Raw genomic sequence first — 56323 nt, forward strand, 5'->3', positions numbered from 1 at the left:
CACCAGCCCTGCCAGCAGGACCAGGGAGGTCGTGAGCGCTGCGGTGGAACGGATCGGGGGTCGGTACATTGCGAACTCCTCAGCGGGGATAGGGCGCGAGCGGCCGTTTCCGCAGAGTAGCGCAAGCGCTTTCGCAAATACCAGACCCAACCTCAGGTTGGCCCTGCTGCGTCGCCGTCAGACCCGGTTGGTGTGGCGGTACCGAGAGGGAGATTGGCCCGTGTGGTTGCTGAACACGCGGCTGAGGTAGAAGGCGCTGCGGTACCCGCAATGCTCGGCGATCGCCTGCAGCGTGTCGTCGGTCTCGGCCAGGAGCTCGCGTGCCTTCCGTATCCGGAGGCGGCGGAGGTAGAGGGCCGGTGTGACGCCGTGAACCGCTTTGAACCGTCGTGAGAGCTGTGCGGGGCTGATACCGAGAACGGTCGCCAGACCGCCGAGCGAGAGGTCCGGTACGTCGAAGTGGTCGTGGATGTACGCCGTCGCACGTTCCACCAACTCGTCCGCGGGCGCATCGTGGTGCGCGCGCAAAGTCATCAGGACGAGGTCCGTGACGACGTGCGCCGCAACCAGGTCCGCCTGACCGTCGGTTGCCTCGAGCATCGACAGATCGGCGCGGAGACGGTCGAGATCCCGCACCCGCCGACAGCCGACGGGTGGCTCGAGCTCGGTACTGAAGCGAGCATGGAAGAAGGACACAGGTGTCTGCATCTTCCGCCGGAGCGTCCCGCCGGGCGGGCAGATCACGATGTCACCGAACCTCGCCACCCCCGGCGGGGCGCCCGAAACCTCGAACGCGAACGCCCCGCTCCGCGGCAACAGCAGACTCCAGGTCTCATAGGTGTCGTACGTGAGACTGAAGCGGGCCCGGCGCGGCGCGAGCAGGTAGCCGTCGAGCGTCAGCACGGCAAAAAAGTACATGCTCATGCCCGGATCCGCTATGTCCACGAGGGTTCACAGAGCGCCAGAGTGCAGGTCATGGTCGATGTCTGTGTCTACGGAGGTACCCCCGCGGGTTGCGTCGCCGCGATGACTGCCCATCAGGAAGGCGCATCGGTCGTCCTGATCGAGCCGAGTCGATGGCTCGGCGGCATGCTCAGCGCCGGTATCAAGCCGGCCCAGGACTGCCCGATCCCGGCGGCGGTCGGCGGCCTCACCAGTACGGCGGTCTTCGGGTTCGGCAACAACCCTCACGACGTCCAGCGGGCGTTCCAGGACTGGATCGCGGGTGCCGGCATCGAGGTGATCTTCGAGCACCGGGTCCGTTCGGTCACCCGCGACGGCAATCGCATCACCGCCATCCAGTTGGAGACCTCGACACCGGACAAGTGGGGCGTTCCACTTCCGGCCTCGGAGTCCGTACGCGCCAGCGACGTACGCGCGGAGGTCTTCATCGACACGTCGTACGAGGGCGATCTGATGGCGCTCGCCGGCGTCCCCTACCGCACCGGGCGCGAGGCGCCCGAGGCCTACGGTGAAGACCTGGCCGGCGTCCGGCCGGTCACGAATTGGACGCCGATCGACCCGTACGTGGTGCCCGGAGACAGCACCAGCGGACTGCTCCCCCTGCTCGAGCCGGACCACGGCCTGCCCGTAGGCGCGGCGGACGACTACACGCAGGCCTACAACTACCGCTTCTACGTCACGACCGACCCTGCTCGCCGCGCCGACCTCACTCCGCCCGACGGCTACTCCCCCGCCGACTACGAGCTGGTACGACGCTATGTCGAGCACCTCGGCTCGAACCTCGAAGCCCTCCGCGGGATCTTCCCCGGATGGATCAACTCGGGTGAGTACAACTATCAGCGCGCATCCCTGATCACCAACGCTCCGCTCGGAGTGAGCCGCGCGTACCAGAACGGCAACTGGGACGACCGGTCCCGGATCTGGCGTCACCACATCGACTACCTCCGCGGACTTCACCACTTCCTGTCGACCGATCCCGCCGTACCGGCAGAGTTCCGCGCGGAAACAGCGGCGTACGGCCTCGATGCGAGCGTCTTTCCCGAGACCGAAGGCTGGCCGCCGCAACTGTATGTGCGGGCGGCGCGACGCCTCGACGGCGTCTACACCGTCACGCACTCCGACGTGAGCAACGAGACCCGCCCCGGCGACGGCATCGGCCTCGCGCTCTTCGGCGTGGACGTCTATCCGGTACGACGGATTCCGCACCGCGACCCCGAGACCGGGCAGCTCGGCGTGGCGACCGAAGGGGACATGTTCATCGGCGGTCATCTCGGCACCGGCCATCCGTACCCCATTCCCTACCGGGCCATCACGCCGAGACGAGCCGATTGCGGCAACCTTCTCGTTCCGGTCTGCCTGTCGGCCTCCCACATCGGGTATGCCGCGACACGCATGGAGCCGGTCTTCTGCGTGCTGGCCGAATCCGCGGCCGTCGCGGCGGTGCAGTCGCTCCGCGCGCAGAACGACGTACAAGACCTCGACATCGCCGAACTCCAGGACCGGCTCGTCGACCGGGGGCAGGTCATCACGTGGAACACCTTTGACGGGGCCCGATGATGGTCCCCGCCTTCGGGGTGAACTATGTGCCGCGCGAGCAATGGTGGAACGCATGGCTGGACTTCGACGAGAACTCGATCGCCGATGATCTGACCGCGATCGCGGCGCTCGGCTGCGATCACATTCGCATCCAGTGCCTCTGGCCCGTCTTCCAGCCCTTCCCGACCTCGGTTTCGGTCAGTGCGATGTCTCGGCTGTCCATCGTGCTCGACCGCGCGCTCGATGTCGGACTGGATGTCTGGGTCACCGTCCTGAACGGGTTCCTCTCCGGCTGGGTCTTCCGTCCTCCATGGCTGACGAAGCACAACCTCTTCACCGACCCACTGGCGGTCTCCGCCGCCCGGCTCCTGCTCCGCGAGGTCGCCGAGCTCGTGTCCGGACACCCAGCCGGGGCCGGCATCGACCTCGGCAACGAACCGAACATGCTGGTCGGCTACGAACCACAGTCCGTCGGCCAGGAGGACCTGGACAGTTGGGCGCGCACCCTGATCGGGACCGTACGATCCGCGGCGCCGGACCTGCCCGTCGTCCTCGGCGCGGACCACCAGCCGTGGACGACCGACAAGGTCGGCTTCAGCCCAGCCCTACTCGCCAACGAACCCGACATCACCACCGTCCACGCCTGGCCCTATTTCAGCGGCTTCCTCGCCCACTTCGGCGAGAACAACGACCTTGCCTGGTCGATCGGCGCCTACCTCGCCCAGGTGGCGGCCGCACATCAGACCACCCCACGGCCGATCTGGGTGCAGGAAATCGGCATCGCCCCGGAATGGGTCTCCGACGTCACCGTCGAGGACGCCGCCGAACAACTGATCCGTCAGGCCCTGTCGGTTCCCGGAGTCTCCGGATTGTCCTGGTGGGCATCGCACGACATCCGGTCCGACCACGGCGGCTTCGCGCCACTCGAGTACGGGCTCGGTCTGCTCGACGTACACAACCGGGTCAAACCCATCGGGCACCGCTTCGCCGACATCACCACCGAACTCCGAAAGACACCAGACCGCCCGCGCAACCTCGCCCCGACACCGATCCTCCTACCGCGCAACACCCCAGCAAACCTCGAATTCGCAACCCATTGGGCCCAGCACTGGTCAAACGGCCACCCCCCACAAATCCTCCTCGAACCCGCCTGAGACGGCCCGCAACTCGTTCCCGGGCAGGGCATACCTTCTATCGCCAACGGGTACTGGCGAAACAGTCGACCGAGGTCGCGGAGGAATCAGCTCGGTTTGACCGCCAGTGTTGCGAAATAGTGCGACATGTATTGAGCGGATGCGTCGGACTGGTGCGGCGCTTCCGCGAAGCCGGTGAGGACGAACCCCGCGGCGAGTTGCCCGCCGATCTGGGCGGTGAGGGTGTGGCTGTATTCAAGAGCGGCATCCGCGCCGAACTTCGCGGCGCGTTCTTCGGCCGAGTACTGGGTGACGTCGCTGTAGGGCAGCTTGTGCACGACGATCAGCTCGCCGCGCTCGTCGAGCGCCTCGTGGTCGAACAGGTAAGCATCAGGGTTGAGGAAGCCCGCGAGCAGGCTTCCGCCCGGTCGCAGGACGCGGAAGCACTCACGCCACACCGGCGCCAGGTCGGGTACGAACAAGTTGGAGACCGGGTGGAACACGACGTCGAAGGTTGCGTCGTCGAAGGCGCTGAGGTCGCGCATGTCGCCTTGGACGGTGCGTAGCTCGAGGCCGTCGCGCGCCGCTACCAGCTGGTCCTGGCCGAGCTGGCCGGGTGAGTTGTCGAACACGGTGACCCGCGCCCCTGCGGCGGCAAGGATCGGACCTTGCTGGCCACCGCCGGAGGCCAGGCACAACACGTCCTTGCCGGTCAGGTCCGTCGGCAGCCAGGTGCGGTCGACCGGCTGATGCCCGATGAGAACAATCGACCAGTCGCCCCTGCGGGCGCGCTCGACGTCCTCAGCGGTCACCGGCCTCGACCACTCGTTGCCCTCTTGGACGTACTTGTCCCAGGCGGCGCGATTGTGGGCAACGGGGTCGACAACATCGTCCTGCACGTTCAACTCCCTGCTAGCCGAGCGGACACCTGCGGTACTGACAGTTCGGTGCTGGCCAACACGATCGCAGGTGCTCCATGGCCGCATAAAGCCGGGTACTGGGTGAGCACCACAACGGGTGAAAGGACGGATGAGATGGCCAGTGACGTTGTCGATCTGATCATGCAGGACCACCGCGAGGTCGAGCGACTGTTCGACGAGCTCAAGGACAGCCCCGAGAAGCGTCCGAACCTGCTGCCGGTGCTGACCACGTTGCTCACCGCTCACAGCCGCGCCGAAGAGGCAGAGGTCTACCCGGTCGCAGCCGCCGAGGCAGGCGAGAAGGAAGAGGTCTCGCACAGTCAGCAGGAGCACATCGAGGCCGACCAGTTGCTGGCGAAACTCGCCGCGACCGATCCGGAATCGGACCAGTTCGACAAGGTTCTGCAGAACCTCATCGACGCGGTGTCGCACCACGTCGAGGAGGAAGAGACCAAGGTCCTGCCCGGTATGCGTACCGGCCTGTCCGACGAACGTCGTGCCGAGCTCGGTGAAGCGTTCGTTGCCAGCCGCAAACAACACCTCGGCGAGCAGCCCGGCGACATGACCCGTGAACAACTCGCCCAGCAAGCCGGAAACGCGGGCATCTCCGGCACCTCAGGTCTGAGCAAGGACCAACTGCAGAAGAAGGTCCAGAAGGAAGCCGAGAGCTGAGGCGTCAGCCAAGTCCCGACCGGGCCAGCCGGAGGAAGTCTTCGAGGCCGCTACTTCCTCCGGCCCCCGCTCGGCCCGTACGTCGGTCGCCGTCGGGTGGAAGAAAGTTGTGGGCTGCGAGGTTGGGGCCCGTGTGACTACTCTTGTCGATCGCGCCATCGCGGCGCTGCGTGCCAACCACGATGCCCTCGCTGCGTTGGTGCCGACCTTGTCCGACCAACAGTTGAGGGCCCGCAGCGGGGCGGCGGAGTGGACCGTCGCTCAGGCGCTCTCGCACCTCGGAAGCGGTGCCGAGATCTCCCGCAAGCCGATCGCGATCGCGGCAGGCGAGCAGGTCGACGCCGAGGACAATCAGGCGATCTGGGCCCGCTGGGACGCCTCGTCGCCGGCCGACCAGGCGGCCGCATTCGTCAAACACAACGCGGCGTACGTCGACACGGTCGACGGACTCAGCGCCGAGCAGCGTGATCGCCAGATCGACCTGGGCTTCCTGCCGCAGCCGGTGCCGCTGGTGGTCGCGCTCGGCATGCGGCTCAACGAGGTTGCGAACCACAGCTGGGACGTGCGCGTCGGAATCGACCCATCGGCGACCTTGGATCCGGACTCGGCCGAGCTGCTCATCGAGCTCTTCGGCGGGCCACTGAGTTTCCTCCTCGGCTTCTCGGGCAAGGCCGACCAGCTGGAGCAGGAGGTCCGCCTGGCGATCCCGGGCGGCGGCATCGAGATCACCGACACGGTCACCGTAACCAACGCGATCGACGGCCCGACGGCCACGTTCGAAGGTCCCGCAGAGGCCGTAGTGCGGCTGCTGACCGGCCGCCTCGGCACCGAGCACGCCGCGGGTGTGACCGTGACCGGCAACGTCACACTCGACGAGCTCCGAAAGGTCTTCCCCGGCTACTAGTCGGTGTGCGCGCGGTCGAGCTAGACGTCGTCGAGGTGGGACTGCTCCCGGCCGTCTTGGGTCAGGTTGCTCCTGTCGTCGGCGGCGGAGGTGCGGTCGCCTTTCGAATCCTGCCGGTCCAGGCCGGCCGACATCCTGGACTTGTAGCCGGGGCTGTAATCGGCGTCGCCGAGGAACGAGTCCAGGCTGGCGGCTCGGTCGCGCGCATCCGCAGCCACGTCGCGCTCGTCAGCCCGCTCGTCGCGCTCCTCGGCGGCCTCGAGAATGGCTCGATTCTTCCGGTCACGAAGCAGCGCCGCAGACTCCCTGTCCTCGACGGCTCTCTCGCGCGTGTCCAGCTCCGCCTCTCGCAGATCGGCGAGATCTGCACGCTCGGCGGCGCTCACCGGAACATCATCAGACCGCGGTGAAGGTGTGGGTAGCACATCGATCGCTTCCCTCTCGTTGACACTGCGCGCTGCCTGCAGGTCATGAGCTAGATGCTCACGGTCACTGCCAATCGCACACTGCTCTTCCACACTACGCGCGCGGCGCTGGGATCCGAAGAACTCCCAACAGCCACGGCCTGCAACAGCTCAACCTTCAGCGCGTCAGACGGCGGGTGGGACGGCCACAACCTTGCCGTGGATCTGGCCGGCCTCGGCCTGCTGGTGGATCGCGGGCAGCTCGCTCAGCGGCACCCGCCGGGCGATCTCGACGTGGAGGTCGCCGCTGTCGATGAGGGCGACGAGGTTCGAGAGCACGTCCGCGTCGGGGTGGACGAAGATCGTCGCCGCGCGCACGTTGCGCTCATCGTCGCCGGGCGTCGTCACAGTCGGAGTCGTGGAGACGACCACGCCGCCATCGCGGACCCTTGTAACCAGGGCGGTGAACCCGTCCGGGGTGATCGGGGCCAGGTTGAGCAGTACGTCGACTTGCTCGGTGACCGCATCGAGCACAGAGGTCGCCGTGTGATCGATGATCTCGTCCGCACCGGCCGCCTTGACGATCTCGCTACTGCGAGGGCTCGCTGTGGCGATGACGTACGCACCGGCGCGCTTGGCCAACTGCACGGCGTACCCGCCCACAGGGCCGCCAGCACCGTTGATCAGCACCCGCTGACCTGCCTTGAGTTCGCCGGCCTCGAAGAGTGCCTGTGAGGCGGTGAGCCCGACCGACGGCAACCCGGCGGCATCGGCGAGCGGGATACGCAACGGCGCCTTCACCAGTGCGCTCGCCGGCGCGACGACGTACTGCGCTGCCGAACCGTCAGCGTTCATCGGGATGAACCCGACGACGTTCTCACCCACGGTGAAGCCCTCCACCCCGTCGCCGAGCGCGTCGACCGTGCCGGAGACGTCGTAGCCCGGAACGTGCGGCAGCGTCACCGGGATCGGCAGGAAACCGCCGCGGATACCGCCGTCGGCCGGGTTGTACGCCGACCCCGCGACCTGGATGCGCACCTCACCGGCGCCGGGGACCGGCTGCTCGGCATCCTCGTAGCGCAGAACCTCCGGGCCGCCCGTTGCGTGGAACCGTACTGCCTTCATGACGTCTTCCCTTTCGGCGATGTGCTTCGGATTCGAAGCAACTGAGAACCACCGTACCTCTGCTTCGAAGTCGAAGCAAGTACTTCGAGTTAGAAGCACTGATAAACTCGGCCCATGACCTCACCGCGGCCTTCTCTGGACGCCACGCAGCTGGGCGCGTACTTCGCCCTCATCGAGGCGAGCAGCCTGCTGAAGCACGCCGTCGAGCAGCAGCTGCGAGAGGCCGGAGATCTCAGCTACGTGCAGTTCCAGCTCCTGGCCACCCTCGGCGACTCCCCGACGGGCAGTCAGCGGATGACCGATCTGGCCGACGGCGTCGTCTACAGCCGCAGCGGACTGACCTACCAGGCCCAGACGCTGGAGAAGCGGGACCTGGTGACCCGGACGCCGTCCTCCGACGACGAGCGCAGCATCACCGTCACCATCACCGACGAGGGACGTGCCCTGCTGGCGAAGGTCTTCCCTGGTCACATCGCGATCCTCGACGATCTGCTGTTCGCCCCGCTGTCCCGCTCCGACATCGAGACACTCGCCGACATCCTCGCCCGCACGCGAGACCATATGCGCCGAACGCCGCCGCGCTCAGCAGAACCACGACGACGCAAGAAGACGACCGAAACGCCCCAAACTCCCTAGGTCGTCCCTGGTTCGCCTCACGAAGACGGTCGCCCGTTCTCAGCCGAAGACGTCGCGGATCTTCTCGAGGTAGCCGTAGGCGTTGTGGGTGTCGGGGAGGAGGGCCGAGCCCTCGGTCCACTCGTTCCAGGCGTTGACGGTGATGATCGGATGTGGTTGGCGGTGGCGTTCGAGGAACGACTTGGCCAGCAGTAATCCGTCCCTGAACTCCTCAGGAGTCGGATCGAACGTCGTTGTCCACGGGTAACGGCCGCGCTCGAACGGCCGGCTCTGATCGGTGCGCGGGGACGCGTCCCACCCGACGGTCACATTCGGGTAGAACGGTACGTCGAGTTCCGCGACGTACCGCTCGTACTCGGCGAAGGCGGCCTCACGCAGCGGCCCGATGCCGGCGCGCGGGAACTCGAACCCGCCCAGGTCGGCGTGATGCACCCAGACATACGACGTCGCGGACCGGAAGCCGAGCCTGCGCACCAGGCCGGCCGGTGAGTCGAGGGTGATCGCCGCGGGCAGTACGCCGACGCCCCAGATCACCGCATCGAGGTGGAGCCCGACGAAGCCGGCCTGTCTGGTCTGCTCGTCGAACCACTGCAACGCGTCCGCCGTCTCCTCGACTCCGCCCAGTCCGGCGATGAGGCTGCCGAGCTCGTAGATCGACAGCCACGGCCGGCCGTCGACGGTGAGATAGTTCGAGCGCGCGAAGTACCTGTCGATGACATGCCTGGCCAGCCTCTCGAAAGCGGTGCGATCGATCGCGCCGTTCTTGAGCCGTCGGGGTGAGTCGTTCAGTGGGTCGTCGTGCGGGAAGATGTCGACGAGTTCGTGGTTCGCCCACATCAACGCGAACTTGACGTCGTTGCTGTTCCGGGCGGCGAGCAGCCCGTCGTCGAGGGCCGCCTGGAGATACGGACCGTCGTCGTACCAGTAGTAGTCGACCAGGAAGCCGTCGACGCCGTACTCCTTGGCCAGCCGGATCTGCTGCTCCGCCGCGGCCGGCGTGGCCTCGTCGAAGGGGCCGTCGATCGGGATGCGCGGTTGCCGGTGTCCTTCGAACCGTGGCCGCGCTGCTTCGAGGAGCTGCCACTCGTCCCAGTCCTCGCCGAACCATTGGGCGTTCCGCGGATCGCGGTGCCAATCCGGGAAGTAGTACGCGAGTACCTGTGGTCGATCCATCAATCAAGCATTTCATTCGGCGGCGGGTGTTGGTTTGCGGGTGCCTGGCGCAACTTTCCGGTCCTGCGAGGTATCGAGTAGGCAGAAGCATTACGACGTACTGCGACCCGAGGGGCTGGCAATGTCCGGTCGACTGAGCAAAGCGGCGGTTGCCGCGTGTCTGGTAATAGGAGTCACCCCTGGGGCCGCGCAAGCGGTGGGTGCGGAAAGGTCTGCGACAGCGCAGGCGTCAGCTGGTTGCTATGTCCATGTCGGATCCGTGACCGCCGGTGGCGATCACGCGGGCAAGCTGGTCACCGTCGGCGCTGTGTCGACCGACGAGCCGGACACCGGCGTCTACCCGGCCGGCGCGGTCCGGGTCAGCGGGTCGATGGAAGCCGATCCGGATGTCACCGGGTACGGCGGATGGATCGGTGGGTACACCGTGCTGGGCTCGTCCATGTACGCGACCTCGTACTACCTCACCCTGGACGGGGACGTCGACCGGACCAGGCCGACCACCTACCTGGTCGGTGGCGGCTGGGGTGACACGACGTACTTCGAGACCACACGCTTCTGGGACTACCCGAAACTGCCGAACCTGATCAGGCAGTACCAACTGCGGGCAGACGGGACCCTGAGCCGTTGGGACATGCAGTACAACAACGCCAACGGCACGGTGAAGTGGGCGAACAAGCAGTCCGCGACCGGGTTCTCCGCGGTGAAGACGATGGCCATGATCAGCCAAACGCTCACCTACGACACCTTCCTGGCCAACACCCGCGGCGGAGCGCTCTACACGATCCGGATCCCCCGGACGTCACCGATGAAGCCGATCGTCAAGAAGGTCCGCACCTCGACCTGGCAGGCCTTCGACTCGCTCGTGGCCGAGAAGTGCGGTCGGTACGGAACGATGCTGGTCGGCATCGACAAGGACACCCAGTCCGCCTACGCGTACGCCGTCGGGCACGCGAACGGCACGGCCACCGTGATCCAGGGGCTCGGCAAGGTGCCGGCCACCTTCGCAGATCCGGTGTACTTCCGGCGCCAAATCCGTCAGGGCGACGCCCAGATGCTGTTCGGAGAGTGATGACCATGTCGAGACGACTGGGTACGGCGGGGCGGGTGGCAGCTGCTGCCGCGCTGGTGACAGGGGTGCTCGCCTGGGCTCCGGGCGAGGCACTGGCTGCTGGGACCACCGCCACCGCGGCGTGCAAGATCGAGGTCGGGTCGGTGACCGCCGCTCGCGGTCACACGGACCGGGTGATCACCGCCGGCTCGCCGGCAACGGTGCAGGAGAAGCCGAGCTATCCCGACATCTACCCCGAGGGCCTGCCTCGGATGAGCAGTGCGATCACCAACGGACTCGTCCTCCCCAGTCCCGGCCGCATGTACTCCGGCCACGTGGTGATCGGCTCGGGCCTCTACAGCGGCTACTACATCGTCAAGGAGAACGGCGAGATCGACCCGGAGCAGCACCACAACTTCCGGGTCGGTGGCGGCTGGGGTGACGCCACCTTCCTCGAGTCGAGCTACCCGAACGACACGGATCCCTGGGCCTTGGTCAACCACTACGCGCTGCGCAGCAACGGCACGCTCACCCGGTACGACTCCAAGGGCGGGTTCGGCTGGACGAACCCGCAGTCCGCGGGCGGGTTCGGAGCGGTGAAGACGATGGCGCTGCTCAGCCAGACGTCGACGTACGACACCTTCCTGGCGACCACGCGGGGCGGCGCCCTCTACACGATCCGGCTCCCCCTGACCTCCCCGATGAAGCCGATCGTCAAGAAGGTCCGCAGTTCGACCTGGCAAGGCTTCGAGGCGCTGGTGCTCACGAAGTGCGGCGCGTACGGATCGCTGCTGCTCGGCATCGACAAGGACACTGGTGCCGGCTACCTGTACGCCGTCGGCCACGCCAACGGCACCTCGACCGTCATCCAGGGCCTCGGCAAGGTCCCGGCAACCTTCACCGACCCCGTCTACTTCCGCCACATTCTCGAGCCCGGCAAAGAACCGCTGCTGTTCGGGGAGTAACCCCGATCGGGTCGGTCACCCTCAGCACGCATGATGTCGCGTGCTGAGGGCACTGACGAAGAGATGAGTGGGCGCCGATTCGTCACTGATCGTCAGGCGCAGCTGACCCTCGCGGTCGGCGCGCTGCTGGTATCCGTGTCCTCGGTCCTCATCGACCTGGCCGGCGCGAGCCCTGGCACCGCCAGTGTCTATCGCTGTCTGCTGGCACTTCCGCCGCTCATCGTCCTCGCCTGGTTCGAGAGGCGTCGCGGAGGACCGCTCCGCGGCCGCGACGTGTCCTTCGCCGCGCTGGCCGGCGCCTTTTTCGCAGGAGACATGCTCCTGTGGACGCAGGCGATCTTCGAGGTGGGCGCAGGCCTGTCGACGGTGCTGGTGAACGTACAAGTCGTCCTGGTGCCCCTGCTGGCCTGGGTCGCGGATCGCGAGGGCGTGACCGCTCGCTATCTGGCCTGGGTACCGGTCCTGCTGGCCGGAGTCGTTCTCACCTCGGGGGTCGCGGGAGGCGGCGCGTCCGGGACCGAACCGCTGGCAGGCACCATTCATGCCACGTTGGCGGCCGTTTGCTACTCGGTCTTCCTGTTCCTCCTCCGGCGAGGCGGCCGGCAAGGCTCGCCGATCCAGAACTACTCCGTGGTGATCGCCGCGGCGTGTGTGGTCGCCCTGGCCGCCGGATCGCTGTGGCACGGCGTCGATCTCGCTCCGGGGTGGAAGGTCATCGGCTGGCTCACCGCTGTCGCGCTCGCCGGCACCGTACTCGGCTGGCTTCTCGTCGCCACGGCATCACCGCATCTGCCCAGCCACGTCGGCGCCGTACTCCTGATGCTCACTCCGGTCGGCGCCCTCGCTCTTGGTGCGCTGATCCTCGGCGAGCGGCCGGCTCCGCTCCAGTTGGTCGGCTGCGTCCTGATCCTCGCCGGCTCGTACTTCGCTACCCAGCGCGTCCGGCTCAGGTCGTGAGTTACGGCTCGTTGCCGGCGTGGTAGCGGACGAGGTCGGGGAGGAAGTTCTCCAGGTTGCCGATCTCCTCGATGTGGTGGCGGATCCACGGGCCGAGTTTGCGCTCCGGGAACGCCTTTGTCCGGGCAACCTTGTTGAGCAGGAGCCGGCCGGTGACAGTCTCGTCGCCGAGGACCAGGCGGGTGACGTAGCGGGTGTCGCCGCCGATCGCGACGTACTCGTTCTCGAGGCGGACGAGGCTCGATCCGAGGACGCGTTTGGCCATCGTGGCCGAACGGTCGTCGATCTCGTCGACACCGACGTGGAGGTCGATGAGGGTGTCCGGGTTCCGCCCGAGCGCCTCGGTGATGTGCAGCCGGGCGCCAGAGCTGACGCCGCCGTCGACACCCGGCGACTCGATCTCGTACGAGATGTGGTCGAGCGGATGCCAGACGAGGTAGCGCGGCTGCCGGGTCCCGGCGTACATCATGGTGCCGGGCACGTGCCGGTACCACCAGGCCAGCATCTCCGGCGTGACGCCGGCGAGCGGGGCGTGCTCGATGGTCACACACACCTGGCCGTCAGCGGCCGTCCTCGAGACGCGGGCCGACGCCTGCGGCCGGAGCGGCCACAGCACAGGTCGCGGTGCGGGAAGCTCAGGCATACCGGACCTTGTGCCCGATGCCCCGCACTTCATTCGGCGCACTCACCAGGCCTACGAGCCGCACGAAGATGCGCCGAACTTCAGGTGCGGGGCAGCTTGCGGGTTTCGATGAGTTGCTGGGCGACGTCGCGCAGTTTGGTGTTGGTGTCCTGGGAATAGCGCTTGAGGATCGCGAACGCACGGTCGCCGTCGAGGCCGTACCGTTCCATCAGGATCCCCATCGCCTGGCCGACCAGCTTCCGCGCGTCGACGGCCTGCGTCATCGTCTGCTCGTGCCGGGCAGTGGCGACCGCGACCGACGCGTGCCTGGCGAGGATGTGGGCGATCGCCTCGTCGTCCGGACCGAAGGCGTCCGGCTCCGGTGAGTACAACCCGAGCACGCCGAACGACCGGGAACTGGCGGCGCCGACGGCCAAGGGCACATCCAGCACGCTGCGGACCCCGAGCCGAGCCACCTCCGCGGCCCACATCGGCCACCGGACATCCGCTGCGGTGTCGCGGACCAGTACCACCTTCTGGTGGCGCAACGACTCGATCAACGGGCCGGTCCCGTCGTCGATCTGCAGGTTGAAGATCTCGGCGACGACCGGATCCGTCACGGCCGGAATGTCCGGCCGCCGGCCCCGGGTGTGGAGCGCCACCCCGGAATAGGTGCAGGCCAAAGCTTGCAGAGCGAACTGGACGACCGCATCAACGGTTTCCTCGACACCACCGGCGCTGTGCAACTCGACCGCCAGTCGCGCGAAGATGTCGGCCGTCTCGTCAACCATCTCGGCCAGCCGCAACCGGCCCTCGGATGTCGGCTCGTGAGCGCCGAACTCCAGAGCGTCATTCTCGATCTCGCTCATGCTGTGTCAACGCCGCTGACGGCCATGGGTCCTCCTGGGCAGCCCAATGAAACATGCCGGCTGCTGACTGCCCAACAGTCGCCAAGACAGAGCTTGCCACGAATCCCGAACTCCGCACCAGTCCCCATGGTGCCGGTTACTACAACGAAACGAGTACGACGGTGGCTGTCGCGCAGGCCAGGCCCACGACCTGGGGATGCGTCAGGCGTTCGCGAAGGACCGTGATGCCCAGGAGCACGGGTACGGCGGGGTACAGCGACGTCAGCACGACCGCCACGGACAGCGCCTGTTCGCGGCTCGCAAGAAGGAACGCCGCGATCGCCGACGTGCCCAGAAGGCCCGACGCAACGGTGAGAGCGGCGGTACGCCGGTTCATCCGGAGGTGGACCGGCCGGGCCGCCAGCGGCGCGACCGTGAGCATGGCAACGAGCCGGTTCAGCGCCAGTGGCCACAGGCCCGCGTCGGCGTCGGCGCGCGCGAGAGCGACGTACTGCAACGCGAAGCCTGCCCCGGACAGAAGCGCCCACCCGGCGCCGGTGGAATGCGCGCCGCGGGTCCGGTGGCTGCCCGCCATCAGCCAGATCGCGGGGGCGGCGATCGCGAAGCCGCACCACGCGGTCCAGCCGATCTGATCATCCAGCAAGAACACGCCGATGATCACCGGAACGGCGACCCCGGCGACGTCGCTCAGCGGTACGACGAGGCTCAGCCGGCCAATTCTCATCGCCTGGAACAGACAGACGGCGCCCAGCCCGGTGCCAATCCCTGACAGCGCTCCCCAGCCGAGATCCGCGCCGGTGACCTGGGGATGGGAGACGACCAGAGCGAGGGTCGTGACCAGCACGCATCCGACGAGCTGACCGACGAACACCACGACCGCACTGCGGACGCGGCGGGCAGCCAGTCCCGCCGCGAAGTCCGACAATCCGAAGCACAGTGCCGACGCCAGCGCCAACGCGATACCCACCGCCTCGATCCTCCACTTCCGCGTGCGGCTTCGAATGGTGATTCGAATGGTGATCGGGTGCCCAACGCATCGGCTTTGTACTCGGCAGAACCGGTGATTGCGAAAGGCGGTCAAGGGGCACTGGCCCGGTATGGCTCGTACAACACAGACGCGAGCGACGCGTACCGATCGGGCACCGCAGTTGAGATATGTACGGACGTTCGGTTGTGATGCGGACCGCTTGTGGAGGCTCATCACCAGGGCGGAGCATCTCAGTAGCTGGCTGGGGCCAACCGTACTGAGCGACACGCAGTACGGCGGGTTCGTGATCGCGACACAGGTGCCGGCCGAACAGCCGGCCGAACAGACCGGGATCGTGACGGCCTGCGAACCCCCGCACTACTTCCGGGCAGCGTTCGAGGATCCGCCGCACCCCGCCAGCACGGTCTTGGTGGACGTCGTCCCGGGGCACGGCGAAACGCACCTGATCCTGACGCACGGCGGCATCCGCCAGAGCCTGCTGGCCCAGTTCGACACTCTGTGGACGGGTGCCCTCGACCGCCTCCGGGAGGTGGTGGAGGGAAGGGCCTCGGCTATCGCTCCCCGGTTCCTCCCGAAGTCAGCAGGCGGAGCGGGCTAGCTCGTCCCGCCCGGCCTCGGAAGCTGCTCGTCGGGGTCTTCGTCCGGCTTCGGCTCGGGATCCGGGTACGGCGTGGTGTCCGGATCTGTGTCCGGATCGGTCCGGCCCGGGAAGGAGCGGTCCGGGTCCGTCGGATCGGGCAGCGGCGGCACGGGCGGTACAGGCGTCGTACTCATGATGACCTCCCAACAGCGGAACGGGAATCGCCCTCCCGGTTCCCGTCTCACGCCCTGTCCATTCCCTGGACGTCAGGTCTGCTCATGCGATGATCGCGCTACGACCTCGAGGAGTTGTCTGGATGACTGGCGTGCGTGTGCTCTTTCTCGGCGGGACGGGAATCATCAGTTCGGCTTGCTCGTGGCAAGCAGTCGAGGCGGGGCTCGACCTCACGGTCGTCAACCGGGGCAAGACCTCGACTCGGCCGCTTCCGCCGGAGGCACGAGTGCTCACCGCCGATGTCGACGACGCATCGGCCTTCGCCGATGTGGCCGGTCAGGACTTCGATGTCGTGGTCGACTGGCTGGCGTTCACACCTGATCAGGTGCGCGCTCGCACCGACGCGCTGCGAGGACGGGTCGGCCAGTACGTCTTCATCAGCTCCGCATCGGCGTACCAGACACCACCGGCCCGGCTGCCGATCACCGAGTCGACGCCTTTGCGCAACCCGTTCTGGCAGTACTCACGCGACAAGATCGCCTGCGAAGACCTCCTCACCGCGCTCTACCGCGAGGAGGGCTATCCGGTCACGATCGTGCGGCCCTCGCACACCTACGACCGGACCCTCGTCCCGTTCGACGGCGGCTGGACGATCGTCGAGCGGATGCGCCGCGGTCAGCCCGTCGTGGTCCACGGCGACGGCAGTTCCTTGTGGACCCTGACCCACCACCGGGACTTCGCTCGCGGCCTCGTTCCGTTGCTCGGTCACCCCCGCACCCTCGGCGAGGCCTTCCAGATCACCTCCGACGACGTCCTCACGTGGGACCAGATCGCTCATACCCTGGCCAGTGCGGCCGGCACATCCGCGCAGATCGTCCACGTCCCGTCGGACGCCATCGCCGCAGTACATCCGGCGTGGGGCGCCGGTCTCCTCGGCGACAAGACCCACTCAGCCGTCTTCGACAACACCAAACTCCGCCGCGTCGTCCCGGACTACGTCGCCACCATCCCGTTCGAATCCGGCGCCCGCGAAATCATCAACTGGTACGACGAAGACCCGGCCCGCCGCCGCATCGACCCCAGCATCGACGAAGCCATGAACACCCTGATAGACCGCTACACAAGCTGACCGACCAACCTGGCGGACGGACTGTGAGAACAGGGAGGGACCGTCATGGCACGGCAGATCATCACGACCGCGAACGCTCCGGCTTCGCCGCTCTACAGCCAAGGGGTCAAGGCCGGACCTCACGTGATCGTCTCGGGCACCGCTGGTATCGACCCGAGCACCGGCAACCTCGTCGAGACCACCATCCAAGCTCAGACAAGGCAGGCACTGACGAACTGCGAGGCGATCCTCCACGCCGCCGGCGCCACCCTGGACGACGTCGTCGAGGTAGGTGTGCTGCTCGCAAACCCCACCGACTTCACCGGCCTGAACGAGGAATACACGCGCTGGTTCCCGTCCGATCCGCCGACGCGATACGTCGCCAAACTCGGCGCCGACCTACCCGGCCTACTCGTCTCGATCCGAATGACAGCCTTCACCGGCTGACCCCGTCCACGGATCCCTGATCGAAGCGAGTGGTGCGTCGATCACGGCCCCTCCTCCCATCACTTAGCGCGCTGCGCCGCGCAGCGTGCGATAGAGCATTCCCTCCGACGGTTACGGAGGAGAGATCGCGGCGAGCATGCCGGCGAGCTTCCACGGGCGGCGACCCCAGGCGGCGAGGTCTCCTTCGAGGATCGGCCTGGCGACGCCGTACCGGCCGATGAACAACAGCATGAGAGCCGCCGGGTCGGTCGAGATGTAGGCGTCGACGTCGCCGTCGCCCGCCGCGTCGATCCGCAACCTGCCACGATCGAAGTCCATCACCATCGGCCTGCCACCGCGCAGCCGCACTTCGAAGCGCCCCTGGAAACCGCCCTGCTTCACGAAGGCGGCCGGCAAGGCATCGATCAGTGGGAGCACGCCGCCGTCGATCGCGAGCAGCGCGTGATGACGGTCGATCGGCCACGGACGCCCGGTGGCTCTCGCGATGTCGTGGCCGTGCATCAGGCACTCCTCGAGCAGATGACCCGCCACCGCCGACGGCGGCAGACCGACCCCTTGCAACCAGTCGACAGAGGTTGCTCGCGAGCGCGACGCGGCACTGTCGAACTCATCGGCAAGCGCGCCGAGGCGATCCGCGAGCGCTTCCGGGTCCCGTTCCCCGTCGTCTGCCAGCAGCTTCGCGTTGAGCTCGGCCATTCCCGCGGTCGTGACGACAGCTTCCGGAACCGGTCTTCCGGCCAGCGCATCGAGGTCGAAGCGAAAGGCATGCGACAAATGTGCCGCGACATCGCCCACCGTCCACGTGCCGACCGAGACGGCGTCGGCGTCCGTGATCCCCCGCACCAGCGCGACCAGGCGCGGCACAACCTCGCCAAGCGCCGCGCAGGTTCGAGCCAGCTGAACGTCGTAACCCAACTCTGGCTCCTCCCGTCGGACTGCTGCATATTTTCAGACGCACTTGATATTGTAAAGTCGCCTCGTGAGTCGAAACTACGGCCAGTACTGCGGCCTCGCGCGGGCGCTCGATGTCGTCGGAGACCGGTGGAACCTGCTCGTCGTCCGCCAGCTCCTGCTGGCTCCCGCGCGCTACCGCGAGCTGCTCGACGGCCTGCCCGGCGTGGCCACGAACCTGCTCACCACGCGCCTGCGCGACCTCGAGACCGCCGGCGTCCTCGAACGCCGGCTGGCTGCGCAGGGCAACGCCGTCGTGTACGCACTGACTCCCTGGGGCGCTGAGCTACGGGAGCCGATCGAGAGCCTCATCCGCTGGTCCACACCTCTGATGACAAGCGGTCCAGGCAGCGACCACTTCAACCCCGACTGGCTGGCCGTCGCGCTCCGAGCCCTGTTGGCCGGCAGGCGCGCCGCCGGTCGGTCGTCGACCATCGGGATCGCTGTCGACGATCAACTCCTCCAGGTGCGGACGACGCGATCAGGCGTCGCGGTAACCCCACCTGACGGTCGCGGCCTCGACGCCGTACTGCACGCCGACCCCGCCGTCATCCTCGGCGTGGCAGCGGGCGCCCTTCCTCTCGAACTCGTCGACATCGAAGGCGACGAAGCCGCCGTACGTGCGATCCTCGAGCCACGGAACGCCGGCTGACGAATCATCCGAGCGAAAGGACGCCATGAACGCCATGCAGAAGTTCTCCCTCGAGGGCAAGGTCGCTCTGGTTACCGGTGGCAGCCGGGGGCTTGGACGGGCGATGGCCGAGGCGCTCGGTGACGCGGGCGCGGCGGTGGCGGTGACGGCGCGCACGCTCGCAGCGGCCGAAGCCGCCGCGGACGAACTGCGCGAGCTCGGGATTCGCGCGTACGGCGTCCAACTCGAGGTGTCCGACGTCGAGGACGTCGAACGTGCGGTCGAGCAGGTCAGCACCGAGTTCGGCGAGATCGACGTGTTGCTCAACAACGCCGGTATCGGCGTCGCCGGCCGGGCCTTCGAGACGCCCGACGAAGCCTGGCACGAGGTGTTCTCCGTCAACGTCGACGGTGTCTGGTACTGCAGTCGTGCGGTCGGACGCCGGATGGCGCAGCGGGGCGGCGGCACCATCGTGAACGTCGGTTCGATGTCGGCCGAGATCGTCAACCAGCCCCGCTGGCAGGCGTCGTACCTGTCGTCCAAGGCCGCGGTCCATCAACTGACCAAGGCGCTCGCGGCCGAGTGGGCGCCGTACGGGATCCGCGTGAATGCGATGGCGCCGGGGTACTTCCTCACGGAGATGTCGCCGGTCGACCAGCCGGAGTTCAAGCAGTGGTGTGTCGATCCGGCCGCCATGAAGCGCTACGGGCTGCCGCCGGAGCTGGGGCCGGTGGCGATCTTCCTCGCGAGCGAGGCGTCCAGCTTCATGACCGGCTCTGTCGTCAAGGTCGACGGCGGCTTCACACTGTTCTGATGGTCACCATAGGCATTGTCGGCGCGGGGCTGCGCGGGAGGCTGTTCGCCGAGGCTCTCGACGGACAACCGGACGTCTCTGTCGTCGCGCTCGCGGAGCCCTCGGCCAAGGTGGCCGAGGAAGCCAGGGTCACGACGGGTCTACCGGTCACCGGGTCACATGCCGAGTTGCTCGAGGCATTCGATCCGGACGCCGTGATCGTGGCGACACCCGACTTCGCCCACCGCCAGGTCGCCGTCGACCTGGCCGAAGCCGGTAAGCACCTGCTGATCGAGAAGCCGGTCGCCACCACCCTGGACGATGCCCGCGCCATTGCCGCCGCGATCCACCGTTCGGGCGTTCGATGCCTCGTAGGGTTCGAGAACCGCTGGAATCCTCATGTGGTGCAAGCCAAGGCCGCGATGGCGAGCGTTGGGGAACCGGTCACGGCATCAGCCAGCCTGAGCAACTCCTTCTTCGTGCCGACCACGATGCTGTCGTGGGCTGCAGAGTCATCACCGGCGTGGTTCCTGATGCCCCACACCGTCGACCTTGTTCTGTGGCTTACGGACCGGAGGGCCGTGTCGGTCAGCGCGGTCGGATCTCGTGGTGTCCTGGCGAAGCGCGGCGTCGATACGTGGGACGTCGTACATGCTCTGGTCACCTTCGACGACGGATCGACGGCGACGCTCTCATCGGCGTGGACGCTCCCGGACGCCGGTGACGGCATTGTCGACTTCCGGTTCCAGGTGATCGGCACCGAGGGGTCGGTGACCGCGGATCTGTCGCATCAGGGCCTCACAGTGGTGAGCGACAAGTACCGGTCGGTGTGGCCGCTCTCCGGCCGCATCGGGCGATCACAGGTCGGCCCTGCCGTGTGGATGGTGCAGGACTTCGCGGCCGGACTCGTCGACGGCGGCGACCTCGGACCGGGCATCGACCACGGCGTACTCGTCACCCAGATCATCTGCGCGATCGAAGACTCCATCAGGACCGGCCAGACCGTACAGCTGACCGCCCCGGCCGGCTAGGCGAGGCGGGGAGTGATCTCCGTGACGAGGCGGGTGGCGAATTCGACAGGGTCGCGATCGGGCATGAACTGGAGCTCGGTGATGCCGAGTTCGGCGTACCGCGCGGCGGCTGCGACGACTGCCTCGGGGTCGTCGAGGACGTTGTCGGTGTAGACGGCGGTCTTGGTGATGGCGTCGTAGTCGCGGCCCTCGGCGTCGCAGTGCGCGCGGAGGATGTCGAGTTTGCGGGCGACGTCCTCGGGACTCACGGCGAACAGGTTGCACGCGTCGGCGTACCGCGCGACCAGAAGAAGTGTCTTCTTCTCACCGCCGCCACCGACCATGATCGGCGGGTACGGCGACGACAGCGGCGCCGGCACACACAACGTCTCCGCCAGTTGGTAGTGGCGTCCCTCGAACGGCCCGTTCTCGTCGCTCCACATCTGCCGGCAGATCTGGAGACTCTCTTCCAGCCGCTCGAAGCGCTCGCTCATCGACACCACCGGTACGCCGAGCGCGTGCTGCTCACGCTCGTACCAAGAGGCGCCGATCCCGAGGAAGGCGCGGCCGCCGGACAGAACGTCGAGCGTGGTCACGATCTTCGCCAGCAGGCCCGGATAGCGATACATCACACCGGTGACCAGCAGACCCAGCTGAACCCGCTCGGTCCGGGCCGCGACATACCCGAGCGTCGTGTAGCCCTCCAGCATCGGCTCGTCGGCCGTGCCGCGGTGCTCCATCTGGAAGTAGTGGTCCATGACGGTGAACCGGTGGAAGCCCGCCTCGTCGACGATGCGCGCCGTCTCGGCCAGCGTGGGCGCGATCCGGGTCGGGTCGGTGGGCGTGGAGTAGTTCCAGTAGTGCAGTCCGAGCTTCAAGGAAACCTCCAGGGTCGTCCCACCCATTAGATCACCGCAACCACAACCGACGGCTGACCAGGACACCGTGGATAGACTTGGTTTATATGATCTTTTGGGTGGGTGGGCCTGCCGGGGCAGGTAAGACGACGGTCAGTCGGTTGCTGGCGCGGAAGTACGGATTTGTTTGGTACAGCGTGGATGCGCATGCCTCCGATCATGAGAAGCGGGCGGCTGCGGCAGGGCTTCATGTGTTGGGGAGCGGGCCGGGAGACTTCGATCGTCGACCGATGATTGTCGAGGACGTTCAGGCCCTGCCTGTGTCGGTTGTTGTCGAGGGCGCCTTTGTCACTCCCGCGATGGCTGGGGTTGCCGAGAACGCGGTGTGGCTGATGCCTTCCAAGGACGAACAGCTCGCACGGCTGGAAGGCAGGAATCCAGGCGGCGATCACAGCGGGCTGGTCTGGGGGTGGGAGCTGGTCAGAGGTCAGCTCGAAGGAACCGACGCGCGCGTCATCGTGGTCGATGGTCAGACAGTCGAGCAGACCCTCACGGCAGTCGAGCAGAGATTCGGTGCTCTGCTGGACTGAGCTGAGCGTTCCGCGGGAAGCGGATCGTGATGTCCAGGCCGCCGGTCGGACGGGCGGTGGTGGAGATGTCGCCGTCGTGGGCGGTGACGATTGCGTGCACGATGGACAAACCGAGGCCGGCGCCCGCCTCGGTGTGCAGACGGGCACCATCGCCACGGACGAAGGGCTCGAGCAGTCGGTGCGCCTGCTCCGGGGTGACCACGGCTCCAGTGTTGCCGATGCGCAGTACCGCTTGGCCGTTCTCTCGGCCGGTGGTGATGTCGATCCGGCCGCCTGGATGGTTGTAGGCGATCGCATTGTCTACCAGGTTGCCGACCATGCGTTCGATCAGGACCGGTACGCCGGTGATCGGTGCGGGCAGCAGCTCGGTGCGCACCTCGAGGTCGCGGGTCGCCGCCGTGTCGAGGATGGTCGTCACGACGTCGCCCAGGTCGACCAGATGCCGCGGGCCGGAGCCGGCCTGGCTGCGGGCCAGTTCGAGCAGGCCGTCGAGAGTGCGCTGACTGTGCTCCACCGCGGCTTTGATGTCACGCGTCATGGTGAGCAGCTCATCGGTGTCGGGTCGGCCGTCGAGCGTGACGTCGATGGCGGTGCGCATGGTGGTCAGCGGCGTACGGAGCTCGTGCGCCGCGTTCGCAGTGAACATGCGCTGGCTGTGCAGCACCAGGTCGCACTCGGCGATGCCTTGCTGGATGCGGTCGAGCATCCCGTTGATGGTGTCGGCCAGGGTGGTGAGTTCGTCGGCGGGCGTGGTGACCGGCACTCGTTCGGAGAGGTTCTCCAGCGACAGCCGCTGTGCCGTGGCCGAGATGCTCCGGATCGGTCGCAGGACGCGTCCGGCGACGAGCCAGCCCAGTACGGCGGCCAAAACGATGACGACTGTCAGCGCGATCGAGGCCTGGGTGAGGAACTCCGACAGAGTCGTGTGCTGCAGCTGTTTGCCGACCTGCTCGAAGTCGTCCGGCAGCGGCGGAAGTGGGCCGGGGTTCGCGTCGCCGATGATCACGACCGCGAGCCGCTTGCCCAGCGCCCGGTGCATCAGCACGTAGGTCAGCGCGGTGAGAACGATGCCGGCGGCAAGGACCATCCCGGTGTACAGGACCGTCAGCCGGGCCCGGGCGGTCAGGTGGACGCGCATGCGATGATCCGGTAGCCGGCGCTGGGCACGGTCTCGATCAGCGGTGGATCGCCGAGCTTGCGGCGCAGTGTGCCGATGGCGATCCGGACGGCGTTGGTGAACGGGTCGGCGTGTTCGTCCCAGACCTTGTCCAGCAGCGTCTCCGCGCTCACCACATCGCCGTCGGCGGCCAATAGTTGCTCCAGCACCCCGAATTCCTTGGGCGTCAGGTAGAGCGGCCGGCCGGCGCGTTCCGCCGTACGCCGGGCTGGGTCGAGCGACACGTCACCGGCTCGCAGGATCGGCGGCCGGGCGGGCGTACTGCGCCGGGAAAGTGCCCCGACGCGGGCGATCAGCTCGGAGAACGCGAACGGCTTGCCCAGGTAGTCATCGGCGCCCAACGCCAGGCCGTCGACCCGGTCCTCGACGGCGCCGGACGCGGTGAGCATCAGGATCCGGGAGGTACCTGTCTCGGCGAGCTGCCGGCACACCGCGTCCCCGTGCAGCACCGGGAGATCCCGGTCCAGGACGACGACGTCGTACGGCGTGACTTCGCACTTGTCGAGTGCGGTCCGGCCGTCGAACGCGATATCGACCGCGTAGCCGTGTTTGCGTAGCCCGGTCGCGACGTACTTCGCCAACGGTTGCTCGTCCTCGACCAACAGAATCCGCACCAGCACATCATCGCAGCCGGGACCTATGGATTTGTTATGGAACAACCATCGGTCCCCCATCGGCCGCCATCTGTAGACCTTTCACCATGAGCACGGGAACCGAGCCGGCGGCTCCGGCGAAGACCGCGACCGTCGACGTCGTGGTGCCCGTTTTCAACGAGGAGCGAGCGCTGCCCGGGTGTTTGCGGGTGCTGGACGAGTTCCTGACGGCGAGCTTTCCTTTCCGGTCCATGATCACCGTGGTGGACAACGCCAGTACCGACGGAACGCTGGACGTCGCACGGTCGCTGGCGGCCGACCACGAGCGGGTCCGGGTGGTGCATCTGGAGCGCAAGGGTCGAGGACTGGCCTTGCGCGAGGCGTGGGGTGCGAGCGATGCGGACGTCGTCGTCTACATGGACGTGGATCTGTCCACCGGGCTCGATGCGCTGCTGCCGTTGGTGGCACCGCTCGTCAACGGGCACTCGGATCTGTCCATCGGCTCCCGGTTGGCACCAGGTGCGCGCACGGTGCGCGGGCCGAAGCGGGAGTTCGTCTCGCGTGCGTACAACGGGCTGGTCCGGCTGATGCACGGCTCCCGGTTCTCCGATGCGCAGTGCGGATTCAAAGCGGCCCGCACCGATGTCGTCCGGCCCTTGCTCGGACATGTCCAGGACGATTCGTGGTTCTTCGACACCGAGTTGCTGTTGCTTGCCGAGCACAACGGTTTGCGGGTCCACGAGGTGCCGGTGGATTGGGTCGAGGACACCGACAGCCGGGTGGACGTGATCGGCACCGCGTGGGACGACGTACGAGGGTTGCTCCGGATGGCGCGCGCCAAGGCGTCCGGGCAGGCACGTGTGCCGGGTCTTCCCCGCCGCCCAGAGCCGCAGGCCGCACACCCGGACGCCGTACTCGGGCGACCCGAAGGCGGCCTGGCGTGGCAGCTCGTGTCGTTCGCAGTCGTCGGCGGGCTCTCGACTGTGGCCAACCTCGCGCTCTACGCGCTGCTGCGGCACTGGTGGCCGCTGCTGGCCGCGAACCTCGGCGCACTGGTGATCACCACACTGCTGAACACCGAAGCCAATCGGCGATTCACCTTCGCCGGTCCACAAACCTCGAACGGCCGGATCCGCGTCCACGGCCAAGGCCTGGTCGTGTTCGCCCTCTACTACCTCTTCACCTCCGGTGCCCTGCTGCTCCTGCACGCGTGCACTTCCGATCCCTCCCGACTGCTGGAGCTGACCGTATTGCTCGTTTCGTCGGGGCTGGGCACGGTCGGGAGATTTCTGTTACTTCGGGGCTGGATCTTCCAGCCAGGAAAGGACGAACGATGACGGCGTTGCTGGCGGCAAGGAACCGGTGGCGGAGCTGGGCACTGGTGGCGATCTGCCTGCTCGCCGGGTTGCTCTACCTCTGGGAGATCGGCGGCGGGCAACTGGGCAACACGTACTACTCGGCCGCGGTCAGGTCGATGACCGAGAGCTTGTCCAACTTCCTGTTCGGATCGTTCGATCCGTACGGCGTGATCACCGTCGACAAACCGCCGATGGCCCTGTGGCCGCAGGTGATCTGCGTCCTGATCTTCGGGTTCCACGGCTGGTCGCTGCTGCTGCCGCAGGTGATCGAAGGTGTCGCGGCCGTCTTCCTGCTGCATCGCACGGTGCGTTTGTGGGCCGGTGAGAACGTCGCGTTGCTCGCCGCGCTGATCTTCGCGATCACTCCGGTCACGGTTGTCATCAATCGCGACAACAACCCGGACACGTTGCTGGTTCTGCTCCTGGTCGCTGCGGCGTACGCCGTCACGCGCTCGGTGCAAGCGGCTTCGGCGCGCCGTCGTACGACGTGGTTGCTGTGGTGCGCGTTCTTCGTCGGCTGCGGATTCCTGACGAAGATGCTGCAGGCGTGGATCGTCGTACCGGCCATCGCCCTCGCGTTCCTGGTCGGCGCCACGGGGCCGATGAAGCGGCGCATCGTCGACCTGCTCGGTGCGGGCGGTGTGCTGGTGGTGTCGTCGTTCTGGTGGGTCGCGCTGCACGACTGGTGGCCGGGCAGCAAGCCGTACGTCGGCGGTAGTGCCGACGGCTCCGCGTGGGATCTCATTGTCGGATACAACGGCTTCGGGCGGATCTTCGGCGGGGATCAGGGCGGCGGGATGGTGATCAGTTCGCCGAACGGTGGGACGAGGACCGGGTCGTTCGGTGGGGAACCCGGCCTGTTCCGGATGTTCAACGAGTTGGTCGGCGGGCAGATCTCGTGGCTGCTGCCGTTGGCGTTGTTCGTGCTGGTCGTCGTGTCTGCGGCCGGTGTACGGGCGTTCCGCGGGAAGGTCGCCAGGGATCCGGCTGGGCGGGCGGGCTGGTTCTTGTGGGGTGGGTGGCTGGTGATCACCGCGCTTGTCTTCAGCTTCGCCAAGGGGATCATGCATCCGTACTACACGACTGCGATGGCGCCGGCGGTCGCCGCGATCTGCGCGGCCGGCGTGACGGTGTTGTGGCGCTGGTATCGAGAGTCGGCGGCGTGGGCGCTGCTGCCGATCGGGATCGCGATCACCGCGGCTTGGGCGTTCGTGCTGGTTTCCCGCGACACCAGTTGGTACGGCTGGTGCCGCTGGGCCGTTGCCGTCAGCTCAGCTGCCGCGATCGTCGGCCTGATCGTCGGCCGGCTCTCGCCTGTACGACGCACCGCCGTCGGCCGCCCTGCGCTGGCCGTCGCCGTCGCTGCGCTCCTTCTCACCCCAGGCGTCTGGTCGGTCGCCGCCGCCACGGTCAACCCCAACGGCAACACTCCAGCCGCCGGACCGGCACTGGCCGGTGGCATGCCCACCACCCCACCCGCCGGTCCCGCGCCAGTGCGCCAATCCGGCCCTGGGCCGCAAGCGAAGGGTGGATCTGGCGAGCCGCAGATGGTGATTGTCGGTGGAGGGTCTGGGGAGACGAAGCTGACCGATGAGCAGCGGCGGATTCTCGAGTACGCCGAGCGCAACGGCGACGGCGCCGATATCGCGCTCGCCGTCAACGGCGCATCCGGCGCCGTAGCGCCCTTCATCATGGAGACCGACGCCACGGTCATCGGCATGGGCGGGTTCGGCGGCCAGGACGACGTACCCTCCACGGACCAGCTCCAGGCCTGGGTGAACGACGGCACCCTCCGCTACATCCTCAGCGCCGCACCCAGCCAGCAGTCGCAACCGACGCCGGCGAAAGGCCCTCGAGCAGCCACTCAGCAGAAGCGCCAAGCCTGGATCGAGCAACACTGCACCGTGGTCGCCCCCGAGGCCTACGGCAGTAAGCCACCATCAGCGACCGCCGCTCGTCCGCCCATCCTCGGCGGCAGCCCTGACACGCTGTACCGCTGCGACCGACGGTGAGACTACGTGCGCCGAAGGATCACGTCGGCGTTCTGAACTGTGGACAGCACGCTAGACATCATATGTTTCGCCTGTCAATGTGGACCGAAGCCGCCACAAGCCACTCAGACGCGGTGAAAGATACGATCTGGAGGTAGTGCGATGAAGTTCGCCCGCTTGGGTCCTGTCGGTGCGGAAGCGCCGGTCGTCGTCACCGAGGACGGTGTCCGCAGCCTCGCCGGACTCACCGCGGATCTCGACGCCGGGTTCTGGGAGTCCGACGGTCCGGCCCGCGTCGCGGCCGCACTGGCCGCCGATGAACTGCCGCTCGTCGAGAACTCCGACGACCTGCGGATCGGTGCACCGATCGCCCGCCCGGGCGCCATCGTCTGCATCGGCATGAACTACGCCGCGCACGCCGCCGAGTCGGGCGCCGAGCCGCCGACGTCGCCGGTCATCTTCTTCAAGGCGCCGAACACGCTGGCCGGCCCGAACGACCCCGTCACGATCCCCAAGGGCAGCACGAAAACGGACTGGGAGGTCGAGCTCGGAGTGGTGATCGGCAAGCGCGCGTCGTACCTCGACTCCCCCGCGGACAGCCTGGAGCACGTGGCCGGTTTCGTGGTGGCCAACGATCTGTCCGAGCGTGCCTTCCAGATCGAGCAGTCCGGCGGCCAGTGGAGCAAGGGCAAGATCGCGGCCGGCTTCAGCCCGATCGGTCCCTGGCTGGTCACCCCCGACGAGATCGAACACCAGAAGCTCACTCTGCGCAGCTTCGTCAACGGCGAGCCGCGGCAGGACTCCAGCACCGCCGACCAGATCTTCGACGTCGCGACAGTCATCCACCACCTGAGCCAGTACATGGTGCTCGACCCGGGCGATCTGATCATGACAGGAACGCCGGAGGGCGTGGCGCTGTCGGGCCGGTTCCCGTACCTGCGGCCCGGCGACGTCGTCGAGGTCGAGATCGACGGTCTGGGCCGGCAGCGTCAGGAGTACGTCGCGTTCGAGGCCGCCGAATGAGCCTCGAGTTCGACGGCCTGGTCGCGATCGTCACCGGAGGCGGGTCGGGTATCGGCGCGGCCGTCGCCCGCGAACTCACCGCACGGGGTGCACGCGTCGCGGCATTCGACCTCGAACCCGCCGGTGTCCCGCAGGGCGTGCTCGGTATCAAGGCCGACGTGACGGATGACGCGAGCGTGCGTACGGCGGTTCAGCAGGTCGCCGACACGTTCGGGCGGATCGACGTGGTGGTCAACAACGCGGGCATCGGCGCACAGGGCACGATCGAGGACAACCCGGACGACCAGTGGCACCGGGTCTTCGACGTCAACGTGATGGGCGCGGTCCGGGTCAGCCGGGCCGCTCTCGCGTACCTGCGTCAGTCTCCGGCCGCAGCGATCGTCAACGTCGCCTCGGTCGCCGCGACCACCGGCATCCCCCAGCGAGCGCTCTACTCCACCACGAAAGGCGCGGTGCAGTCGCTGACGCTGGCGATGGCCGCCGACCATCTCCGCGAAGGTATCCGGGTCAACTGCGTCAATCCCGGTACGGCGGCAACTCCCTGGGTGCAGCGCCTCCTCGACGCGGCGCCCGATCCCGTCGCCGAGCGGGCCGCCCTCGACGCGCGTCAGCCGCACGGGCGACTGGTCTCCGCCGAGGAGGTCGCGCTCGCCGTCGTCTACCTGGCCGGACCTTCCTCCGGCTCGACGGCGGGTACGGCGCTCGCAGTCGACGGCGGCATGGCTACGCTGCGCCTACGCCCGAAGGACTGAGAAGGGAGCCGGATGGCGCTGACCGATGTCGCGATCGAGAAGATCAAGACGATGATTCTCGACGGCCGCCTCAAGCCGGGCGACAAACTGCCCCGCGAGGCGGATCTCGCCGACCAGCTCGGCATCTCGCGGAGCCCGCTGCGCGAGGCGGTCAGTGTGCTGTCGATGCTGCGGATCCTCGACGTACGCCGGGGTGACGGCACCTATGTCACGAGCCTGACGCCGGACCTCCTCCTCGAGACGATGAGCTTCATCATCGACTTCCATCAGGACTCCGGCATCCTCGACCTGTTCGAGGTACGCCGTGCTCTCGAGCCGATGGCCGCCGAGAAGGCCGCGCTCCTGATGAGCGCCGACGACGTGGCCGCACTGCTCGCGCTGACCGAGGCCGTGGACATCGACAGCCCGGTCGGCGACATGGTGGCGAACGACCTGGAGTTCCACCACCGCATCGCCACGGCAGCAGGCAATCCGGTGTTGTGCTCGCTGGTCGACAGCGTCGCCGGACGCACCCACCAAGCCCGGACCTGGCGAGCGGTCACCCAGGAGGACGCCTTCGAGCAGACGAAGCGCGAGCACCGCGCCATCGCCCTCGCGATCGGCGACCGCCAGCCCAGCGTCGCCGCCGCGCTGTCGCTGTCGCACGTCGCCGGCATCGAGAACTGGATCCGCCGCAACCTGACCCCGGCCCCTACGACCGCGTGATCCGAGGCTTGCTCACCAAACGGCGGCCGGCGCGATCCGGGCGGACGTGCGGTCCCGTGTCGTCGTCCCAGCTCCCCGCCTCACCGAGCCGCGCGACGGCGCCCTCGTCCAGGGTGTAGCCGAGTCCGGGTGACTCGCCGAGCACGAGATGACCGTCGGCGACCTCCTGATCCGCGCTGATCCCGATCGGCATCCCGAGATCCTGGATCTCGATCGACAGATGGTTCGGTACAACGGCAGCCGCGTGACCGAGCGGATTGCCGTCGTACCCCACCGGACTGATCGGCAGGTCGAACGCGTGCGCCAGCGCGGAGACCCGGAGGAAGTGCGTGATCCCCCAGACGCTGCCGGTCTGGACGATATCCACGGCGTTGGCCGCCAGCAGCGGGCGGAACTGTTCGAGTCCCGTGAGGTTCTCACCGGTCGCCACCGCGGCCTGCACCGAACGCGTGACCATCCCGAGCCCGTCGACGTCCCAGCGCCGTACCGGCTCCTCGACCCAGGCCAGGTCGACATGCTCCTCGATCCGCCGGATGTGCCGGACCGCCTCTTTGCGCGACCAGGTCTCGTTCGCGTCGAGCATCAGCGCGGGCGCCTGCCCGGTTTCGTCCCGGTACAGCTCGCTCAGCACGTCGAGCCGACGCAGGTCCGCGGCCACGTCGAGCCCGCCCTTGAGCTTCGCCGCCTGCAAACCACGCTCCGCGAACTGCTTGTGCAGCCTGATCAGTTCGTCGTCGGCCAGCGGTCCGTCGAGGCCGGAGGCGTACGCCGGTACGACGTGATCGCGGGCGCCGAGGAGCCGCCACAACGGCTGCTCGACCGCCTTCGCCTTCAGGTCCCACAGCGCCATGTCGAGCGCCCCGATGGCACCGAAGACGGAACCCGCGTGCCCGCGCTTGAACACCCGCGCGAGCATCCGGTCGTAGAGCGCGACGACCGCGCGCGGGTCCTGGCCGTCCAGAGCGGGAAAGAGCGTGTCGATGTCCTCTTGCGAGCCGAGACCGATCCCTTCGAGACCGACATCGGTGGTCAGTACGACGATCGGCACCGACGTCTTACCCGACCCGACCGCCCCATTGGCGTCACCGATCGGCCTGCCCCAGTCGTGCACCGTGGTGAGCGTGCGATATCCCGCGATACGCATCTGGGTCACTCGGCGTGTACGTCGACGGCGAGGCAATGGGCGACGTCGACCGGACGTGTTTCAGGGAGCCGGACGACCAGGATGCCGTGGGCCTGCTCGAAGGGGACGGGGCCGTGGCCGAGCAGGCGGACCGCGGCGACGGACTCGTGCCCTGCGAAGCTGCGGATCACCGCGCGGCCGTCGGCCGGCCACGCCATTTGGAACGCGTAGACGGTGTTGTCCCGGCGGGTGAAGCGGAAATCCGAGCTCGTCCAGTTCACGCGGTCTTCGGTGAACCCGTCGATGACCACGCTCGCCGGCCCCTCGCCGAACACCCGGAACGGTCTGGTGCCGTAGATGCCTTCGCCACAGATCTGCGTCCAGGAACCGAGGTCGTCGAGCAGTTGCGAACACTCCAGGTCGACAGTGCCGTCGGGCAGTTGCGGCACGTTCAGCAGGAGGTTGCCGTTCTTCGACACGATGTCGACCAGCATTTCGATCACGTGGCCGGCGGTCTTGTACACGTCGCGGATGTTGTAGAACCAGTCACCGACCGAGGTGTCGGTCTGCCACGGCAACGGATGGATGGCCGCGGTCTGACTCCGCTCGATGTCCATCACGCCGACGGCGCTGATCTCGGGCCGGCGATCCTTCTGCTGGTAGACGGCGCGGTTCGTCCCATGGAGTCGCGCGCTCGTGTTGTACAGCCGGGAGACCGCCTCGAGACCGGGCGTGTAACCGACCTCGCCGAACGGCAGCGGCCCGTCGGAGTACAGCAGGTCGGGCTGGTAGCGGTCGATCATCTCGGTCACCGCGTCGAGCCAGTAGCGATGCCACCGCGGATCGTCGCAGTACCACGGATCCGGGACCTCGACGTCGGACAGGTACCGGCTGTTGTCGAGGTAGAAATCGCGGTTGGCCGGATCCGCTCCGTCGTACGGAACCCCCGCGAACGGACCGTGCTTGTCGCTGCCCTTGTTGACCGCCATCCAGCTGAAGGCGGCGCCGAGGTGCTCGGTGATCCCGAACGGGATTCCGCGCTCGTCGGCGGCCGCCTTCCACAGTCCGACGATGTCCTTGCCCGGCCCGACCTTGACGGAGTTCCAGTGATTCAGACCGGACTCGTAGTTGAAGAAGTTGTCATGGTGCACCGCCTGCGCGACGAAGTACCGCGCGCCGGCCGCGACGAACCGCTCCATCAAGCCGTCCGGATCGAACCGCTCCGCCTTCCACTGCCGTACGACGTCCTTGTAGCCGACCGTCGACGGGTGCCCGTAGGTGCGGAGATGGTAGCGGTACTGATCGGTGTCCTGGCGATACATGTGCCGCGCGTACCAGTCGCCGTACCGCGGCACCGACTGCGGCCCCCAGTGCGACCAGATGCCGAACTTCGCGTCCCGGAACCAGTCCGGGCACTCGAACGTGGTCAGGGATTCGAACGACGGCTCGAAGGGGCCGACAGTCACGGTTGACTCCTCATCAACGATGGGGACCGGCCGGCGTTCCGGCCGGTCCCGGTGGATGGGCTACTTGTTGGGGACCTTGTCGTACGCCGTTTGCTGGATCTCCAGGTACCGCTTCAGGCCGAGGCCGTCGAGCCCCTTGACGTAGCTGTCCCAGTCGGTGTCGATGTTCTTCGAACCGGTGACGAACTGCAGGGAGTTCTGCTGGATGTAGTTCTCCAGGTTGGTCTGCAGAGTCGCGACCTCGGTGGCGAGCGACGGGTCGATCCACACCTTCCAGAACGGGTAGATCTGCGCCTTGTCCTCGTGGCCGGCGTACTGCTTGGTGGCCTCGAACAGCTTGCGTTCGTACCCCGCCTGCGAGTGGATGTCGGTGTCGATGACCTCGGAGTTGCGGTACTTCGCGGTGTTGTTGTACTGCGCCAGCGGACCCCAGCCGCTGTTCCGCGGTTTCGATCCGGGCTTCAGGGGAATCTGCTTGAAGCTCGGCTTCAGCGACTTGTCGAGCGCCACATCGCCGGGACCGGGCTTGGTCCAGGCCTTGCCCTCCATACCGAACTGTCCGTTGTTCTGTCCCTCGTCGGTGAAGATGTAGTCGAGCATCTTGATCGCCTGGATCTGCTTCTCCGGTGTGGCCTTCGACGTCAGTACGAACGTGGCGCCGGGAATACTCGGGAAGACGTAGCTGGCGTAGTTCGCGCCACTCGGACCGGTCAGCGGCGGTACCGCGTCGTACTGCTTGTCCCGCCCGTCCGCCGAACCGATCGTGACGAAGATGCCGGAGTGCATGACGGTGCCCGCGCCGAGGATGACCGAGCCGCCGTGGTTGCCCTGCTGCTGCATCGCGTCCGGGTTCTGCGTGAAGGCGCCTTTGTCGATCAGGCCTTCCTTGTAGAGCGAGTTGATGTACTTCAGGCCTTCGCGCCAGCCGTCCTTGTTCGCCTGGACGTCGACCTTGCCGTTGTTGAGAACCAGCGTGGTGTTGTTGCCGCCGCTGTTGTTCTGCCCCTGCGGGTCGTAGATGAAGGCGTCCATGAGGTACGGGATGAGGTTGTCGCGGACGTTCGCGCTGAGCGGGATCTCGTCGGCCTTGCCGTTGCCGTTCGGGTCCTGGGTCTTGAACGCCTGGAGCACCTTCCGCAGGTCCTCGGTGGTCTTCGGCTGCTCGAGGCCCAGCTTCTTCAGCCACGCCGAGTTCATCCACAGCTTGTCCGGGTACGAACAGTGGAAGCAGTCGACCCACTGCGGCATCCCGTAGATCTTGCCGTCCGGCGCGGTCGCCATCGCCTTCCACTCGGGCGTGGAGTCCAGCGCCTTCTTGATGTTCGGCGCGTACTGGTCGATCAGCTGGTTCAGCGGTACGACGACACCCTGGCTGCCGAGCTTGAGCAGTTCCGCCGGGGTGAACTGGTCGACCCACGGGATCAGCAGGTACAGATCGGGGTAGTCGCCGCTGGCCAGCGAGATCTGCCGCTTCTCCTTCGACGGACCGCCGTCGAACGTCGTGGTCTGCCACTTGATGGTGAGGTTGAACTTCTGCTTCATCAGCTTGGTGAAGTCGTTCGTTGCGAGGTTCGTGTCGGCCGACTGCGGCGCGAAGACGTTCAGCGTGACGTCGGGATTTCCGGTGATCGTCGGCAACGGCTTGTTCGCCGAGTCGTTGTCCGACTTGCTGCCGGAGCAGGCCACCAGGGCGACTGCCAGGAGGCTGGTGCCGACGATCGCGGCACGCCTCCGCGTACTGAGTTTTACAGACATTACGTCCCTCACAGGGTTGGGGTGATACGGAGGTGGTACCGAGTCACAGGTGGGATCAGCCCTTGACGGCGCCGATCAGGATTCCCTTGGTGAAGTAGCGGGCGACGAACGGGTAGATGAGCAGCACCGGCACACTCGCCACCACGATCAGCGAGTACTTGAGCAGATCGGCGAGCTCCTGGCGCTGGATCACGATGGAGGCGTCGACCGCCCCGCCGCCGGTGGTGTTCAGGATCAGGATGTTGCGCAGCACGAGCTGCAGCGGGAACAGGTCCGGGTTCTTAAGGTAGATCAGGGCGTCGAAGTACGAGTTCCACTGCATGATCGCGTACATCAGGGCGACGACCGCAATCATTGGCTTCGCCAACGGGATCACCACCGACCAGAGGAACCTGAGGTCGCCGCAGCCGTCGAGCTGGGAGGCCTCGACCAGCTCGTCGGGGATCGCCGTACGGAAGTAGGTGCGGGCGATGATGACCTGCCAGACACCGATCGCCTGCGGGATGATCAGCGCCCACCGGGTGTCCAGCAGGCCGACCGACTGCACCACCAGATACGTCGGGATGAGCCCGCCGGTGAACAGCATCGTGAACAGGATCAGCGTCATCACGACGTTGCGGCCGACGAGCGTACGCCGCGAGAGCGGGTACGCGATCGCGATCGTCATGGTGACGCTGACGATCGTGCCGACCACCGTGTAGAACAACGAGTTCAGGTATCCCTGGACGATCTGCGGATTCTCGAACACCGCGTGGTACCCGCGCAGCGAGAACTCCACCGGCCAGAACAGCACCCGTCCCGACGACACCGCCGCGGGACTGCTGAAAGAACTGGCCACGACGTAGAGCAGCGGCAGCAGCACCACAAGGAAGAACACCGCCAGCAGCAGGTACACGCAGAACAAGAAGATGCGGTCCGTGCGCGGCTCGCGGATCCGGCGTGCGCGCGCCGCACGACGCTCGACGCGCTTGCTCGGCACCGCTCTGACTTCAGTCTCGATGCTCATGACCACAATCCGTTCCCGGTGATCCGTTTGGCGATCGTGTTGACCATCAGCAGCAGGACCAGGTTGATCACCGAGTTGAACAGCCCCACCGCGGTCGCCCCGCTGAAGTCGGCGTTCAGCAGACCGGTCTTGTAGACATAGGTGGCGATGATCTCCGACTGGCTCAGGTTGAGCGGGTTCTGCAGGAGGAACGCCTTCTCGAAGCCGATCGCCATGATGTTGCCGACGGCAAGAACGAGGATGATCACCGCGGTCGGCATGATGCCCGGCAGGTCCACGTTGCGGATCCGCTGCAACCGGCTGGCGCCGTCGATCTTGGCCGACTCGTGCAGCGCCGGGTCGATCCCGGACAGCGCGGCCAGGTAGATCACCGCGGAGTACCCGGTGGTCTGCCAGACATCCGACCACACGTAGATGTGGCGGAAGTAGTCGGGGTTCCCGAGGAAGTCCACGGACGGTACGCCGAAGAACCCGATCGCGTCGTTGACGAGGCCGAGCCGCGGTGACAACACCAGGATCGTCATCGACACGACCACCACCGTCGAGATGAAGTACGGCGCGTACGTCACCAGCTGAACGGTCCGCTTGAACAGGCCGGTGCGGATCTCGTTCAGCGCCAGGGCGAGGATGATCGCGATCGGGAAGCTGGCCGCGACGGTGTAGACCGAGAGCAGGAAGGTGTTCTTCACCAGGGTCCAGAACACCGGGTTGTGGAAGAACAGTTCGAAGTTCTGCCAACCCACCCAGGGACTTCCCCAGATGCCCTTGGTCACGTTGAAACTCTTGAACGCCAGGACCGCGTTCGACATCGGGATGTACTTGAAGACGGCGAACCAGATCAGCGGCACGACCATCAGCAGGTACATCGTCCAGTGCCGCTGAAGGCTGCGCCGGAACCCCTTGATTCCAGGGCGCTCCCGTCGGCGCCGTCTCTTCGGCGGGTTCGGCAGCTCGCCCGCGGGCGGCCGGACAGTTGTCAGCGTTGCCATAGAACCTCCTCGTCCAGGCCGGGGATCATGTCGAGCTCACCCGGTGACCGATTCCGGCGGTCAATCGAACCGGCACTCGTACGTCGCCCAGCCGGACGACCCGCTCCTGGTCCCGGTCCGCGGTCAGGACTGCCTCGACGCCGTGCGGCGTCCACGCGATGTCGACGACGACTCCGCCGCGGGCTCTGAGGCCGGTCACCCGGCCGCTGCTCCACGCGGACGGAAGGGCAGGCAACAACTCGATGTCACCGGTGTGGCTCTGCAGGAGCATCTCGGCGATCCCCGCCGTCGCACCGAAGTTGCCGTCGATCTGGAACGGCGGGTGCGCACAGAACAGGTTCGGATAGACCCCTGCGCCGCTTCCGGGACGTCCGCCGGCGGTGTCGTCCGCCGGCCGGAGGAACGCCCGGACCAGCCGGTGCGCGGCCGCCGCGTCCCGCAGCCGCGCGCGCAGGCAGATCTTCCAGGCGAGCGACCATCCGGTCGCCTCGTCGCCGCGCAGGTCCAAGGATCGCGCGGCCGCCGCGGCGAGGACCGGCGTACCGTCCGGCGTGATCGCGTCACCCGGATACAGGCCGATCAGATGGGACATGTGCCGGTGGTGCGGATCTTCCTCCGGCAGGTCGGCGGCCCACTCCTGCAGCTGTCCTTGCGCGCCGATGGATGGTTCGGGCAGGCGCTTGCGGGCCGTCGACAGCTCGTCGACGATCGGGTCCACGACGTCCAGCAGTCGAGCCGCCCGCTCCACCCGGTCGAACAGGTCCGAGATCAGGGCCAGGTCCATCGTCGACGACACGGTGACCGACGCGGGTTGCCCGTCGGCGGCGAGGTAGTCGTTCTCCGGCGACGTCGAAGGCGCCGTACCGAGGCTGCCGTCGGGCAGATCGACGAGCCAGTCGAGGCAGAACTCCGCCGCTCCGCGCAACGCCTGCCAGGACCGACCGAGGAACTCCAGATCGCCCGTGAACTCGTAGTGGTCCCACAGATGACGGACCAGCCAGGCACCTGCCATCGGCCAGTTCGACCATCGCGGATCGCCTTCGACCGGGAAGGTCCAGGCCCACGCGTCCGCGTTGTGATGCGCGGTCCAGCCTCCGCACCCGTAGCGCTCACGGGCGGTGCTGCGTCCCGCCAGGGCGAGGTGATCGATAAACCGGAGCAGTGGCTCGTGGCACTCGGACAGGTTCGCGGTCTCCGCGGGCCAGTAGTTCATCTCGGTGTTGATGTTCACCGTGAAGTTCGAGCTCCACGGCGGGCGCAGGATCTCGTTCCAGATCCCCTGCAGGTTCGTCGGAAGTCCGCCCGGCCGCGAGCTCGCGATCATCAGGTAGCGGCCGTAGTTGAAGACCAGCGCTGCCAACGCAGGATCGTCGACCCCGCTCGCCACCCGCTGATCGGTCGGCCGCCGGGCCTCCTCGGCAAGCCCGGTCAGCTCCAGCGACGAACGACGGAACAGTCGCCGGTGATCTCGCTGATGATCGGCCAGCAGTACGGCGTAGTCGCGGTCCAGCGCCGCTAGCACGGTCTGGTCGGCGACGGCCCAGCACTCCTCAGCGGTCCGGGTCGGAGCCGTCGACGGTCCGTCGTACCCCGTCGCGGTGGAGAGGACGAGGATGATCTCGGTCGCGGCGTCGACGACGAGTTCGGACGCGGTCGCCCGGAGCTCGCCGTCACTCGTGGCCCGGAGCGCGATCGCGGCGGCCATCCCGCGATCCGCGCCGTCGGAGTACCGAATGGGCTGCGGCACGTCTCGATGCGGTGGAGCGACATCGGCCGGCGCCTGGAGAAACAGTCCCAGTCCTCCCTGCACCGCTTGCGGTCGCGACTGCACTTTCGACGTCAACCGGCACGTGAGCGCCAACTGCGGTTTCGAAGCCGTCAAACGTAGGACGAGTACGCCGTCGGGCGCGCTGACGAACGCCTCCTGACGAACGCTCACCCCGCCGACCTCGTACCGCGTGATTGCCACCGCGGCGTCGAGATCGAGCGTCCGGCTGTACTGCGTGAGGTTGCCCGTGACCGGCGTGGAGCCGCCGACGCGGACGTCGAGCAGCAGATCACCGAGCGGGAGGTACGCCTGCGAGTAGCCGGAATGAAAACCGCCGGCCAGCTCGTGCGCGCGGCGGATGTCGCCCGCCCACAACGCTTCGCGCACCGCATCGACAGCGTCCGCTCCGGTCGCTCCGAGCGGAGTCGACAGCAGGCGCGCGGTCTCCGGGCCTCCCGACCACAGCGTCTCGTCGTTCAGCCCGATGCGATCGCTTCCGGTACCGCCGAAACACATCGCGCCGATCCGGCCGTTGCCGAGCGGCAACGCCTCCAGCCACGTCGCCGCCGGCCGGTCGTAGAACAGCGTGTGGACGCCGCTCCGGTCTGAGCTCACCAGGTCGCGCATCGCAGCCTTTCGTCGGGAAGACGAGGATTAATCCCATGAATTTCCGGGATCGTAGCGCCGACCCTCCGCGTGGTCCATACTGAACGCCATCAAAGATGGAGAAAAGTCCCATCTATTTGACCAGTGAGGGTCGCCATGCCACGCATCACCTCGGTGGAGGTCGTCGATGTCCGCTTCCCGACGTCGCTCACCCGCGACGGGTCGGACGCGATGAACAAGGACGGTGACTATTCGGCGGCGTACGTCGTCCTGCACACCGACGACCCGTCCTTGTCCGGGTACGGCTTCACGTTCACGATCGGGCGCGGCAACGATCTCTGCGTCGCCGCGGCGGTGCAGCGCGCCGAGCCGTTGGCAGGGCGTGACGTCGACGTACTCTGCGACGATCTCGGTGCGGTCTACCGGGAGCTCCAGTCGGACTCCCAGTTGCGATGGCTGGGACCGGACAAGGGTGTGATCCACCTTGCGCTGGCCGCGGTGATGAATGCTCTGTGGGACCTGGCCGCCCGCAGGGCCGGCGTACCGCTGTGGCGATTGCTGTCGGAGATGTCACCCGAAGAGCTCGTCCGGGCGGCCGACCTGAGGTACCTGAGCGACGTACTGACACCGGAGCAAGCCGTCGCACTACTCGCCCGGCAAGAAACGGGCCGGAAGCAACGGATCGAGGAGCTGGAAGCTTCCGGCTACCCCTGCTACACCACCTCGGCCGGCTGGCTCGGGTACTCCGACGCCAAGCTCCGCAGGCTCTGCGAGGAGGCCGTTGCCGCCGGCTACAAACACGTCAAGCTCAAGGTCGGCGCCAACCTCGAGGACGACATCCGGCGCTGCCGCATCGCCCGGGAGGTGCTCGGTCCGGAAGGAAACCTGATGATCGACGCGAACCAGGTCTGGGACGTGCCCGAGGCGATCGAGTGGGTGAAGGCGCTGGCCGAGTTCGAGCCGCTCTGGATCGAGGAGCCGACCAGTCCGGACGACATTCTCGGCCACGCGGCGATCCGCAAGGCAGTGGCTCCCATCGGGGTCGCCTCCGGAGAGCACGGCATGAACCGGGTGCTGTTCAAGCAGATGTTCCAGGCGGGTGCGCTCGACTTCTGCCAGCTCGACGCGGCCCGCCTCGGCAGCGTCAACGAAGTACTCGCGGTCTACCTGCTCGCTGCCTCGTTCGACGTGCCGGTCTGCCCGCACGCGGGCGGCGTGGGCCTGTGCGAACTCGTCCAGCACCTCGCGATCTTCGACTACGTGGCCGTCTCCGGCAGTCTCGATGGCCGCGTCACCGAGTACGTCGACCATCTGCACGAACACTTCGTGGATCCGTGCGTCGTCCGCAACGGTGCGTACGTGCTGCCGGCCGCGCCCGGCTACAGTGCCGAGATGCACAGGGAGTCGCTCGAGGCCTACAGATTTCCGGATGGCAGCTACTGGGCGTCCCGCGCCTCCGGAGAGCAACCATGAGCCCGGGAAAGCCGGCCGTGCAGACGCGGATCGCCGGTGCGTCACAGACGGACGTGGTGGTCCAGAGTATTCGCCAGATGATCATCGACGGCCGCCTCCGGCCAGGTGATCGGCTGCCGATCGAGCGCGACCTCGCTGCAGCGCTCGGCGTCTCCAGGAATCCGCTGCGCGAAGGCGTTCGGGCGCTGTCGATCATGGGTGTCCTCGAGACCCGGCAGGGCGACGGCACCTATGTCACCAAGCTCGATCCGTCCATGCTGCTGGCCCCGATGGGCTTCGTCGTGGACCTGCAGACCGGCGACGGAACGCATCATCTGCATGTCGTACGCCGGATCCTCGAGACGGAGGTCGCGGCGCTGGCTGCCCGCGACATCGCCGCCGACAAACTGGCCGCCGCGGAAGACCTGCTGCGGCGCAACGAGTCCGAGCTCGCGCTCCCGGACCCCGATCACGAGACCGTCATCGAGAACGACATCGCCTTCCACCGCGTCATCGCCGAGGCGGCCGGCAACCCGGTGCTGACCGCACTCATCGACGCCCTCGGCGGACGCACGATGCGGGACCGGCTGCGCCGATCGATCGCCGAGCCCGGCGCCGACGAGACCGCCCACCGCGAACACCTCTTGATCCTCGCCGCCCTGAGCAGCCACGACCCCGATCGCGCCCGGACCCGGATGGCGGCGCACCTGTTCACCGTCGAGGACTACCTCCTCGAACACCGCCCGACGACGAACTGAGACCCTGTGAACAACCTGCTGCACTGGAGTACGCCGGAACTGGCACTGACGTTCGCCTTGGACGAAGGTCCCGTCCGGCTGGTCGCTGTCCGCGAGGCCTCGCAGCCGAAGGGCGGCGAGCCTGATCCGAGCCAGCCCTTGGTGGAGGTCTCCGCCGTGGGGCACGGTCATTCCAGCAATCGCCACGCAGGCAGCGTCCTCGGGCGGCAGTTGCGGTACGTCCGGCACGACGAGACGCCGACTACGCTGCGCATCGTCCAGGAGGAGCCGGCCACGGGCCTTCGCGTCACCAGCGTGTTCGAAGCGCAAACCGGCGTACGCACCTGGACCGAGGCCTCGATCAGCGGACCTGGCTCTTTGGAGCTCACGTTCCTGTCGTCCCTCACGGTCGGTCTCGAGTCGATCGACGCCGAGCTGTACTCGGCCGCGAACAGCTGGATGGCGGAGAGCAGGTGGTCGAAGCGCGCGGTCCGCGACGTGCTGGCCGACATCGTCCGCGATCCGCACCACCACGTCGCCAAGAGCCGGTACGCGGTGACCAGCACGAACTCGTGGTCGTCAGGAGAAGCGCTGCCGATTGGCGTTCTGGTCGACCGAAATACGCCGTACGCGCTCGGTTGGCAGATCGAGCACAACGGGCCATGGCACTACGAGCTCGGCGAGACCGAGCGCGGTGGCTACCTGCTACTGAGCGGACCGACCGATCACGAACACCAGTGGAGCGTCGAGGTCACTGCCGGCAAGCCGTTCACGACGGTGCCGGTGTCGCTCGTCGCCGGGACCGACGTCGGCAGTGTGTTCGCGGCGCTCACGCGTCAGCGCCGCGCGATCCGGAACCGGCGCCCGATCGACGACCGGATGCCAGTGATCTTCAACGACTACATGAACACGTTGCTGGGCGACCCGACGACCGAGAAGCTGCTGCCGCTGATCGACGCCGCCGCCGAGGTCGGGGCGGACTACTTCTGCATCGACGCCGGCTGGTACGCCGAAGGCGACTGGTGGAACACCGTCGGCGCCTGGCAGCCCTCGACCAGCCGTTTCCCGAACGGCCTCGGCGAGGTGATCGACCGGATCCGTCAGCGCGGCATGGTCCCCGGCCTCTGGCTCGAGCCCGAGGTGATCGGCGTCCACTCACCGATCGCCGGCGAACTCCCCGACGACGCGTTCCTCACCCGCCACGGCCGGCGCATCGCCGAGAACGGCCGCTACCTGCTCGACCTGCGGAGCCCGGCCGCCCGCAAGCATCTCGACACCACCGTCGACCGGCTCGTCGCCGAGTTCGGCGTCGGCTTCTTCAAGTTCGACAACAACACGATGACCGGACCCGGCACGGACAAGGGCGGCACGTCGCTCGGCCACGGCCTGCTCGAACACAACAGAGCGCTGCTCGAGTGGCTCGACGGTCTGCACGAACGCCATCCGGATCTGCTCATCGAGAACTGCGCCTCCGGCGCGATGCGGATGGACTACGCGATGCTGTCCCGCCTGCACCTGCAGTCGACCTCGGACCAGGAACATCCGTTGCTCTACGCACCGATCTCCGCCGCCGCGCCTGCCGCCGTACTCCCGGAGCAGGCCGGCAACTGGGCGTACCCGATCACGGGCACCACCCGCGAGGAGTTCACCCTCGCACTCGTCAACGGCATCCCCGGCCGGCTCTACCTCTCGGGTCACCTCAACCGGATGACGCCGGCCGAGCTGGACCTCGTCCGGTCCGCGCTCACCGCCCATCGCGCCGTACTCGATGATCTGGACACGCTCGTGCCCGCCTGGCCGCTGGGGCTGCCGGTGTGGACCGACGAGTGGATCGCACTCGCACTCAACGGTCCCGAGGTCTCCTACCTCACCCTCTGGCACCGCGCCCCCGGTCCGTCCACGATCACCCTCCCGCTACCGCGCTCGACGATCACGCCGCACTTCCCCACCGACCTCGGCGACTGGACCTACGCCTGGACCGACGACGCGCTGGTCATCACCGCCAACTCCCCCGAACCCACAGCCCGAGTCCTCCGCCTGGAAAGTTGACTTCCCTTCATGACATCCCACTACGCGGGCTATCTGTACGTGCATTTCAAGCGCGAATCCGTCGACGGTGAGCAGATCTACTTCGCGTTGAGTGACGGCAACGACCCGTTGCATTTCAACGACCTCAACGGCGGCGAGCCGGTTCTGCGCTCCACGCTGGGTGAGGGCGGCGTCCGCGATCCGCACATCGTCCGTTCGCCGGAAGGCGACCGGTTCTACCTGGTCGCGACCGATCTGCGCCTCTACTCCAGCCGTGACTGGGACCGGCACCAGCGTCAAGGCAGCCGCTCGATCATGGTCTGGGAGTCAGCGGATCTCGTGAACTGGGGACCTGGCCGGCTGGTCGAGGTCGCACCGCCGGAGGCCGGCAACACCTGGGCCCCGGAGGCGGTCTGGGACCCCGAACAGCAGGCGTACGTCGTGCACTGGTCCTCCACGCTCTACGACAACGCCGCGCATGAGGGTGAGAGCTACAACCGCATCATCTACGCGACCACCCGCGACTTCCACGAGTTCTCCGAGCCGCGCGTCTGGATCGACCGGGGATGGCACACGATCGACACGACAGTGATCGACCACGACGGCGTGTACTACCGCTTCCTGAAGGACGAACGCAGCCGCACCGGCGACGCGCCGCTCGGCAAATCGATCTTCTCCGAGACCTCGGCCTCACTGCTGGCACCGGAGTGGAAGCCGCTGGCCGAGGGCATCGGCCTGGGCACGATCAGCCAGGGCGAAGGCCCGCTGGTGTACAAGTCGAACACCGAGGACAAGTGGTATCTCTGGATCGACGAATTCACCGCGGAGCACCGGTACGTCCCCTTCGAGACGACCGACCTCGCCGGCGGCGAATGGACGCCCTCGAAGGACTACCGGCTGCCGCAGGACCCTTGCCACGGCGTCGTACTCCCGGTGACTGCCGAAGAATACGAGCGCCTCGAGCGGCGGTACTGACTAGCGGCCGACTGCCTTGGCGAGTTGGGCCTTTGTCATGGTCGAGCGGCCCTTGATGTTCTTCTGCTTGGCCTCGTTGTAGAGCTGTTCCTTCGTGCGGCCCTTCGAACCGCTGTGCGAGCGCAGGCCGCCGCGGCGTCCGGACGAGATGTCATGGGTGGAGGAACGGCTCGACTCCTTCGCCTCGCCGGCCCGGGCGCGCTCCTTGTTCACGGTCCGCGCCGCGATCTCCTCGGCGACGTCCTCGCTCCGGCCACGCTCCTCCAGGCCTTCCTTGATGTGCTTGTACTGCCGTTCCCGCTTCCGATTCGATCCTGCAGGCATGTCCGTCACTCCTTCCATCACACCCCCCGGTACCCGGACCGCTCACACACAACCAGCCGAGGGGTGAACTGGAGGGGTCAGATTGCCGGGTAGGCCTCGAGTTCGTAGAGGGAGTAGCCGTACTTGGTGGCGCGGTGGACGCCTTGGACGCGGACGTAGCGGGCGGTGGCGTCGAGCCAGAGCGTGTCGGTTCCGCCGTCGCCGTCAGTCACCTCGGTCGCGGTCGTCCAGGTGCTCCCGTCGTCCGAGACCTGCACCTGGTACGCCGAGCCGTACGCCGCCTCCCAGCGCAGCACGAGCTTGCCGAGGTGCGTCGACGTACCGAGGTCGACCTGGAGCCACGAGGCGTCGTCGTAGCCGGACGCCCAGCGCGTGGTGGTGTCTCCGTCGACCGCGAGATCGGCGGTGAACGACGTACCGGGTTCGATGCTTGAGGCGACGGCCGGGCGATCGAGCGCCACGTTGGCGGCACCGGTGCGGGGGCGTACGGCGACTCGCAGTACGGCGTCGACGGTGGTCGCGCCGGAGGTGAAGGTCACCGGAATGTCCACATCTGCCAGGGCGGCGTCGGCGGGAGGAGTGAGCTTCACGGTGACCGACTGCGTGAATCCGCGCTTGACGGTGACCGGCGTACTGGCCGGATCGACGGACCATCCGTCCGGCGGGGCGACGCGCAGGGTGCCGGTGACGTCGGCGCCGCGTTCGGCGGAGATGTCGACCACGAAGCTCGACGCCGTACCGCGGACCACGTCGGCCCGGTCCGCGTCGACGTGCAGACCCGCGAGCGGCGTGTCGCTCCACAGCGGCACGATCTCGCCGACGGCCGGGGTGCCGCTCTTCCACACCAGCCGCACAGCCTCGGCACGAAGGTCGTTCGCAGGCACCTCGGCGTACGCCGATGACACGGAGCCGATGCGCTGCCACGCTCCCCCGACCTGAACCTCCACGTCCGCCGACCCCACGTTCGCCGATTGCTGGAGAATCGTGAGTCCCGCCAGCTCCCTCGGCGCCGACAGGCCGATGGTCAACGCATCTCTGGCGGCGGGCGTCGCGACCGGCACATAGGCGGTCTCCAGGTTTCCGTCCACCGCACGCTGGTACGACGATCCCGGCGCGGGCGCCGGCGTACCACCGGCTGTCAGCGTCGTCTTCCGCCCGCCGATCGTCCCCACCGAGAACTCTCGTACCACCACCCAGAAGCCGGTCGCGGACAACGACCGGTACCGGACATAACGCGCGGTCGTGCCGGCCGGCGCCGTGGTCCGGACCTCGGCCGTGGTCGCACGGGTCAGTTCGGTCCAGCGCGTGCCGTCGAGCGAGTACTCCAGCACGCCCGACTGGATGTAGTCGTTCGGGCTGGACGCCTTACCCATCAGCAGTTCGATCGCGCCGATCGTCGCCGGCTCGCCGAGATCGACCCGGACCTCGGAGCCCTGATCAGGCGTGCCGTTGCTCCAGAAGAACGTGTTCGGGTCTCCGTCGACCATCCGCGCCGGCACGTTGTCCTGGTAGGTGCCCAGGTTCGTCGTCGCGGTGCGACCCGGCTGTACGCCGAGCCAGCGGTCGTGGACGCGGCCCGTCTCGGCGATCAGTTCGTCGACGACCCGTTCGCCGATCCGCGGATAGGTACCGCTGTGCGGCAGCCGGCCGTCCCGGATCGCCTTGGCCTCGGCGACGAGGCTGCTCAGCTGCTGCCGCGCGGTCCAGGCCGTCGCTCCGTCGCCGGCGGCCAGCGCCGCGAGCAGATCGAGGGCGCGTCCCATCGCCTGTCCCCACAGCTCTGTTGCCTTGAGCCACGATTCCGCCTCGTCGGCGAACGCCGGATCGACAACGCCCGACCGGATCGTCGCCGGTGCAGCGGTGATGGCGTTCACCCGCGGCCGCAGCCCGGCGATCGCCTGGGCGCGTTGGCCGGATCGCCACAGTTGCCAGAACTGTTCGACCGCGGCACCGAACACCGGCGCACTCTCCGGATGCAGAGTCCCGTCGTACGTGTTCAGATCCGCGAACACCTGCAAGGCCGCGGCGGTCGCCGGGTTGCCACCCGCCCGCTCGGCCAGCGCGCGGCGCCAGGACGCCTGCTCGTCGTACTTCGCCGGGTTCCAGCCGAGCTCGGCGAACGAGTACAGCGCGATCTTGCTGACCGCCGCCTGGTTCATCGGGTTCGAGATGACGCCGGCGACGTGATCGGCGATCGCGGGCTCGCGGCCGCTGTACGGCGCGAGCAGCAGCCGGCCCGCGGCGTAGTCGTTGACCGGATAGTTGTCCCAGATCAGGATGTCGTGGCCGAACACGGCCTTTGCCTGCGCCGCCTGTGCCGCCGTGATCGTCCGCGGCACCACCCCGATCCCGGTCCAGTGCACGACCACGTCGGAGTCGAGCTGCTCCCGCAAAGCCTTCTTGTACGGCGTTTCGCTGACGTTGTAGTACTCCGTCGGCACCATCTGCAGCGGCGCGACATCCGGCTTGGTCTCCACCCATTCGCGCTGCACCCGGTTGAGCAGATCGCTCTGCGCCCGGCCCGCGGCGCCTCCGCCCGTGCCGTACTTCGCCTTGTCCGCGTCGCAGTGCCAGGAGTTGTAGTCGATGTCGTCGAGCGGCACGTTGAACGATCGGGCGCCCACGTCGTACAGCGCCTGGAACTTCGCGATCAAGGCCTGCAAGTCGGCGTCCGAGGTGTAGCAGATCGACAGGCCCGGCGAGAGCGCGAAGGTGAAGTCCACCTTGTTCTGGCGTGCGCGGGTGACGAGCTCGGCGAGTTGGGCGAGCTTGTCGGCCGGGTACGGGTCGCGCCACTGCTCCCGGTGATACGGGTCGTCCTTCGGCGCGTACTCGTACGTGTTCATGCGGTGTTCGCCGAGGTAGCTGAGCTCGTCGAGGCGGTCCGCGTGCGACCAGGGCGTGCCGTAGAAACCCTCGATGGCGCCTCGATAGCGCATCGTCGGCCAGTCCCGGATCGCGACGCCGGGCATCCAGTCGCGACCGGGGCGAGCCTGGATCAGCTGGGCCAGGGACTGCGCCGCGTAGTACGTGCCGTCGGAGTCGACCCCGTCGAGCACCACGTGACCGCGATCGTGGCTGTCACGGCCGGCGGCGAGGACGTATCCCTCGACAGGCAAGCCCGTGCTGTCCGGAACGTGCAGGGCGCGGAGCGTCGACGCGTCCCGGCCCAGCCAGATGGTCGTCGGCGTACCGGGGTCGCCGCCGTTCGTGGTCCGGATGGTCGTCACGCCGGCGCGGTTCAGTGCCTGGCGTACGACGCGCTCGGCATCCGCATCGGTGCGCGCCGTGCGCACCAGTCCGACAACCGGGGTGAGCGGGAAGCCGTCGGCACGTTGCACGAGTTGCTGCGGCTCGGGTGAGACCACGGCAACCGCGGCACCGGTCGCACCGGCGTACTGCGGCAGAAGCGCGAGCGGGGCAACCAGGGCGAACACACAGACAGCAGACCGGAGCAGGCGCATCGAGTCTCCTCGGGCATGGGCGGGTGCAGCCAGTTAGCCAGTGCGCATAACTGCACGTCAAGTGCTCAACCGAGGCAGATTCAGACATATCTATGATGGATGAAGTGGATCGGTTCACCGAGCATCGGGGATTGTTGTACGCCGTTGCGTATCGGTTGCTCGGGAGCGTGGCTGACGCGCAGGACGTCGTGCAGGATGCCTGGCTGCGGTGGAGTCGGGTCGATGCCAACTCGGTCGACGACGCGGAGGCTTATCTGGTGCGCGTCACGACCCGGCTGGCGATCGATCGATTGCGGAGCGCCGCGGTACGGCGGGAGTCGTACGTCGGGCCGTGGCTGCCCGAGCCCATGCTCACCACCCCCGACACCGCCGATCACGTCGTACGGGCAGACGACGTGTCGACCGCCGTACTGCTCGTGCTGGAAGCCCTCTCGCCCACCGAACGCGCCGTCTTCGTACTGAACGAAGCCTTCGGCTACAGCTACACCGACATCGCCGGCATCCTCGGCCGCCAGGTCGCCGACGTACGCCAGCTCGCACATCGCGCACGCAAGGCGGTCGCGGCCCGACGTCGGCGCTACGACACCGACCGTACGACGCAGCGCGAGGTCACCGAACGCTTCCTCGCCGCCTGCCTGGACGGCGATGTGGAGGCCTTGATGGCAGTCCTCGCGCCGGACGTCACGCTGCTCAGCGACGGCGGCGGACTCACCGGCGCACCGCGCAGACCCATCTACGGACCGCTGTACGTCGCACGCGCATTCGTCGTCCTGTACGAGCGCCGTCCCGCCGGCTCCCAACTGGAACTCGCAGAGCTCAACGGTGCACCCGGCATCGTGATCCAGTCCGACGACGGACCGGTCCTCGCGATCACCCTCCATCTCGTCGACGGCGCTGTACAAGCCCTCCAAGTCGTCAGCAATCCGGCGAAACTCACCGGCTTGTCACATTCCGGCTAGCTGTCTCGTCCGTGAGGCGCCCATCGCCTCACGGATCGGAGACCTTGTGTACGTCGCTTACCTCGCCACCACCCTCCTGGCCGCCGCGCTCACCGGAAGCGCCGCGGTCGCGAACCTCATCGGCCACGACTACCCCAAGGCCCAGGCCGACAAGGTCCACGTCGACCACAAATGGATCCTGCCCTTCGGCCTCCTCCTCGGCGCCGGTTCGATCGGCCTCCTGGCCGGCCTCGCCGTACCGCCCCTAGGAGTCCTCGCCGCCACCGGCCTCGTCCTCTACTTCCTCCTCGCCCTGACCGCCCACCTCCGGGTCCACGACCACAGCCTCGCCCCGTGGGCCCTGTACTTCACAACGTGCGCAGCCGCCCTCGTCACAACCATCGCCTACCGCTGAACCCCCACCAGTTCCGTCTAGGCTGGCCCGATCATGGAGTCCTCGGTGGTGGACGGTGGCGATCACTCGCGGTTGCGGCAGCTCAACGAGCGGGCGGTGCTGGCTTCGGTGCGGGCTGCCGGGGAGTTGCGGGTTGCGCAGATCGTGGAGCAGAGCGGACTCGGGCGGACGGCGGTCGAAGAGGTGTTGTCGAGCCTCGTGTCGCGGCGCTGGCTGATCGAGGAGAGTCCGGCGATCCGCGGGCGCGGGCGGCCGGCGCGCAGCTACCGGTTTCGCGCAGAGGCGGGGTACGTCGCCGGGCTGGACATCGGCGCGTTCTCCGTGCGTGGAGTGCTCACCGATCTCGACGGGCGGATGCTCGCGAACGCGCGGCGCTCCGTGACTCCGGAGACACCACGCAAGCAGCGGCTGGCGACGGCTGACCGGGTGATCGCCGACTGCGCGCGGGAGGCCGGCGTGCCCGAGGCGCGCGTCTGGGCCGTCGGCGCGGGTACGACGGGGTTGGTCGATGCTGCGGGCACCGTCGTACGGGCCAATGCGATCCCGGACTGGGGCGGTACCGATCTGGCTGGGCATTTCAAGGCGCGACTCGTTGTCGTCGACAACGACAGTCAGCTCGCGGCTCTCGCCGAGCAACGTCGCGGGGACGCGGATCACTCGGCAGACATGGTGTTTCTGCACGCGGGACGGCGTACGGGCTTGGCTCTGGTGCTCGACGGGCAGTTGCGGCGGGGCGCGTTCGGGGCAGCGGCCGACATGTCCGCGCTGCGGGGTGTCGCCTGGGAGGCGGCGCTCGAGTACCTGCACGACGTCGTACCGGACGAGATTCCGACGGTGGACAAGGCCGAACGCGCCTTCGCGGCCGCGCGGGACGGGGACCGGGCGGCGCGAGCCGCCGTACGGAAATACGCACGCGCCATGGCAGTCGCCGCCGCAACGGCGATCGCGATCGTCGACCCGCGGCTGCTCGTCCTCGGCGGGGCGTTCTCCCAAGCTGCCGACGTACTGCTCGAACCGCTGGCGGCCGAGCTTGAGCGACTCTGCCCGCGCGTCCCTGAGTTGCACGCATCGTCCCTCGGCGCCCTGTGCGTCGCCCTCGGCGCGGCCAGCCTCGCGCAGGACGCGATCAACGCGCGCCTGCTGAGCCCGAGCCGCGGTCCGCTTCCCCAGCTGTCGTCCCGGAGCCTCTGACTTCCAGGTTGGCCGATTGTTCACCGGGCCGTTGACGCATGTCCGGTCCGGCAGCTAATAATGTCGGAAACAGGCAATAATGCGCACTAACGCGCACCCCTTCGCCAGGAAGCAGGTTGCCGTGAACAGTCGGATCCGCCGCCGGACGTTCCTCACCACCACCGGCGCGATCGCCACCGCGACCGCGGTCGGCGACATCGCCTACGCCACTCCGCACGCGCTCGACAATGACTCATCCGGGGCCTCGGAGTACGTCGACGTACAGCTGCTGAACATCACCGACTTCCACGGCTACCTGCAGCCGACGACGCCCAGCCAGGGCAGCGTGATCACCGGCGCGGGCGGTGTCCAGGTGACCGTCGGCGGCGTCGGGTACCTGGCCACGCACCTGAAGCGGCTGCGCGAGGGGCAGCGGAACTCGATCTTCTTCTCGTCCGGTGACAACTTCAGCGGCTGGCCGTTCGAGGTCGACGCGCACGCCAACGAGCCGACCGTCGAGGCACTGAACGCGCTCGGCCTGCAGTTCAGCACCGTCGGCAACCACGAGCTCGACCAGTCGGTCGACTTCCTCGTCGACCACATGGAACGCGGCAAGCCCTACCCGGTGAGCGGACGCGACGACAACTTCGTCGACTCGACCGGGCAGCGCTTCCAGGGCGCGAACTTCCGCTTCTACACCGCGAACATCGTGCACGCGGACACCGGCCGGACGATCGTACCGCCGTACAACATCGAATGGGTCGACGCCGGCCACGGGCGGAAGCTGCCGATCGCGTTCATCCACCTGACGCTGGTGGGTACCGAGGTGGGATCCACGTCGTACCAGCCCGGGCTGCGGTCGCTGTCCGACCTGGAGCAGGCGAACAAGCTGGCCGCGCAGCTCAAGAAGCGCGGCGTCAACGCGATCGTCATCAACATCCATGACGGCGGCGTCGCCGGGAACGACTACAACGCGGGGACGAACCCGTCCGGGCCGGTGTTCCAGCTGGCCGCGAACGCCTCGCCGGACATCGCCGCGATCGTGACCGGGCACTGGCACTGCCGGTTCAACATGATGGTTCCGGACCCGAACGGCGTACCGCGGCCCGTCGTCGAAGCCGGTAACCACGGGTCGCTGGTCAACGAGATCAACCTCAAGCTGGACCCGCGCACCGGCGAGGTCATCCGCGAGCTCACCCGGTCGACCAACCACGCCAACACCCGCGACGTACCGCTCGACGAGGAGCTCCAGTACATCGCCGACTACTGGACCGCGCAGGGCAAGAAGCGGTACGCCACGCCGCTCGCCCGGGTCACGGCCGACTTCACCCGTACGCCGAACGCGTCCGGCGAGAGCACGATGGGCAACCTGGCGGCGGACTTCGCCTACTGGGACGCGAACCAGCATCCCGACGGGCGCGCCGACCTCGCCCTGATCTCGGTCAAGCCGGTCTCCGGGTCGAACGCCGTGACCGGTGACCTGTTGTTTGCCAAGGGCAGCAATCCGTCGGACGTGGACGGCACCGTGCTGTTCGGCGAGGCCTGGGGCGCCTTCGGGTACGGCAACCCGATCCTGACGGTCACGCTGCCGGGCACCCAACTGCACGCGGCCTTCGAGGCGCAATGGGTGCCGCAGGCAGGAGGCACCGAGAAGTTCGCTCCGTTCGCGGTGTCGCAGAACGTCAGCTACACCTACGACACGACGAAGCCGATCGGTCAGCGCGTCGATCCCGCGAACGTGCAGATCGACGGGAAGCCGCTCGACCTGAACCGGGACTACCGGGTCGCCGCGCTCGCCTACACCTTGATCGGCGGCGACGGTACGACGGTCTTCGCCGGGTTCACCGATCCGGTCCGCAACGACCGCGACCACGAGGGGTTCATCGCGTACCTGCGCGCGCACCCGGTGCTCACGCCCGCACCGCTCGGTCGCGCTCGTCCGGTGAGTTAGGCTGCTGTTCGAGATGATCTGAAAGCCGGATGATACGAGAGCGGAAGTATGCCGAAGCGCACAGCCGTGATCAGGACCGCGCTGCGTGACCTGCGCATCCAGCTCGCGCTGCTGAACCACCAGGTCGGCTCGCAGCTGTCCCTCAAGGACGCCGAGCTGGACTGCCTGGACGTGCTCGCCAGGGACGGGGCGCTCACACCGAGCACCCTGGCCCGGCGGGCCGGCATCCATCCGGCCACGATGACCGGGATCCTCGACCGGCTCGAGCGCGGCGGCTGGATCGTCCGTGACCGCGACCAGGCCGACCGCCGGCGGGTGACAGTCAGTGGCGTCAAGGAGCGGACGGCGGCGATCTACCAGGCGTACCGCGGGATGAACGGCGCGGTCGACAAGATCTGCGCCGACTACTCCGAGGAGGAGCTGGACCTGATCGCCGGCTTCCTGAACCGCTGTGCCGAGGCCGGCCACACCTCCACCGAAAAACTCGCCGCAAGCTGATCCTGCGGGAGATCACCCAGCGCGTCGGGCCTCCAACGCCGCCGGCAGGCGCCTGGCCAGTACGGCGGCGACTTCGTGGCGGTACACCGGCCGGGCCACGTCGCAGGTGTGCGTGAGCTGACCGGTGCGGAGCATCCGCTGGACCTCGTCGACGTCCGCCTCGAGCGCGGTCGCGGCGGACGACAAGGTCAGCCACCCCTCGCGCAGGCGGGCGAGGACGTCCACGTCGTCGCGCCGCAGCGGTAGCTCTTTGCCGTGCGCCGTCAGCAGTCCGGCGTTGATCAGCCGCCGTACGCCGGCCTGGCCGAGGCCCAGGACGTTGCCCGCCTCCGCGACCGACATCCACTGGTCGAGGCCCGACCGTACGACGTCCGACAGCAGCAGGCGGCGGTGCGCACGGGATCGCGCCGGCAGGTGCCCCGCCCGGATCAACCCGGCGACGCGCTGTGGCGGAAGCTCCAGCAGGAGCGCCGCCTGTGCGGTGGTGACCAGTGGGTCGTCGACCATCAACGGCTCTCCGAGCAGATCGGTCAGCCGGGCCCGAAACTCCCTCACCAGTTCCCTGTCACCCATGGCAGTCCTCCCCAGATCCGCGGTGTCTTGTGGGAGCGAACGACACGGGTCCGGGGCCAGAGGCTCTGTTGCATTGTGACACGCTCAGCGATGAATTGATGCAGCTCAGGCGACTATGGAAATCACTCTCCGTAAATGTGATCGGAGTTGCACCTGAAATCGTCACTTCTGGCACAAGTGATCAATTTGCCCTTGCCGCGAGGCCTCTGCTCGCGGTGAGATAGCTGCGTGACGGAAACGCGACCCGCCGATGCGGCGGAGGGGCAGGGCGTCTCGGGCTTCTCGTACCGCCCGTTCATCTGGCTTGCGGTCGCCACCTTCTCGATGGGGATCGACGGGTACGTGCTGGCCGGCCTGCTGCCGCAGATCGCCGGCGACCTCAAGGTCACCCCGGCGGCCGCCGGTCAGCTGATGTCGGTGTTCGCGTTCACCGCCGCCCTGGCCGGTCCGGTGCTCAGCACGCTGACGTCACGGTGGGAACGCCGTACGACGATCGTCCTGTCACTGGGTGTGTTCGTGCTCGGCAACGTGGTCGTCGCGATCGCGACCAACTACCCGGTCGCGCTCAGCGGGCGTGTGATCGCGGCGCTCGGCGGCAGTCTGCTGAACGCCGCCGTCACCGGATACGTCATCGCGCTGACGCCGTCCGAGCACCACGGCAAGGCGTTGTCGTTCGTGCTCGGCGGGTGGATGACCGCGACCGCACTCGGCGTACCTGTCGGTCTGCTGCTCGGGCAGTCTTCGTGGCGGTTCCCGATGATCCTGGTCGCGGTGGTCGGCACGATCGCCCTGATCGGCATCCTTGTCCTGCTTCCGCAACTGCACCTGCCCGGCGGCACCCTCGTCGAACGGCTGCGCCCGCTCGGCCGGCCGCGGCTGGTCGCGGGCCTGCTCGTCACCACGGGCATCCTCTGCAGCAGCTACGCCTGCTTCACGTACGCGACGCTGATCCTCGGCCCGCACTTCCACGCCGAGTGGGCGATCGTCCTGATCATGTTCGGGTACGGCGTCTCGAGCATGGCGGGCAACGCGGTGACGGGACGCCTGGTCGACAAGTTCACCGCGCTCCGGGTGCTGACCGTTGTACTGGTCGGGCTGCTGCTGAACGCCGTCCTCGGCCTGATCGCGCTCATGTTCGCCCCGGCCGTGGTGGCCGCCGTCTGGGGGCTGGTCTGGTTCTTCTCGGCCGGCGTCGGCAACGGCGGCGGAGCTGTTCCGCAGCAGGCGCGACTGGCGTCGATGGCACCGGACTCCGCAGCGATCGTGATGGCACTGAACGGCAGCGCGATCTCGCTGGGGTCGGCCCTCGGCAGTGGCCTGGGCGGTGTCGCACTGACCGCCGGCGCCGCGCCGAACGGGCTGCTCGGCGTCTCGGCCGTCATCCTGACGATCACCGTCGGGCTGCACCTCCTCGTGGCGCGCTCCTCCGCCGCCGCAAAAGCCGCCGCCACGTGACGGACACCTGCACCGCTGACACGGTTGAGGAGCAGGAGTTCTCGTACCGGCCGCTGGTCTGGCTGGCTGTGGCCACGTTCTCGATGGGAATCGACGGGTACGTCCTGACCGGGTTGCTGCCCACCATCGCCGCGGACCTGCACGTCAGCGTGGCGGCCGCGGGCCAGTTGATGTCCGCGTTCGCGCTGACCGCGGCCTTCGCCGGGCCGGTCCTCGGAACGCTGACCTCTCGGTGGGAGCGCCGTACGACGATCGCCACGGCGCTGGCGGTCTTCGTGCTCGGCAACCTGGTCGTCGGCCTCGCGACGACGTACCCGATCGCGTTCGCCGGGCGGGTGCTGGCGGCGCTCGGCGCCTGCCTGCTGAACGCGGCCGTCAGCGGTTACGTGATCGCCGTGACGCCGGTCCGGCACCGCGGGAAGGCGTTGTCGTTCGTGCTCGGCGGGTTGCTGACCGCGACGGCCCTCGGCGTACCGGTCGGCCTCGTGATCGGGCAGTCGAGCTGGCGCTACCCGATGATCCTGGTCGCCGTGACGGGAACGATCGCCCTGACCGGCATCCTGCACGGTCTACCTCGTCGGCAGCTTCCGGCCGGCCGGCTCACCGATCAGCTTCGCCCACTCGGCCGACCCCGGCTACTCGGCTCCCTGCTCGTCACGAGCGGCATCCTCGCCGGCAGCTTCACCTGCTTCACCTACGCCGTCCTGATCCTCGGCCCGTCCTTCCGGGCCGGTTGGATGATCATCGCGATCATGTTCGGGTACGGCGTCGTCAGTGCGCTGGGCAACGCGATCACCGGCCGGCTGGCGGACCGCTTCCCGGCACCGCGCGTGCTCACCGTTGTCCTGATCGTCCTGCTGCTGAACTCGGTTCTCGGCCTGGCCGGCCTGCTGCTCACCTCGGCCACCGCGCTCGCGGTGGTCGGCGTGAGCTGGTTCTTCTTCCAGGGCGCCGGCAACGGCGGCGCGGCCGTACCGCAACAGGTTCGGCTCGGCGGCATCGCCCCGGAGTCCGCCGCGATCGTGATGGCCCTCAACGGCAGCGCGATCTCGCTCGGTTCCGCGTTCGGCAGCGCCGTCGGCGGCATCGCTCTGACCGCCGGGACCGCGCCGTCCGGCCTCCTCGGCCTCGCCGCGGTGGTCCTCGCGGCCACACTGGTCCTGCATCTGATCGTTTCCAGGTCCTAGAATCCGGTCATGGCCGAAAAACTGCGGGTGGTACTGGCGGCGACGCCGGCGTACCGGGAGATGGTGTTCGCGCCGGAGAGTACGGCGCGGCTGGAGGCACTCGGGGATCTCGTCGTACAGGATGATCCGGGCGATGCTCAGGCGTTGACGGCGACGTTGCCCGGGACCGACGTACTGATCACGTCGTGGGGTGCGACGCCGCTGACCGCGGCGGTGCTGGATCACGCGGACCGGTTGCGGTTGATCGCACACAGTGCGTCGTCGGTGAAGCATTTCGTCACCGACGAGGTCTTCCGGCGCGGGCTGCGGATCACGCAGGCGGGGCAGGCGATGGCGGAGCCGGTGGCCGAGGTGTCCCTCGCGTTCACGTTGAGCCTGCTGCATCGCATCCAGCGGTTCGATCGCGCGATGCGCGATGGAGCGTGGCGGGACGATGTACCTGCGCAGCACGGGCTGACGGCGTCGCGGATCGGGGTCGTGGGTGCATCGCGGACCGGCGTCGAATACATCCGGATGCTCGTCGCGCTGCGGGCCGCCGAGGTCGTCGTCTACGACCCGTACCTCACGGACGAGCGTGCTGCGGAGCTCGGCGTACGTCGTACTTCGCTCGACGACCTGCTCCGCACCAGCCGGGTGGTCGCCCTGCACGCGCCGACACTGCCCGAGACGCACCACCTGATCGGCGCCCGCGAACTCGCGCTGATGCCCGACGGCGCGTCCCTCGTCAACACGGCCCGCTCGTGGCTGGTCGACACCGCCGCGTTGCTCGACGAACTCCGCAGCGGCCG

General features: G+C 67.7%; 55 protein-coding genes (2 of these 55 cut by a window edge). 32 read left to right on the plus strand and 23 right to left on the minus strand.

The window, feature by feature from the left end; genetic code table 11:
- Both EV651_RS25485 and EV651_RS25490 read right to left on the minus strand, forming a co-directional pair.
- On the minus strand, positions 1-69 hold the 5' portion of the coding sequence (locus tag EV651_RS25485) for an extracellular solute-binding protein (RefSeq protein ID WP_133787769.1). It extends 1308 nt beyond the left edge of the window; only the first 69 of its 1377 coding nucleotides appear in the window; the start codon lies at positions 67-69; its stop codon lies beyond the left edge, outside the window.
- 108 nt (positions 70-177) lie between these two features.
- A complete protein-coding gene (locus EV651_RS25490) occupies positions 178-924 on the minus strand; it encodes an AraC family transcriptional regulator (protein ID WP_133787770.1) in 747 nt (248 codons plus the stop codon).
- A 51-nt stretch (positions 925-975) separates the two neighbouring features.
- Between EV651_RS25490 and EV651_RS25495 the strand changes: the two genes are divergently transcribed.
- Together EV651_RS25495 and EV651_RS25500 are read left to right on the plus strand one after the other, a co-directional pair.
- A complete protein-coding gene (locus tag EV651_RS25495; RefSeq protein ID WP_166658785.1) occupies positions 976-2520 on the plus strand; it encodes an FAD-dependent oxidoreductase in 1545 nt (514 codons plus the stop codon).
- Positions 2517-3653: a cellulase family glycosylhydrolase gene (locus tag EV651_RS25500; RefSeq protein ID WP_133787772.1), complete on the plus strand. Its 1137-nt coding sequence runs from the start codon at positions 2517-2519 to the stop codon at positions 3651-3653. Before EV651_RS25495 ends, EV651_RS25500 begins: the two co-directional genes overlap by 4 nt.
- A gap of 86 nt (positions 3654-3739) precedes the next feature.
- On the opposite strand, the gene EV651_RS25505 is transcribed toward EV651_RS25500, so the two are convergent.
- Entirely contained in the window at positions 3740-4531 is a 792-nt protein-coding gene (locus tag EV651_RS25505; RefSeq protein WP_133787773.1) for a class I SAM-dependent methyltransferase, read from the minus strand.
- Between the two features lie 135 nt (positions 4532-4666).
- Between EV651_RS25505 and EV651_RS25510 the strand changes: the two genes are divergently transcribed.
- The gene (locus EV651_RS25510; RefSeq protein WP_133787774.1) at positions 4667-5224 is read left to right on the plus strand and encodes a hemerythrin domain-containing protein; all 558 of its coding nucleotides are present in this window, start codon (positions 4667-4669) and stop codon (positions 5222-5224) included.
- Between the two features lie 133 nt (positions 5225-5357).
- Positions 5358-6128: a maleylpyruvate isomerase family mycothiol-dependent enzyme gene (locus EV651_RS25515; protein WP_133787775.1), complete on the plus strand. Its 771-nt coding sequence runs from the start codon at positions 5358-5360 to the stop codon at positions 6126-6128.
- Between the two features lie 20 nt (positions 6129-6148).
- Here EV651_RS25515 and EV651_RS25520 read toward each other — a convergent pair whose 3' ends face one another.
- Both EV651_RS25520 and EV651_RS25525 read right to left on the minus strand, forming a co-directional pair.
- Positions 6149-6514 carry a hypothetical protein gene (locus EV651_RS25520; protein ID WP_133787776.1) on the minus strand — a complete coding sequence of 122 codons (366 nt, stop codon included), beginning with the start codon at positions 6512-6514 and terminating at the stop codon, positions 6149-6151.
- A 204-nt stretch (positions 6515-6718) separates the two neighbouring features.
- Positions 6719-7657 (minus strand): NADP-dependent oxidoreductase, encoded by a 939-nt coding sequence (locus tag EV651_RS25525; protein ID WP_133787777.1) that lies wholly within the window; start codon positions 7655-7657, stop codon positions 6719-6721.
- A gap of 114 nt (positions 7658-7771) precedes the next feature.
- Between EV651_RS25525 and EV651_RS25530 the strand changes: the two genes are divergently transcribed.
- Positions 7772-8293 (plus strand): MarR family winged helix-turn-helix transcriptional regulator, encoded by a 522-nt coding sequence (locus EV651_RS25530; protein WP_133787778.1) that lies wholly within the window; start codon positions 7772-7774, stop codon positions 8291-8293.
- Between the two features lie 39 nt (positions 8294-8332).
- Here the strand turns inward: EV651_RS25530 and EV651_RS25535 are convergent, their stop codons facing one another.
- Positions 8333-9466, minus strand: coding sequence for a glycoside hydrolase family 99-like domain-containing protein (locus EV651_RS25535; protein WP_133787779.1), 1134 nt, complete (start codon positions 9464-9466; stop codon positions 8333-8335).
- Between the two features lie 259 nt (positions 9467-9725).
- Here EV651_RS25535 and EV651_RS25540 point away from each other — a divergent pair, with 259 nt between their 5' ends.
- The 3 genes from EV651_RS25540 to EV651_RS25550 all read left to right on the plus strand — a co-directional run bounded on the left by EV651_RS25540 (position 9726) and on the right by EV651_RS25550 (position 12436).
- Positions 9726-10535 carry a hypothetical protein gene (locus tag EV651_RS25540; RefSeq protein ID WP_238157185.1) on the plus strand — a complete coding sequence of 270 codons (810 nt, stop codon included), beginning with the start codon at positions 9726-9728 and terminating at the stop codon, positions 10533-10535.
- 5 nt (positions 10536-10540) lie between these two features.
- Entirely contained in the window at positions 10541-11479 is a 939-nt protein-coding gene (locus EV651_RS25545) for a hypothetical protein (RefSeq protein ID WP_238157186.1), read from the plus strand.
- 63 nt (positions 11480-11542) lie between these two features.
- On the plus strand, positions 11543-12436 hold the full coding sequence (locus tag EV651_RS25550; protein ID WP_133787780.1) for a DMT family transporter: 894 nt from the start codon (positions 11543-11545) through the stop codon (positions 12434-12436).
- A 1-nt stretch (position 12437) separates the two neighbouring features.
- Here the strand turns inward: EV651_RS25550 and EV651_RS25555 are convergent, their stop codons facing one another.
- The 3 genes from EV651_RS25555 to EV651_RS25565 form a co-directional block, all read right to left on the minus strand.
- The gene (locus tag EV651_RS25555) at positions 12438-13079 is read right to left on the minus strand and encodes a DAPG hydrolase family protein (protein WP_133787781.1); all 642 of its coding nucleotides are present in this window, start codon (positions 13077-13079) and stop codon (positions 12438-12440) included.
- A gap of 80 nt (positions 13080-13159) precedes the next feature.
- Positions 13160-13849, minus strand: coding sequence for a GAF and ANTAR domain-containing protein (locus EV651_RS25560; RefSeq protein ID WP_133787935.1), 690 nt, complete (start codon positions 13847-13849; stop codon positions 13160-13162).
- A 217-nt stretch (positions 13850-14066) separates the two neighbouring features.
- A complete protein-coding gene (locus tag EV651_RS25565) occupies positions 14067-14894 on the minus strand; it encodes a GRP family sugar transporter (protein WP_133787782.1) in 828 nt (275 codons plus the stop codon).
- A 130-nt stretch (positions 14895-15024) separates the two neighbouring features.
- On the opposite strand from EV651_RS25565, the gene EV651_RS25570 reads away from it, so the two are divergent.
- On the plus strand, positions 15025-15513 hold the full coding sequence (locus EV651_RS25570; RefSeq protein ID WP_133787783.1) for an SRPBCC domain-containing protein: 489 nt from the start codon (positions 15025-15027) through the stop codon (positions 15511-15513).
- Here the strand turns inward: EV651_RS25570 and EV651_RS25575 are convergent.
- Entirely contained in the window at positions 15510-15689 is a 180-nt protein-coding gene (locus EV651_RS25575; RefSeq protein WP_133787784.1) for a hypothetical protein, read from the minus strand. The two genes, EV651_RS25570 and EV651_RS25575, sit on opposite strands and share 4 nt — an antisense overlap.
- Positions 15690-15811: 122 nt before the next feature.
- On the opposite strand from EV651_RS25575, the gene EV651_RS25580 reads away from it, so the two are divergent.
- Both EV651_RS25580 and EV651_RS25585 read left to right on the plus strand, forming a co-directional pair.
- The gene (locus EV651_RS25580; RefSeq protein WP_133787785.1) at positions 15812-16798 is read left to right on the plus strand and encodes an NAD-dependent epimerase/dehydratase family protein; all 987 of its coding nucleotides are present in this window, start codon (positions 15812-15814) and stop codon (positions 16796-16798) included.
- 45 nt (positions 16799-16843) lie between these two features.
- On the plus strand, positions 16844-17224 hold the full coding sequence (locus tag EV651_RS25585) for a RidA family protein (RefSeq protein WP_133787786.1): 381 nt from the start codon (positions 16844-16846) through the stop codon (positions 17222-17224).
- Positions 17225-17335: 111 nt separating this feature from the next.
- On the opposite strand, the gene EV651_RS25590 is transcribed toward EV651_RS25585, so the two are convergent.
- Positions 17336-18139 (minus strand): maleylpyruvate isomerase N-terminal domain-containing protein, encoded by an 804-nt coding sequence (locus tag EV651_RS25590; RefSeq protein ID WP_133787787.1) that lies wholly within the window; start codon positions 18137-18139, stop codon positions 17336-17338.
- 64 nt (positions 18140-18203) lie between these two features.
- Here EV651_RS25590 and EV651_RS25595 point away from each other — a divergent pair, with 64 nt between their 5' ends.
- Genes EV651_RS25595 through EV651_RS25605 form a run of 3 tightly spaced genes read left to right on the plus strand, consistent with a single transcriptional unit; the run spans position 18204 to position 20630 of the window.
- Positions 18204-18827, plus strand: a complete 624-nt coding sequence (locus tag EV651_RS25595; RefSeq protein WP_133787788.1) for a helix-turn-helix domain-containing protein — start codon at positions 18204-18206, stop codon at positions 18825-18827.
- A 25-nt stretch (positions 18828-18852) separates the two neighbouring features.
- Positions 18853-19620: an SDR family NAD(P)-dependent oxidoreductase gene (locus EV651_RS25600; RefSeq protein ID WP_133787789.1), complete on the plus strand. Its 768-nt coding sequence runs from the start codon at positions 18853-18855 to the stop codon at positions 19618-19620.
- The gene (locus EV651_RS25605; protein ID WP_133787790.1) at positions 19620-20630 is read left to right on the plus strand and encodes a Gfo/Idh/MocA family protein; all 1011 of its coding nucleotides are present in this window, start codon (positions 19620-19622) and stop codon (positions 20628-20630) included. The genes EV651_RS25600 and EV651_RS25605 overlap by 1 nt, the downstream gene beginning before the upstream one ends.
- Here EV651_RS25605 and EV651_RS25610 read toward each other — a convergent pair.
- A complete protein-coding gene (locus EV651_RS25610; protein ID WP_133787791.1) occupies positions 20627-21514 on the minus strand; it encodes an LLM class F420-dependent oxidoreductase in 888 nt (295 codons plus the stop codon). The two genes, EV651_RS25605 and EV651_RS25610, sit on opposite strands and share 4 nt — an antisense overlap.
- A 59-nt stretch (positions 21515-21573) precedes the next feature.
- On the opposite strand from EV651_RS25610, the gene EV651_RS25615 reads away from it, so the two are divergent.
- Positions 21574-22056, plus strand: a complete 483-nt coding sequence (locus tag EV651_RS25615) for a hypothetical protein (protein WP_133787792.1) — start codon at positions 21574-21576, stop codon at positions 22054-22056.
- Here EV651_RS25615 and EV651_RS25620 read toward each other — a convergent pair.
- Positions 22016-23194 carry a cell wall metabolism sensor histidine kinase WalK gene (locus EV651_RS25620; protein ID WP_202870508.1) on the minus strand — a complete coding sequence of 393 codons (1179 nt, stop codon included), beginning with the start codon at positions 23192-23194 and terminating at the stop codon, positions 22016-22018. The genes EV651_RS25615 and EV651_RS25620 overlap by 41 nt on opposite strands.
- Complete coding sequence (locus EV651_RS25625) at positions 23179-23847, minus strand: response regulator transcription factor (protein ID WP_133787793.1); 669 nt, start codon at positions 23845-23847, stop codon at positions 23179-23181. Before EV651_RS25625 ends, EV651_RS25620 begins: the two co-directional genes overlap by 16 nt.
- Before the next feature lie 86 nt (positions 23848-23933).
- On the opposite strand from EV651_RS25625, the gene EV651_RS25630 reads away from it, so the two are divergent.
- The 5 genes from EV651_RS25630 (at position 23934) to EV651_RS25650 (ending at position 29655) form a co-directional block, all read left to right on the plus strand.
- On the plus strand, positions 23934-25163 hold the full coding sequence (locus EV651_RS25630; protein ID WP_133787794.1) for a bifunctional glycosyltransferase family 2/GtrA family protein: 1230 nt from the start codon (positions 23934-23936) through the stop codon (positions 25161-25163).
- Entirely contained in the window at positions 25160-27196 is a 2037-nt protein-coding gene (locus EV651_RS25635; RefSeq protein ID WP_133787795.1) for a glycosyltransferase family 39 protein, read from the plus strand. The genes EV651_RS25630 and EV651_RS25635 overlap by 4 nt, the downstream gene beginning before the upstream one ends.
- Before the next feature lie 141 nt (positions 27197-27337).
- Entirely contained in the window at positions 27338-28198 is an 861-nt protein-coding gene (locus EV651_RS25640) for a fumarylacetoacetate hydrolase family protein (protein ID WP_133787796.1), read from the plus strand.
- On the plus strand, positions 28195-28950 hold the full coding sequence (locus EV651_RS25645; RefSeq protein WP_133787797.1) for an SDR family NAD(P)-dependent oxidoreductase: 756 nt from the start codon (positions 28195-28197) through the stop codon (positions 28948-28950). Before EV651_RS25640 ends, EV651_RS25645 begins: the two co-directional genes overlap by 4 nt.
- Positions 28951-28962: 12 nt before the next feature.
- Positions 28963-29655: a FadR/GntR family transcriptional regulator gene (locus EV651_RS25650; protein WP_133787798.1), complete on the plus strand. Its 693-nt coding sequence runs from the start codon at positions 28963-28965 to the stop codon at positions 29653-29655.
- Here the strand turns inward: EV651_RS25650 and EV651_RS25655 are convergent.
- The 6 genes from EV651_RS25655 to EV651_RS25680 are packed head-to-tail and all read right to left on the minus strand — an operon-like array spanning position 29642 to position 38377.
- Positions 29642-30799 (minus strand): mandelate racemase/muconate lactonizing enzyme family protein, encoded by a 1158-nt coding sequence (locus EV651_RS25655; RefSeq protein ID WP_133787799.1) that lies wholly within the window; start codon positions 30797-30799, stop codon positions 29642-29644. The two genes, EV651_RS25650 and EV651_RS25655, sit on opposite strands and share 14 nt — an antisense overlap.
- 5 nt (positions 30800-30804) lie before the next feature.
- Positions 30805-32244, minus strand: coding sequence for an alpha-L-fucosidase (locus EV651_RS25660; protein ID WP_133787800.1), 1440 nt, complete (start codon positions 32242-32244; stop codon positions 30805-30807).
- A gap of 60 nt (positions 32245-32304) precedes the next feature.
- On the minus strand, positions 32305-33999 hold the full coding sequence (locus EV651_RS25665) for an extracellular solute-binding protein (protein ID WP_133787801.1): 1695 nt from the start codon (positions 33997-33999) through the stop codon (positions 32305-32307).
- 55 nt (positions 34000-34054) lie between these two features.
- The gene (locus EV651_RS25670) at positions 34055-35005 is read right to left on the minus strand and encodes a carbohydrate ABC transporter permease (RefSeq protein WP_133787802.1); all 951 of its coding nucleotides are present in this window, start codon (positions 35003-35005) and stop codon (positions 34055-34057) included.
- A complete protein-coding gene (locus tag EV651_RS25675) occupies positions 35002-35994 on the minus strand; it encodes a sugar ABC transporter permease (RefSeq protein WP_133787803.1) in 993 nt (330 codons plus the stop codon). Before EV651_RS25675 ends, EV651_RS25670 begins: the two co-directional genes overlap by 4 nt.
- A 25-nt stretch (positions 35995-36019) precedes the next feature.
- Complete coding sequence (locus EV651_RS25680) at positions 36020-38377, minus strand: glycoside hydrolase N-terminal domain-containing protein (protein ID WP_238157187.1); 2358 nt, start codon at positions 38375-38377, stop codon at positions 36020-36022.
- 147 nt (positions 38378-38524) lie between these two features.
- On the opposite strand from EV651_RS25680, the gene EV651_RS25685 reads away from it, so the two are divergent.
- From EV651_RS25685 to EV651_RS25700, 4 genes are read left to right on the plus strand one after another with little or no spacing between them, the layout of a single operon-like run.
- A complete protein-coding gene (locus EV651_RS25685) occupies positions 38525-39841 on the plus strand; it encodes an L-fuconate dehydratase (protein ID WP_133787805.1) in 1317 nt (438 codons plus the stop codon).
- Entirely contained in the window at positions 39838-40578 is a 741-nt protein-coding gene (locus tag EV651_RS25690) for a FadR/GntR family transcriptional regulator (RefSeq protein WP_133787806.1), read from the plus strand. The genes EV651_RS25685 and EV651_RS25690 overlap by 4 nt, the downstream gene beginning before the upstream one ends.
- Before the next feature lie 6 nt (positions 40579-40584).
- A complete protein-coding gene (locus tag EV651_RS25695) occupies positions 40585-42606 on the plus strand; it encodes a glycoside hydrolase family 36 protein (RefSeq protein WP_133787807.1) in 2022 nt (673 codons plus the stop codon).
- Between the two features lie 9 nt (positions 42607-42615).
- Positions 42616-43560, plus strand: a complete 945-nt coding sequence (locus EV651_RS25700; protein ID WP_133787808.1) for a glycoside hydrolase family 43 protein — start codon at positions 42616-42618, stop codon at positions 43558-43560.
- Here EV651_RS25700 and EV651_RS25705 read toward each other — a convergent pair whose 3' ends face one another.
- Positions 43561-43884: a plasmid stabilization protein gene (locus EV651_RS25705; protein ID WP_133787809.1), complete on the minus strand. Its 324-nt coding sequence runs from the start codon at positions 43882-43884 to the stop codon at positions 43561-43563.
- A 77-nt stretch (positions 43885-43961) separates the two neighbouring features.
- On the minus strand, positions 43962-47348 hold the full coding sequence (locus EV651_RS25710; protein WP_133787810.1) for a beta-N-acetylglucosaminidase domain-containing protein: 3387 nt from the start codon (positions 47346-47348) through the stop codon (positions 43962-43964).
- 95 nt (positions 47349-47443) lie between these two features.
- Between EV651_RS25710 and EV651_RS25715 the strand changes: the two genes are divergently transcribed.
- The 5 genes from EV651_RS25715 (at position 47444) to EV651_RS25735 (ending at position 52320) form a co-directional block, all read left to right on the plus strand.
- Entirely contained in the window at positions 47444-48307 is an 864-nt protein-coding gene (locus EV651_RS25715) for an RNA polymerase sigma-70 factor (RefSeq protein WP_202870516.1), read from the plus strand.
- A gap of 46 nt (positions 48308-48353) precedes the next feature.
- Positions 48354-48701, plus strand: coding sequence for a DoxX family protein (locus tag EV651_RS25720; RefSeq protein WP_133787812.1), 348 nt, complete (start codon positions 48354-48356; stop codon positions 48699-48701).
- Positions 48702-48734: 33 nt separating this feature from the next.
- Entirely contained in the window at positions 48735-49892 is a 1158-nt protein-coding gene (locus EV651_RS25725) for an ROK family transcriptional regulator (RefSeq protein ID WP_133787813.1), read from the plus strand.
- 121 nt (positions 49893-50013) lie between these two features.
- Positions 50014-51822, plus strand: coding sequence for a bifunctional UDP-sugar hydrolase/5'-nucleotidase (locus tag EV651_RS25730; RefSeq protein WP_238157188.1), 1809 nt, complete (start codon positions 50014-50016; stop codon positions 51820-51822).
- A gap of 48 nt (positions 51823-51870) precedes the next feature.
- Positions 51871-52320, plus strand: coding sequence for a MarR family transcriptional regulator (locus EV651_RS25735; RefSeq protein ID WP_133787815.1), 450 nt, complete (start codon positions 51871-51873; stop codon positions 52318-52320).
- Positions 52321-52332: 12 nt separating this feature from the next.
- Here the strand turns inward: EV651_RS25735 and EV651_RS25740 are convergent, their stop codons facing one another.
- A complete protein-coding gene (locus EV651_RS25740; RefSeq protein WP_133787816.1) occupies positions 52333-52893 on the minus strand; it encodes a helix-turn-helix domain-containing protein in 561 nt (186 codons plus the stop codon).
- Positions 52894-53121: 228 nt separating this feature from the next.
- Here EV651_RS25740 and EV651_RS25745 point away from each other — a divergent pair, with 228 nt between their 5' ends.
- The 3 genes in view from EV651_RS25745 to EV651_RS25755 are tightly spaced (at most 9 nt apart) and all read left to right on the plus strand, a layout consistent with a single transcriptional unit that may run on beyond the window.
- A complete protein-coding gene (locus tag EV651_RS25745; RefSeq protein WP_133787817.1) occupies positions 53122-54348 on the plus strand; it encodes an MFS transporter in 1227 nt (408 codons plus the stop codon).
- The gene (locus EV651_RS25750; protein WP_133787818.1) at positions 54345-55535 is read left to right on the plus strand and encodes an MFS transporter; all 1191 of its coding nucleotides are present in this window, start codon (positions 54345-54347) and stop codon (positions 55533-55535) included. The genes EV651_RS25745 and EV651_RS25750 overlap by 4 nt, the downstream gene beginning before the upstream one ends.
- A gap of 9 nt (positions 55536-55544) precedes the next feature.
- Positions 55545-56323 carry the 5' portion of a hydroxyacid dehydrogenase gene (locus tag EV651_RS25755; protein ID WP_133787819.1) on the plus strand. The gene runs 220 nt beyond the window's last position, so 779 of the gene's 999 nt are visible here — the first part of the coding sequence; the start codon lies at positions 55545-55547; the stop codon falls past the right edge of the window.

This window comes from Kribbella sp. VKM Ac-2571 (genome assembly GCF_004362255.1).
In the GTDB taxonomy this organism is placed as follows: Bacteria; Actinomycetota; Actinomycetes; order Propionibacteriales; family Kribbellaceae; genus Kribbella; species Kribbella pratensis.

Coding starts and splice junctions, on each gene's coding strand:
- EV651_RS25630 (WP_133787794.1), top strand. CDS start 23,934: ATGAGCACGGGAACCGAGCCGGCGGCTCCGGCGAAGACCGCGACCGTC.
- EV651_RS25580 (WP_133787785.1), top strand. CDS start 15,812: ATGACTGGCGTGCGTGTGCTCTTTCTCGGCGGGACGGGAATCATCAGT.
- EV651_RS25650 (WP_133787798.1), top strand. CDS start 28,963: ATGGCGCTGACCGATGTCGCGATCGAGAAGATCAAGACGATGATTCTC.
- EV651_RS25665 (WP_133787801.1), bottom strand. CDS start 33,999: ATGTCTGTAAAACTCAGTACGCGGAGGCGTGCCGCGATCGTCGGCACC.
- EV651_RS25690 (WP_133787806.1), top strand. CDS start 39,838: ATGAGCCCGGGAAAGCCGGCCGTGCAGACGCGGATCGCCGGTGCGTCA.
- EV651_RS25530 (WP_133787778.1), top strand. CDS start 7,772: ATGACCTCACCGCGGCCTTCTCTGGACGCCACGCAGCTGGGCGCGTAC.
- EV651_RS25735 (WP_133787815.1), top strand. CDS start 51,871: ATGCCGAAGCGCACAGCCGTGATCAGGACCGCGCTGCGTGACCTGCGC.
- EV651_RS25685 (WP_133787805.1), top strand. CDS start 38,525: ATGCCACGCATCACCTCGGTGGAGGTCGTCGATGTCCGCTTCCCGACG.
- EV651_RS25560 (WP_133787935.1), bottom strand. CDS start 13,849: ATGGTTGACGAGACGGCCGACATCTTCGCGCGACTGGCGGTCGAGTTG.
- EV651_RS25670 (WP_133787802.1), bottom strand. CDS start 35,005: ATGAGCATCGAGACTGAAGTCAGAGCGGTGCCGAGCAAGCGCGTCGAG.
- EV651_RS25575 (WP_133787784.1), bottom strand. CDS start 15,689: ATGAGTACGACGCCTGTACCGCCCGTGCCGCCGCTGCCCGATCCGACG.
- EV651_RS25610 (WP_133787791.1), bottom strand. CDS start 21,514: ATGGGTGGGACGACCCTGGAGGTTTCCTTGAAGCTCGGACTGCACTAC.
- EV651_RS25645 (WP_133787797.1), top strand. CDS start 28,195: ATGAGCCTCGAGTTCGACGGCCTGGTCGCGATCGTCACCGGAGGCGGG.
- EV651_RS25620 (WP_202870508.1), bottom strand. CDS start 23,194: ATGCGCGTCCACCTGACCGCCCGGGCCCGGCTGACGGTCCTGTACACC.
- EV651_RS25715 (WP_202870516.1), top strand. CDS start 47,444: ATGGATGAAGTGGATCGGTTCACCGAGCATCGGGGATTGTTGTACGCC.
- EV651_RS25490 (WP_133787770.1), bottom strand. CDS start 924: ATGAGCATGTACTTTTTTGCCGTGCTGACGCTCGACGGCTACCTGCTC.
- EV651_RS25635 (WP_133787795.1), top strand. CDS start 25,160: ATGACGGCGTTGCTGGCGGCAAGGAACCGGTGGCGGAGCTGGGCACTG.
- EV651_RS25740 (WP_133787816.1), bottom strand. CDS start 52,893: ATGGGTGACAGGGAACTGGTGAGGGAGTTTCGGGCCCGGCTGACCGAT.
- EV651_RS25725 (WP_133787813.1), top strand. CDS start 48,735: ATGGAGTCCTCGGTGGTGGACGGTGGCGATCACTCGCGGTTGCGGCAG.
- EV651_RS25605 (WP_133787790.1), top strand. CDS start 19,620: ATGGTCACCATAGGCATTGTCGGCGCGGGGCTGCGCGGGAGGCTGTTC.
- EV651_RS25550 (WP_133787780.1), top strand. CDS start 11,543: ATGAGTGGGCGCCGATTCGTCACTGATCGTCAGGCGCAGCTGACCCTC.
- EV651_RS25495 (WP_166658785.1), top strand. CDS start 976: ATGGTCGATGTCTGTGTCTACGGAGGTACCCCCGCGGGTTGCGTCGCC.
- EV651_RS25705 (WP_133787809.1), bottom strand. CDS start 43,884: ATGCCTGCAGGATCGAATCGGAAGCGGGAACGGCAGTACAAGCACATC.
- EV651_RS25675 (WP_133787803.1), bottom strand. CDS start 35,994: ATGGCAACGCTGACAACTGTCCGGCCGCCCGCGGGCGAGCTGCCGAAC.
- EV651_RS25600 (WP_133787789.1), top strand. CDS start 18,853: ATGAACGCCATGCAGAAGTTCTCCCTCGAGGGCAAGGTCGCTCTGGTT.
- EV651_RS25525 (WP_133787777.1), bottom strand. CDS start 7,657: ATGAAGGCAGTACGGTTCCACGCAACGGGCGGCCCGGAGGTTCTGCGC.
- EV651_RS25585 (WP_133787786.1), top strand. CDS start 16,844: ATGGCACGGCAGATCATCACGACCGCGAACGCTCCGGCTTCGCCGCTC.
- EV651_RS25510 (WP_133787774.1), top strand. CDS start 4,667: ATGGCCAGTGACGTTGTCGATCTGATCATGCAGGACCACCGCGAGGTC.
- EV651_RS25500 (WP_133787772.1), top strand. CDS start 2,517: ATGATGGTCCCCGCCTTCGGGGTGAACTATGTGCCGCGCGAGCAATGG.
- EV651_RS25710 (WP_133787810.1), bottom strand. CDS start 47,348: ATGCGCCTGCTCCGGTCTGCTGTCTGTGTGTTCGCCCTGGTTGCCCCG.
- EV651_RS25700 (WP_133787808.1), top strand. CDS start 42,616: ATGACATCCCACTACGCGGGCTATCTGTACGTGCATTTCAAGCGCGAA.
- EV651_RS25545 (WP_238157186.1), top strand. CDS start 10,541: ATGTCGAGACGACTGGGTACGGCGGGGCGGGTGGCAGCTGCTGCCGCG.
- EV651_RS25570 (WP_133787783.1), top strand. CDS start 15,025: ATGGCTCGTACAACACAGACGCGAGCGACGCGTACCGATCGGGCACCG.
- EV651_RS25555 (WP_133787781.1), bottom strand. CDS start 13,079: ATGCCTGAGCTTCCCGCACCGCGACCTGTGCTGTGGCCGCTCCGGCCG.
- EV651_RS25615 (WP_133787792.1), top strand. CDS start 21,574: ATGATCTTTTGGGTGGGTGGGCCTGCCGGGGCAGGTAAGACGACGGTC.
- EV651_RS25655 (WP_133787799.1), bottom strand. CDS start 30,799: ATGCGTATCGCGGGATATCGCACGCTCACCACGGTGCACGACTGGGGC.
- EV651_RS25535 (WP_133787779.1), bottom strand. CDS start 9,466: ATGGATCGACCACAGGTACTCGCGTACTACTTCCCGGATTGGCACCGC.
- EV651_RS25640 (WP_133787796.1), top strand. CDS start 27,338: ATGAAGTTCGCCCGCTTGGGTCCTGTCGGTGCGGAAGCGCCGGTCGTC.